This is a genomic window from Kineococcus gurbantunggutensis, from assembly GCF_050871925.1.
Lineage (GTDB): Bacteria > Actinomycetota > Actinomycetes > Actinomycetales > Kineococcaceae > Kineococcus.
In genome coordinates, this window is the sequence record NZ_JBJLSG010000014.1 from 1 (window position 1) to 56173 (window position 56173).

Sequence of the window (56173 nt, forward strand, 5' to 3'; positions counted from 1 at the left end):
CGGCCGATCCCCGGAGTGTCCCCCGGCACCGGGTCGGGGCCGTTCCGGTGCGAGGTGCCCCGATGCTCAACCGAAGGACGACACGCGCCGCGGCCGCCGCGGCGGCCGCGGCGACCGTGCTGACCCTCTGGACTCCGCCCTTCCTGGTCGAGGCGGGACTGGCCGGCAGCGGCCGCGCAGCGGCCGCCGTGGTCACGAGCGTCCCCACCGGGGTCCGGGTCGACGAGGGCAGCGCCAGGCTCTACGTCACCTGGAACGCCAACACCGACGCGGCGACGGGCTACCAGGTCGTGTACGTGCCCTTCTCGGGCTTCTCGACCAACGACCGCACCGTCGCCGTCCAGGGTCGCGGCACCACCGCGGCCTCCCTCACCGACGTGGTCAACGGCGTGCAGTACAAGGTGCAGGTGCGTGCCGTCTACGCCGACGGCACCACCTCGGCGCTGACCGCGGCCGTGTACGGCACCCCCGCCTCCAGCAGCGCCAACACCCCCGCCCAGCCGCGCGGCGTGCGCGCCACGGCCGGGCAGACGCGGGTGGACCTGTCTTGGGACGCCGGCCCCGGCGGGGATGGGCGCACGCGCGTCGACGTCTACCGCGGCGGCACGTTCCTGGCCTCCGTGGCCACCCCGGCGACCACCTACGCCGACACGGCCGTCGTCCCGGGCACCAGCTACAGCTACCACCTCGTCGCCGTCAACGGCTCGGCGAGCACCCGCAACACCTCGGACCCCTCCGCCACGGTCACCGCCACGCCGTTCGACACCCTCGCCCCCGCGGCGCCGCAGGGCGTGAGCGCCACGGCTGGCGACACGCGCTCGACGCTGACGTGGACGGCGAACACCGAGGCCGACCTGGACCACTACCTCGTCACCGGGGCCGGCGCGACCGTGAAGGTGCCCAGAGGCACCACGTCGCGCGAGTACGCGGACCTGGTCAACGGCACGACGTACACGTTCACCGTCGTCGCCGTGGACAGGGTCGGCAACGAGTCGGCCGCCGCGAGAACCAGCGTCGTCCCGCTCGACCGCACGCCGCCGGACACCCCGACCGGCCTGGCGGTCACCGCCGAGGACCGCGCCCTCGCGGTGCGCTGGAACGCCTCTACCGCCCCCGACGTCGCCTCCTACCAGGTCCACCGCGACGGCGTGCTCGCCGCCACGGTGCCCGTCGGCACGACCACCGCCCGCCTGACCCCGCTGGCCAACGGCACCGCCCGCAACGTCCGCGTCTCCGCCGTGGACCGCGCCGGCAACGAGTCCCCGCTGAGCGCCGCGGTCACCGCGACGCCCCGCGACACCACCGCGCCCGCCGCCCCGGCGGGCGTCGCCGCCGCCGGCGGCGACCGGCAGGCCACCGTGTCGTGGACCGCCGGCGGCGAGTACGACGTGGCGGGCTACGACGTGCTCGACGCGGCCGGAGCCGTGGTGGCCAGCGTGGCCGCCCCCGCCACCACCGCCACCCTCACCGGGCTGGTCAACGGCCGGGCGACCACGTTCACCGTGGTGGCCCGCGACACCTCCGGCAACACCTCCGCGCGCAGCCTGCCGGTGAGCGTGACCCCGCAGGACGGCGACGCTCCCGACGCCCCGCAGGGCGTCACCGCCACCGCGGGCGACCGCAGCGCCGCGCTGTCCTGGACCGCGAACGGCGAGAGCGACCTGGCCCGCTACGAGGTGCTGGACGCCTCCGGCGCCGTCGTGGCCACCGTGCCGGCACCGGGCACCTCGGCGACCGTGACCGGCCTGGTCAACGGCACCGCGACCTCCTTCACCGTGGTGGCCCGCGACACCTCCGGCAACGTCTCGCTGCGCAGCGCCCCCGTCCCCGTCACCCCGCGCGACGCGGTCGCCCCCGCGGCCCCCACCGGCGTCGCCGCCGCCGGCGCGGACCGCAGCGCCACCGTGTCGTGGACCGCGAACACCGAGCAGGACGTCGCCCGCTACCTGGTGCTGGACGCCTCCGGCGACGTCGTCGCCGTCGCCGTCGCCCCGGCCACCTCGGTCACGGTGCCGAACCTCGTCAACGGCCAGGTCTCCACCTTCACCGTCGTGGTGCGCGACACCTCCGGCAACCTCTCTCCGCGCAGCGCGGCCGTCACCGTCGTCCCTCGCGACGGCAACGCCCCGGCCGCGCCGCAGGGCGTCAGCGGCACCGCCGGTGAGGAGCGCGCCACGGTCTCCTGGGCACCGAACGCCGAGAGCGACCTGGCCCGCTACGAGGTCCGCGACGCCTCCGGCACCGTGGTCGCCAGCGTCGCGCCCTCCACCACGTCCGCGGTGCTCACCGGCCTGGCCAACGGCACCACCTACCAGTACAGCGTCTTCGCGGTCGACACCTCCGGCAACGCCTCGCCCGCGAGCGTGCCCACGATCGTCCGCCCCGCGGACAGCACCGCCCCCGCCGCCCCGGCGGGCGCCGCGACCACCGCCGGCGACGCCTCGGCGGTGGTCACCTGGACCGCCTCGGCCAGCGGCGACGTCGAGCGCTACGAGGTCCTCGACCAGACCGGTGCCGTGCGGGCCACCGCCCCCGCGGGCAGCACCAGCACCACCGTCACCGGGCTGAGCAACGGCACCACCTACACCTTCACGGTCGTGGCCGTCGACGCCGCCGGCAACCGCTCGGCCGCGGCCCCCGCCGGCACCGCCACCCCGCAGGACCCGGCCCCCGCCGTCCCCGCCGGCGTCACCCCCACCGCCCGCGACGCCTCGGTGGCGCTGGCGTGGACGGCCGTGCCGGGCGCCGCGAGCTACGAGGTGCGCGTCGACGGCGTGGTCACCGCCACCGCGACGTCCCCGGGTGCGCTCCTGACCGCCCTCGTCAACGGCACCGAGTACCGCTTCAGCGTCCGCGCGCTCTCCGCCGCGGGCGTGCACGGCGGCTGGTCCGCCGAGGTCGTGGCGACCCCGCGGGCGGCCACCGTCGGGGTTCCGGCCGCCGGTGCCGGTGGCGGCGCCGGCACCGCCGCCACCCGCGACGGGCGCTTCTTCCTCTTCGGCACCGCCGCGCCCCTGGAGGCCGGCGACACCAACACCGCCCACGAGCTGTACGTGCGCGATGCCAGCACCGGGGCCAGCACCCGCCTGGACCCCACCGGCGCCGGCACCGACCTCAACGCCAGCGAGGTCGCCCTCAGCGCCGACGGGCGCTACGCGGTGGTCACCACCTCGGTGTCCAAGGCGCCCGGGGACACCAACGCCAAGCTGGACGTGTACCGCGTGGAGCTGGCCACGAGGACCTGGGAGCTGATCAGCGCCCCGGGCACCGGCACCACCGGCAGCACCGGCACGGCGGCCGGCACGCTGCTGGAGCGCGACTACCGGGTGTCCACCACCGCCCCCAGCGTGGCCCTGTCCGCCGACGGGCAGCAGGTGTTCTTCTTCTCCGCGCGCACCGACCTGGTGCCCGGGGACACCAACAGGGCCATCGACCTGTTCCGCCGCGACATGGCCACCGGTGCCATCACACGGGTGTCCACCGACTCCACCGGCGCGCAGCTGGGCGCCGGCGCGGTCGGCTCGGCGCTGGCGATCACCCCGGACGCGCGGTTCGCGGTGTTCGTGGCCAAGTACCAGGACATCCGGGTGCTGTGGCGCAAGGACCTGGCCACCGGTGAGCTCGCGGTGGTCTCGGGCACGGGCACCTGGCGCTCGCTGAGCGAGGCGCACCCGGTGAGCGTGGACGCGCACGACGTGGCCATCAGCGACGACGGGCGCTACGTGGCCTTCAGCGCGCGCAGCACCGCCTTGACGCCCAGGAGCATCGAGTACCTGGCCTACCGCCGCGACATGAGCAGCGCGCAGATCCTGCGGGTGGGGGTCCCCACCCAGGTGAACACCTGGGAGCACCAGGTGGCCCTGGATCCCAGCGGGCGCTACGTGTTCTTCCAGACCGCGGCCAACGTCGGTGCCGATGTCGATGGGCGCACCGACTGGTACCGGCGCGACACCGCCGCCGGGCCGGGCGCTGCGCTGGTGCTGGTGACCTCCCAGGCCTCCGGCGCGCCGGGGGCGCGGGTGGAGGGGGCCGATGCGTGGGGCTCGTTGCAGGTGCTCTCCGGTGAGCGGGTGGTGGTGGCCACGCTGCAGGCGCTGGTGCCGGCGGACACCAACGCCCGGGTGGACCTGTACGGCAAGGACCTGACCACCGGGGCGGTGAGCCCGGCGATCGGCTGAGGTGCTCGGGGTGCGGGTGGTGGACCGACCGGCCCACCACCCGTCCGTCCTTTCACCTGCGCTCCTTGACCCTGCGCTTCACGGCGCCCCGCCGTCCCTGAGCAGGACCAACGCCTGCTTCCCCGGCCCGTTCAGCGCGGCCGCCACGTGCGTTCACCGCCGGAGGTCGCCGCGCGGTGGGTTCGTGCGGTTCCTCCCGGCGCACGCCCTGCTCGGGGGCTTGGGGGCTTGGGGGCTCGGGGGCTCGAGTCGCGGTGCACGCGCTCGTCCGAGACACCTTCGTGCTCTCCGGCATCAGCGCGCGAGATCACGGCGAGACGGCTGCAGGGGTGCTGCCCGGCCGCGCGTGCACCCGGTCGGTGATGCGGACCCTCCCGCGCTGCAGGCCCCCACCGCGTGGACAGCGCTGATGCGGGCCGCTAGAAAGGTGCCGGTGCTGATCCATCAGCGGTGCCCCCCTCCTGCCGGCGGCGACTGGCGGGGACCGACTCGTGGGTGAGGGCGACGAAGCGCTGGCGATGACGCTGTGGCCGCACCTGCTGGAGGCCATCGCCGCCGGTGATCACCGCATGGTGCTGCACTCGCGCAGCGGCAGGCGGGTCGTCGTGCTCGCCGAGGACGAGCTGCTGCGCCTGGAGACGCAGTTGAAGGAGCTGATGAGCGCCCCGCGCGCGCAGGTCGGCACCAACCACCTCACCGCTCGCGAAGCGCAGATCCTGCAGTTGGTGGCTTCCGGTCTCAGCGGCGCCGACATCGCCGACCAGCTCGGTCTGTCCACCCACACGATCGCCCAGCACCTGGCCACCGCGCGCCGCAAGTACGGGGTGCGCAGCAGCGCCGCTGCCGTGGACGCCGCCCGCCGCAGCGGTCACCTCCCCGCCGAGGCCCCGCAGCAGGGGCAGTGAGCACTTGAACGGCGCGGTGCAGGTGGTGGGTGCGCAGGGCGCGGCGGGGCGTGCTGCGCCGGCGCGCCTGGCGCGCCGGTCACCGGTCGGTCAGCAACCGTGTCCCTCGAAAAGGGGGTGCCGCGTCGGCGACGCTGGACGCTGCGGACGCCCCACCCGGTGCTATGCACGTGAGCAGCGGCAGGACACCTGGCGCAGCGGTACGAGGTGCACGAGGTGCACCGGAGCAAAGAGGTGGGAGAGGCAGGGCAGGGTGAGCAGCTCGCACGGGGAGAGGGAGCGCCAGGCGCGGGCGCGGCAGGTGCGCGATGCCGTGCGGCAGATGTGGGGCGAGGAGATGCCACCCACCGAGGAGCCGGACCTGTCGGTCTTCGACGACGCGGTCTCGATCGACGACGAGCGCGGCAGGGGCCGTGGACTGGTCGTCCAGGGCGACGGGCTGAGCCACCAGGTGCTGGCCGACCTGCTCAGCGCCCACCCCGACGCCCGCAGGTTCCTGCCCCAGGAGCTGATCGCCCAGCTGAGCCCGCTGCTGCAGCGCCCACGCACCCAGTCCCCAGGTGCCCGGTCCTCAGGTGCCCAGTCCCCCTCGAACTCACCGGGTGAGCCGGTCGATCGCAGCGCCGACGACGCGCTCTCGGGGGTCGGTGTGCTGCTGGATCCGCAGGTGGGTGCCTGGGAGCTGAACTACCGCAGCGGCACCTTGTCCTGGGACGAGCAGTGCGCGGCGCTGCTGGACCTGCACACCCGCGCCGGTGACCGGTTGGAGGCCCAGCTGAGCAGCTGGGTGCACCCCGAGGACCGCGAACGCGTGGCGCAGGCGCTGGCTCGTGCCGTCGACAGCGGCCAGCGGTACGAGGCGCGCTTCCGGGTGCGCATGGGCGACGGCTCCTACGCCTGGCGCCTGAGCAGCGGGCGCGTGATCGACCTGACCAGCGACTCCGGTCCGCGCATCATCGGGGTCATCGCCGCGTTGCCGGACTGAGCGTCGTTGCGTGGGCGGCGCGAACGCTGCTGCCACCGCTGCACCGGCTCGCCCGTGCCCGCCGAGCACCCCGGCCAGTGCCTGCGCTCGGGACCGGGGTGGGGGCCGTCACGCTGCGGGGACCTTGAGTGTGGTCGTGGTCGTGGTCGTGGTCGTGGTCGTGGTGCCGTTGCCGGCGGGCGCGGCGCGGGTGGTGCCGTGCCGCCTCTGGCCGAGCGCACTAACCCTGGCGACCGCTCACCGCTCGCAGGTCGTGGGCCTTGGATGAGGAGCGCAGCAGGCCGGGCGAAGGTCAGGCGGAGAAGGGCCCAGCCGGGGGAGCTCGCCAGGTGGCAGGTCGGCTCGTCGTGGTCTGCGCGGCATCGTCAGGTGCAGGGGGGCCGGTGATGACGCCCCGGGTCCTGGCCGAGCACCGGCGTCCGGCGTCCGCCGTGCTCCGTCTGCTGCTGCTCACACCGCCAGGCATCATCCGGACGCCCTGACACAGCGCAGCAGTCGGCTGCTGCTTGGCCCCTCGCTTGGTGCGCTGATCGGTGCGATCGAGGAGCGCTGCACTGCAACGACCCGGTACGCCTGCATCAGGCTCGTCCGGGCCGATCCAGTGGCGCCCACTGCCCACGCGCTCGGCGCCAGTGCCACCTGAACACCGGCGTCTCAGACGCGACGTCGTTCTCCTCCAGAGTTCCTGCACGGTGCGGGCGTGGGCGGCGCGAGGCTTGCCATCGGCCAGCCCGCGGCCAGGGGTGCCCGGTGGGCACCCCTGGCCCGGCTCGGGGACAGGTGGTGAACACGGCCCGGTGCTGCGGGCCGGTGGCGGTACGCACCGACCCACCGGTACCCACCGACACCCACCGGTGGGTACCGGTACGCACCTGCGGCGTGCTGCGGGGCAGTTGCCTCCAGCGGCCGGTGCTCAACCTGGCGTCCCAGTTGCCGCAGTGGGCTGCTGCGGTGGGTCGAGGACCAGGTGGCGGGCGGGATGGGGCCGGGGCGGGTGCGTAGGTTGCGGCGTGCGGCCCTCAGGCGTCGACCATGGCGGCGTCGACCTGCGCCACGAGCTCGGCCGGCACCTGGCTCAGACCGTGCTCGGCGCGGGCGTGAGCGGCCACCGCCAGCAGGATCTCGTCGGCGGAACCGGTGAAGGCGCGCGTGCAGCCGGGCACCACGTCACCGCAGCGGAACTTCTTCATCGTGGTCTGCTTCTCCTGATCTCATCGTCACTGCTGATCGTTGGTGCTGGGTGAGAGTGCTGAGCACTGGCGCTCGGCAGCGGCCCGGTGGTCCGGTCGCGCGCCCAGGCCCACGTCCCGGAGGCCGGCCACGGCCTCGCAGCCGACCACCGTGCCGCTGGTCGACTCCGCCGCCGGTGCGGTGCGCCCGGTGCGGTGTGCCCGGTCCGGTGCTGCTCAACGGCATCGCCGGGTGGTGCGCACCTGCTGGCTGTTCAGCAGCACCTCGACGGCCCGCACCGGTGGGCCCTTCAGGTGCGGGCCACGCTCGTGCAGCCACTGCTGCAGGAGCGTCGGCCCGCAGGTGCGGCGGTGTGCGGCCAGGCGCCCACCCCGGCCCCGGTGGTGCGCATCACCGGGGCCGGTGACGAAGGAGTCGTCAGGAGGCGCACGCGCACGTCAGGGTCCACGGCGACGTGCCGGCAGATGGCCGCACCTCGGCAGGAGGACCCGCCGGGAGGATCCCGGTCGGCGGACCCGAGGGGTCTTCCCGGCCGGGCTCACGCCGTGGGCCGTTCGCCGTCCGCGGTACCTGACGGGCCCCTGCCCGGTGCGGCACCGCCCGTGCGCCGCGCCGCCCGCGCTTTGCTCGTGCCGCCGGCCGGGGCCGCGGAGCGCTGCGCCTGCTCGGAGGTGCCTCGTGCCGGGGCCTCGCGGGGTGCCCGCGCCGAGCGGGGGGCCGCGTCGGCCCCGCGCGCGGCGGGAACGGTGGGCGCACCCGCCCGCACCGGCGCCGGCGGCCGCCGGGTCAGCAGGACCAGTGCCGCGCCGAGGACCAGCAGAGCCGCCCCGAGGTGCAGGGCGCGCAGGTCGGCGCCGGTGTGCGCCAGGCGCTGTGCGGCCGGCCCGCGCACCGGCGACGCGGTGCGGGAGCCGGTCGCGCCCGGAACCCGGGCGGTGCTGCCGCCGGCGACCGCCGTGCCCGTGCGGGCGCCGGTGGCCGTGCCGAGCGCACCGGCTGCAGCGGTGCCGGGCGCGCGCCCGCCGCCCGTGCCCGGGGTGCCCGGGGTGCCCGGGGTGCCCGGGGTGCCCGGGGTGCCGGGGGTACCGGTGCCGGGGGTGGGCGTGCCGGGGGTACCGGTGCCGGGGGTGCCGGGGGTGCCGGGGGTGCCGGTGCCGGGGGTTCCCGTACCGGTGCCAGGGGTGCCGCTGCCCGGGGTGGGCGTGCCGGTGGGGGGCGTCTCCGGGTCGCCGACCGGGTTGATGACCCGCACCAACTGCGACATCGAGCGGTACGGGGGCACCTGCACGGCCTCGGCCAGCAGGCGGGCGCCGCTGCCTGCCGACAGCAGGCGCAGCCCGCTGCCGGTGCCCGTGCCGGACGCCGACCGCTGCTGCTGCACCAGCTCGTACGCCACCGTCTGCTCGGCGATCAGCGACTGCACGCCCTCGAGGTGAGCGACCATGCCGAGCGTCCAGGTGCCGTCGGCGCCGACCGTGGCCGAGCCGATGGCGTCGCCGCGACCGCGCCGCACGACGATCGAGCCGCCCGGGTGGCCGGTGCCGGAGATGAGGATCTCCTCGTCGTCGCTCACGTGCAGGTCCTGCGGGGTGGTGATCAGCGGCCCGGTGGGTGCCTGCGGGTCGACGGTCACGACCATCGGGGGCGCTTCGGCCCGCAGGGTGCCCATCGTCTGCACCGCGGTGAGCAGGTTGTCGCCGACCTGCAGGTCCGCTGCGGGCGTCAGCTGCCAGCGGCCGTCGGGGCGCACCGGGGTGGTGCCCAGGACGACGCCGCCGGAGGTGCGCACCGTCAGGGTCGCGCCGGGCTCGCCGGCACCGCCCAGCACCGGCCGGTACAGCGGGGAGACCGCACCGTCGGTGGGGGTGTCGAACGTCGGGGCGGTCCACGCCGCCGGGTCGACGACGACGGTGGTGGTGCCCGAGGTCTCCGCGCCGCCGCTCAGGCCCGGCTGGCTGGCGACGAGGGCGTGCGTCCCGGGCGTCAGCGCCGGGTCGGGCGCGGTCAGCCAGCGCCCGCCGTCCATGACGGTGGCGGTGGCCACGACCCCGGAGGCGTCGCGCAGCGTGACGGTCGTGCCGGGGCGGCCGGTGCCGCCGACGACCAGGCGGCCGTCGCGGGTGCGGGTGCCGTCCAGCGGCGTGGTGATCGTCACCGCGGACTGCGCCAGGGGAGCGCGCACCGTGACGGGCACGGCCTCGGAGGTGGTCGTGGTCCCCCCGCCGGCCGGCTGCTGCACGGCCGTCAGCGTCGGGCTCGTGCCGGCGCTCAGGCCGGTCAGCGTCGCCGCCCAGCGCCCGCCGGTCACCGTGGCCGTGGCGGCGGGGCGGCCGTCGACGAGCACGGTCACCGTGGCGCCCTCCAGGCCGGTGCCCGCCACCACGAGCGGTGCGGTGACGGTGGACCCGCGCACCGGCCGGCGGATGACGGGGGCCGCGTCGAGCGGGACGACGTCGAAGGAGACCCCGGTGGCCGGGGAGGTGAGCCCGGCCGGGCCGGTCTGGAGCACGGACACGGCGTGCCGGCCCGGGGTGAGCGCCGGGGAGGGCGTCACGGTCCAGGTGCCGTCGGCGGCCACGGTGGTGCGGCCGAGCTCGACGCCGGCCTCGCGGACGACGACCACGGCGCCGGGCGAGCCGGTGCCCCGCACGAGCGCGGGCTGCTGGACGGTGCCGCCGTCGGCCGGCGAGGTCACCCGCGGGGCGCTCAGCGCGGTCAAGGGCGTGCTGGGGACGGTGGTGGACGGGTTCGGGGACGGGGTGGTGGACGGGTCGGGGGAGGGCGTGGTCGGCGGGGTCGGCGTGGTCGTGGTGCTCGTGACCACCAGGACGACCTCCCGGGAGGGCTGCGAGGTGGTGCCCTCGACGCTCTGCGTCGCGGTGATGACGTGCGCGCCCGGGGCCAGGGCCTCGGGGAGCTGCACCGCCCACTCGCCGTCGCGGACGACGGCGGTGCCGGCGGGGGTGCCGTCGACGAACACCTGCACGGTGGCGCCGTCGGTGCCGGTGCCGCTGACCTCCCGCACCGGGGTGCCCGTCGCGCCGCTGCGCGGGGAGGTGACGGCGGGGGAGGCGGTGCCGGCGCCGTCGAGCGGGGCCAGGACGGCGAGCACGACCGCGGGGGAGGTCGCGCCGTCCGCGCTCTGGGTGGCGGACACGAGGACCAGGCCGCGCGCGCCGGTGACGCGCACGCCCCAGGTGCCGTCCGCCGCGACGGTCACCGCGGGCTGCGGCTCGCCCCCGACGGACAGGACGACCCGGGCGCCGGGGGTGCCGGTGCCGGTGACGGTGAAGTCCTCCTCGACGTCCGCGCCCTGCGCGGGCGCGGTGATGGTCGGCGCGGCCGGCGCCCGGGGGGTGCCGGTGGCCGCCTCGACGGTCACGGTGACGGCGTTGGACGGCCCGGACACCGCGCCCTGCGCGTCGCTGTGGCGGGCGGTGAGGACGTGCCGGCCCGGGCTCAGCGCCGCGGTGAGGGCCCAGGCGCCCCCCTCGACGGTGGTAGTGCCGGCGGGGGCGCCGTCGACGAACAGGGTCAGCACGGTGCCGTCGACGCCGGTGCCGGCGATCCGCGAGGAGGTCGCGACGGTGCTGCCGTCGGCGGGCTCGGTGATCTCCGGCGCGGCCAGCGCGGCGGGCGGCGCCGGGTCGGCGACGGTGAGCACGACGGCGCCGGACAGCGGCGACGTGCGGCCCTCGGCGTCGATCGCGCGGGCGGTCAGGACGTGCTGGCCGGTGGCCAGGTCGGGGCGCACGGTCCAGCCGCCGTCGCCGTCCGCGGTGGTGGTGCCGACGGCGCTGGCGCCGTCGTGGAGCACCACGGTGGTGCCGGCCGGGGCCGAGCCGCTGACGACGACGGGGCGCTGCACCCGCCCGCCCGTGGGCGAGGTGATGGTGGGCGCGTCCGGGGCGTCGGGCGCGGGGGGCGCGGCGGTGGCGGTGACGGTGAACGGCACGGAGGCGGTCGGCAGCGAGGTGTTGCCGGCGGCGTCCTGCTGGGTGGCGCTGAGGACGTGCGGGCCCGCGGGCAGCGGCGTCGTCGGCGTCAGCGACCAGGTGCCGTCGTCCCGCACGCGGGCGCGGCCGAGGGCGGTGCCGCCCTCGCTGACCGTGACGGTGGCGCCGGGCTCGCCGGTGCCGGTCACGGTGGTGTCCCCGGGCGCGCTGTCCAGCGCGCGCGGGCTGCTGATCGCGGGCGGCAGCGCGACGGTGTCCACGGTCAGCACGACCGGGGCGGAGGCGGGCGAGCGGTTGCCGAGCTCGTCCACCTGCTGGGCGCTGACGCGGTGCTCACCGTCGGCCAGGGGGTCGAGGTCGGCGCTCCAGGTGCCGTCGCCGCCCGCGGTCGCGGTGGCGGCGGGGGTGCCGTCGAGCAGGACGGTCACGGTGGCGCCGGGCTCGGCGGTGCCGCCCACCTGCGGGGTGGTGTCGCGGGTCGGGCCGGTGGGCACGCCGGTGAGCGTCGGCGCGTCGGCGGTGCGGTCCGCCTCCACCTGCACGGCGGTGGGCGGCGAGGTGTTGCCGGCGGGGTCGATCTGGGTGACCTGCAGCTCGGTGACCCGCCCGTCGGGCAGGTCGGTGCCGGTGGCCCCGATCGTCCAGCGGCCGGTGCCGTCGGCGGTGGTCCTCTCCTCGAAGCCGCCGGGGCCGGTGACGGTCACGGTGGCGCCGGGCTCGGCCAGGCCGGTGATCGCCGGGGTGCCGGTGGCGACGGTGGCGCTGCCCTGCGGGGAGGTGACGAGCGGCGCCGCGGGGGCCCGGGTGTCGACGGTGAAGGTCCGCACGGTGGTGCGCGAGGTGCGGCCGGCGGCGTCGACGGTGACGGCCTCGATCACGTGCGGGCCGTCGCTGAACTCCACCAGGTCCGTGATGTTCCACGGCCCGGCGGGCACGGTGCCCCGGTAGATCTCGCGGCCGTCCTCGTCGACGACGAGCAGGTCGCCGGCCTCGGCGGTGCCGCTCACGGCGACGGGGCCGGGCACGGGGTGGTCGGCGGGCGGGGAGTCGATGGTCGGTGCCTCGGGGGCGGTGGTGTCGACGGTGACCCGGGTCTCGACCCGGCCGGAGCCGTGGCCGGCGGTGTCGGTCGCCGTGGCGGAGATGGTCACCGCGCCCTCGGGCAGGTCGTGGACGAGCAGCGACCAGGAGCCGTTGCCCCCGGTGGTGGTGGTGCCCGCCGGCGCGCCGTTCACCAGGAGGGTGACGGTGGCGCCGGGCTCGGCGCTGCCGCTGACGACGGCGGTGCCGGTGAAGAGCGCGGAGCCGTCGACGGGCGTCTCGACCAGCGGGGCGGCCGGAGCCGTCACGTCCACGGTCACCACGACCGGCGCGGACGTCAGGACGAGCGCGTCGGGCCCGGTGCCGGTGCTCTGGCGCGCGGTGACGACGTGCGCGCCGTCGCCGAGCTCGACCCGCGCGGCCGTCCAGGACCCGTCGGTCCCGACCCTGGCGCCGCTGACGATCAGCTCCTCGCCCGAGTACAGGTCGACGCTCGCGCCCGGCTCGCCCGTGCCCGCGAGGTCGACGCGGCCGTCGGTGTCCGGCGGGTCGACCTGGGCGGCGACCACCGGCTGCGCGACGGGGCCGGTGGCGACGCCCGTGTCGAGGGTGGCGGTGACCGTCGTCTCGCCGGAGGTGTTCCCGGTGTCGTCGCGCTGGGTGACCCCCAGCGTGTTGACCCCCTCGACGAGGGTGCCGGTGACGCTCCAGGAGCCGTCCGGCCCGACGACGACCGGCCTCGCGGCGCCGCCCAGGCCGGTGACGCTCAGGGTGGCGCCGGGCTCGCCCAGGCCGGTGACGGTCACGGCGGCGTCGCGCACGGTGCTGCCGTCGGTGGGCGTGAGCACGACCGGCGCGTTCGGGGCCACGGAGTCCACGGTGAAGCGGACGGGCTCGGAGGTGGCGCTGACGTTGCCGGCCGCGTCGTGCGCGACGGCGGTGACGGAGTGCGCGCCGTCCCCGAGGCGGCCGCCCAGGTCCAGGGTCCACCGGCCGCCCTCGACGACGGCTGCCCGCGGGGCGCCGCCGTCGACGCTGACGAGCACGGTGGCGCCGGCCTCGGTGGTGCCGGCGAGGGCGTCGGGGCCGGTGCGCAGGAACTCCCCGTCGGTCACGGAGGTGACGGCGGGGGCGCCGGGGGCGGTGGTGTCGACGGTGGCCGGGACGGGCGTGGAGGCGGGCGAGGTGTTGCCCGCGGCGTCGGTCGCGGTGGCGGTGAACGTGGTGGTGCCCTCGGGCAGGTTGGCGACCGGCACGTGCCACGTGCCGTCGGCGTGCACCTGCACCGGGCCCCAGGTGGTGGCGGGGGTGCGCCCGTCGGTGACGAGCACGGTGGAGCCGGGCTCGGCGGTGCCGGAGAGGGTCAGGCCGGTGCCGACGTGCGGGCCGGCGGGTGCGTGGATCACCGGCGCCGCCGGGGCGGTGGTGTCGACGGTGACGGTGGTCGCCGCCGAGGCGGGGGAGGTGTTGCCGTCGAAGCCCTGGGTGGCGGTGAAGGTGGTGGTGCCCTCGGGACGCGTCGAGCTGTCGATGCTCCACGTGCCGTCGGGGCCCACGGTGGCCGTGCCCGCGGCGGTGGTCTCGCCCTGGGCGTGCAGCGTCACGGTGGCGCCGGGGACGCCGGAGCCGGTGACGGCGGGGGTGCTGTCGGCGGTGACGGAACCGGTCGCCGGGGAGGCGGTGGCGGGTGCGGGCAGGCTGCAGTCCACGCCGCCGGCCGGGGCGCTGGCGGCCACGCTGAGCGGGAACAGGCCCACGTCGACGGAGGCGGCGGGCCCGACCAGGGGCAGGGGCAGCACGTCGACGCTGACGTCCAGGACGGTGCCGGAGGTCCTGCCGCGCAGGTCGTTCAGGGCCAGCGCGACCCGGCCCAGGCCGGCGGTGAAGGTGCGGGCCTGCGCTCCGGGGACGAGGTCGACGGCTGCGCCGCCGCCGACCCGGACCGTCGCCCGGGGGGCGCTGTACTGCGTCGTCGTCCCGCTGCCGGGGTTCACGCCGGTCAGCCTCGCCTCGGAGAGCGTCACGCTGACCTGCCCGTCCAGCAGGGCCACCGTGGTCCGTCCGCTGGAGCTGGTGGAGGTGACGGCGCGGCGGGCGCCCGTACCGGTCAAGCCGGTGCTCGTGCTGGTGCTCAGCGCGCCGGTGTCGACCACGGAGGCGACGCCGGCGACGGAGACGTCGAGCCCGGTGGTGGTGGTCTCGGTGCGAGCCAGGGGCGTGCCGGCGGGCGCGCACAGGCCGTCGCCGAGCCAGCGCGCGTGCGTGCTCGTGCCCAGGGCGCCCAGCTTCGCGATGCCCAGCAGGTCCAGGCCGGCCAGCTCCTGCGCCCGGGGCGCGGGGTTGTCGGCCGGGGCGGTCTGCTCGTTGGTGCCGACCGGGAGGTTCAGCCCCAGCGCGCCGACGCCCGCGCTGGTCACCGAGGCGCTCGAGCGCGGTGTGCCGGTGCGGTGCGCGGAGCTGGCGCTGCTGCCCAGCGAGACCGCAGCCAGGCTGACACCGCCCAGGACGTCGGCGCGCACGGTCGCCAGGGAGGACGTCGCAGTGCCGGTGTAGGGAGGCGTGGTGGCGCCGGCCACGGGCGTGGTCGCCGCCGCGAGGGCTCGGGCAGCGCCGACGGGGTCGATGAACGTCCCCATCGCCACGGCAGCGCAGGTGAGCGCCGCGATCAGGTGCCGCGGCGCTGCTGCGCGGGTCGGCACGACGCGTCCCCGGGCGGTACGGGGGAGCTTGCCACTCATGGACGCCTCCTCTTGGACGTGCTGGGTCTTCTAGCTGATCGGCGCGCAGTACCTAGTCCTGAATAAAATTGCTAGTCATCTCCAGGCGCGTTGTTAGCCGCCCTGCGCGCATTCGCGCCCGAACCGGACGAGGAGGACCCCTCGTCGTGACCGCGCGCAGCACGCGTGCGGACACAGGTGCACCCGCGCTCGCCGACCCCTGCGGTCGCTGCCCCTGCGCCACCGCAGGACCTGCGCGGTGGCGCTTGACCGCGCAGGAGGGTCCCGGCCTCCGCGCCCCGCTGCTGCACCTGCTGTGCTCGCCCGTGAGCACGCAGCCGACGTCAGCGGGAGCAGCGCCACCTCGTGCCAGCGGCTCAGGTGGCCGGTACCGCTGCGGCCGCCGGTCCTGCTTCACCGGTGGGTGCCCTCTGATCGACAGGGGTGGTCTGGGCGGTCAACGTGAGGCGGACGCGCCGGGCGCTGAGCAGGACCTCGACGTCCTCGACGATGCTGGTGACGATCAGCTGCTGGTGCTGCTCCACGTCGGCTCTCCGGTGGACGGGGGTGCTGGTGGGTGTTCACGGCTCGCGCGCTGGGCGGGACCCGCACGGAGCGGGCGCCGGTGCCGGGGCGGTGGGAACCAGGTGGTGCTGGTGGTGAGGGTTCCCACGGTGCTGCGAGCTGACACCGGGCATCACCCGGACAGCCGCTGAAGGCCCCGGTCGCGGGCACGGTGCGCGGGTGCAAGCACGGTCGCGGTCGTCGGTGCGCTCGGAGCAAGCCCCGGGAAGTGTCCCGAGGAGGGGCGTGGTCCGCCGGTCCGCCGCGACGGGCGGGAGTGCGACGGGCGGGAGTGCGACGGGCGGGAGCGGACGGGCCGGAGCAGGTGGGCGGGAGCGGCTGTGGTGCACGGACCAGGTGCGCAGGTCGAACGCGTGCGCCGAGTGCGTGGAGGGGGCGTGGGTGGGCCGGTGCCGTGCGCGCAGGAGTGCCCGCTTCTGCTCCCTGGTCCGGATTCCGGCTGGCAGGGTCCTCCTCGAAGCGATCGCTGGCACCGCGGGTGCCTCACCCGTGCGGCGCCTTGGCCAGCAGCAGCGGCTCGCCCACCTGGCTGCTGGCGCGCATCCAGGACGGGCAGTGCACGGTGCTGGCGACGCGCTCGCTGCCCTGCGCGGTCATCGCAGATCAGCGAGCCGGTAGCCAGCCCGTTGAGCAGCTCGGTGCTCAGCCCGAAGCGCGGCTCGGTGACCAGCCCAGTGCCTGGGGTGGTGTGCGCCCCAGGGAGCAGACGCCCTGCGCCGACACGATCCGCCACGCCGTGATCGCCGGACTGGGGCCGCAGGTCGCCTCGGATGTGGTCGCGGTGCCCGCCTACGCCGCCCGGCCGGTGGTGCACCGACTGGGCATCGGCACCTGCCTCGGTGTCCCCCTGCGCGGTGCCGGCGGGGAGGTGGTCGGAGTCCTGTGCGGCACCGGCCCGGCACCTGCGGGGGTGCAGGCCTACCGGCACCTGGCGCTGGTGCGCCGGTACGCTGCCGACGTTGCTGCCGCGCTGGAGGGCGACCTGCAGATGCTGCACGAGCAGCGGCGCGCCGATGCCGCCGCACTGGAGCGGCACGGTGAACTGCCCCGTCGTTGACCCTCGTCGGTAGGGGCGATCAAGCCGCGTGAGCGGCGTGGAGGCGTGTCTCGTACTCGATGGGGGTGAGTCGACCCAGCGCCTGCTGGCGACGCCGGCGGTTCAGGACGTTCTTCTGCAGCAGTGTGAAGAAGGACTCTCCCCCACGCCAGGGCCTGGGAGGTGCCCCCAGCGGCGTCGTCCGCGCCGGTACCCACCCGGCCCATCGACCCTCGCGCCCGTGCCGCCGAGATCGCACGCAGGTAGCGGTGTGAGCGGAACTGCCTCCCTGTCGGAGTCAACCGTCAGTTCCAAGGCGTCGGCGTGCCCGTGCAGCGCGAGGGCGTTGGACAGTGCCCGCACCGCCAGATCGGCGGTCATCCGCGCATCCGTGGAGTACCCGACGATGCGGTTGGAGCAGGCGTCCTTGACCGCGCAGAGGTAGAGCTTGCCCTCAGCGGTGGGGTGCTCGGAGGGGGCACCTCCCACGCAGTGGGGGAAGATCGTCCTGGCAGCGTGTCGCGGCCGAAGCAGGCCGTCGCCCGGCGCAGGATCTCGTTCTCCTGCTCCAGCAGCTTGTTGCGTTTGCGCAGCTCGCGCAGCTCGGCATCGGCCTGCGCGGTTGTCGCTGGAGCACCGGGTGAGTCGGTCGGGCCGTCCTCGCGGTCGGCGATCTTCATCCAGCGTCCCGGGCAGGACTCGTCAGATGCCGAAGCTGCGGGCGACCTCGGCGCGCGAGCACCCGCTCTGGCGCGCGACGGCGATTCCCCCACTGCGTGGGAGGTGCCTCTCGTCCCGGCGGAACTCGGCGGGAAAGGGCTTGGACACGGAGCTCATCCTTCCAGCGAGGACCGTGATCCTCACAGGTCAGAGTCAACCGGACCTGGGGCAGTCCCGGGCTCGACCCGGGGCCACTGCGCCGTGCCAGGTGCTGGCGCACTGCTGCCACCCGGGTGTCACCCGCGTGTCACGCCGCGTCGCGGGGCATTGCGCTGGGTGCACCGTGCTGGTCATGCTGGGCGCACGCGGCTCCAGGGGGATGGCCATGGCGATGACCGACCGCACGTCCACGTCCACGGTGCCCGGCCTGCCCGAACTGCCTCGGCGCGAGCCGTACCGCACCTGGCCCGGGACCCTGGCCGTCTTGGCGGTGATCGTCGCCTACCTCGCCACCACGATCACCATCGACGCTCAGATCGACGAACCGCTGCGGCCGGTGCCGGCCGGTGAGCGCCTGCAGGTGGCACCGGGCCTGAGCGTGGTGCCCGACGCCGGCTGGTACCTGGACAGCGCCGGCAGCAGCCAGGACGAGGACAGCGCGCAGGTGCTGCTGGTGGCCGCCGGCGCCCAGCTGAACATCGCCGCCACGCTCTGGAGCGGAACCACCGGCGAGTTCGTCCAGCGCACCCAGGGCATCGAGAGCGAGATCGCCGGTGCGCGGCTGCTGGGTGATGACGCCGCCTTCAGCACCACGGAGCTGTCCGGGGTGACGTACTCCCTGATCACCGCCACCAGCCAGGCGCGGGTGTGGATCGCGGTGGACGAGCAGGCCGATCGCGCCGTGCAGCTCACCGGCTCGGCCACCAGCGAGGTCTTCACCCAGGCCCTGCAGGACATGCAGGAGATGCTCGCCAGCATCCGCGTGCAGGACGCCCAGGGCGATCCAGGCGGTCCAGGCGATCCAGGTGCCTGGGGTTCCTCGGAGGCGCGGGGCGCTCGGGGCGTGGGGGCGGTGGCGTGAGCACCATCGACCTGGAGCAGCCGGCGCGGGTGCGCGGGCCGGTGGGGGTGGACGGCTTCGTCCAGCCGCGCCGGGCCGCGTTCTGGCTGCTGGTGGTCTTCCTGGTCAACGGCGCCTTCATCGTCGGCCCGCTCTTCTACGACGGCTGGCGGGTGGTGCCCACCACCATCGTGCTGGGCCTGCTCGTCTGGGGCGCCTACACCGCGATCCCGCTGCTGTTCTTCCGCTGGCTGGACCTGTTCGCCCAGCACCCCCCGCTGGGCTTCGCCCTGGCCTTCGCCTGGGGCGGGCTGGGCGCGCTGTACCTGGCCGTCCCGGCCAACACCGCCATCATCTCGGCGCTGTCCAAGACGCGGGGGCCCACCTGGCCGTGGATCGCGGCCATCGCCGGGCCCAGCACCGAGGAGTTGCTGAAGGTCCTCGGCGTGGTCCTGCTGGTCCTCATCGCGCGCACCCAGTTCCGCACGATCCTGTCCGTGGTCGTCATCGGCGCCGTGGTCGGCCTGGGCTTCCAGGTGATCGAGGACTTGGACTACACCCTGAACACCGCCTTGAGCGCCGACAGCGCCAACCAGGTGGTACCCGTGCTGAGCATGCTCTTCGGGCGCGGGGTGCTCTCGGGGCTGTGGAGCCACACCCTGTTCACCTCCGTCGCCGCCTTCGGCGTCGGCTACGTCGTGGCCCGCCCGCGCGTTGCGCTGGCCCGGCGCCTGGCGGTGGCGATCGGCTGCTTCGCGCTGGCGTGGAGTTTCCACTTCCTGTGGAACTCCCCGCTGCTGCTGGGCGCGTGGTGGACGATCCCGCTGCGCGGGGTGCCGCTGCTGGCCGTCGGGGCGCTGCTGTGGCGACTGGCCGGGCGTGAGGAGGCCAGCACCTTGAGCGTGCTGGCCGAGCACTACGTGCACGACTCGCAGGTCCTCACCGACGACGAGCGTGCCGCGCTGGCCTCGCTGCGCCGCCGGCGGGCGTTGCGCCGGGCGGTGCGCAGGCAGCACGGGCGACGTGCCGCGCGGCTGTACCACCGCCTGCAGCGCGCGCAGCTGCACGCGGTGATGGTGCACGGGCAGTACGGCGCTGGTGAGCGCGCGCAGCAGGCCGAGCTGGAGGTGAAGCTGCTGCGCTCGCGCTACCGCACCACTACGACCCGGGGCCGCGTGGTCAGCGCGTGAGCACCGGCTGCACCAGGCGGGGTGCCCAGCTCATCGGTGGCGGACTCGCGCCGGGCACCTCGGCCGTGTCCGTGACGTCGTGGCTGTTTCCTGCGGCGGGGTCGTGCCTACGGTGCTGCAGTGAGCGGATCGTGGAACCGGGATGTGCCGGGTGTGCTGATCCTGCCCAGCGGGCGGCTGGTGCGAGGGCGCGGGCTGCGCGCTGGAACGCCGCCCGGCCCTGTCCCCGAGGTCGGCGTGTACCTGCTGGGCAGGACGCCGGCGCCCGTGCCGTGGCCGTCGCGGTGGGTGCGCTGGCCGGACTTCTGGGTGCCCACGGATCGTGCCGGTGCTCTTCAGGCGCTGCGCTGGGCGTGGTGCTCCGCTGAGGGCAGTCGGGTGGAGGTGGCCTGCGCAGGTGGTGCGGGGCGCACCGGCACCGCCCTGGCGTGCCTGGTGGTGCTGGACGGATTGCCGGCGCGGGCGGCCATCGCTCACGTGCGCGAGGCCTACCACCGGGGTGCGGTGGAGATGCCGTGGCAGCGGCGCTACGTGCAGCGCTTCGCCGAGGCTGGGTGACGACCGCCGGTGCTGACTCGATCGCGCGCCCAGCGGGATGACCGTGCGCCCGCCAGTGGCACCAGGGCGCTCAACGCTGCGAGGTGGCCCCCTCCAGCAGTTCGAGCAAGAGCGGTGGCAGCCGGGTGAGGCACTCGTGCGCGCTGGAACCCATCAGGGCACCGGCGCGCTCGGCGGTGGCGCTCAGACCGAGGCCGGCGAACAGCCGGTCCAGGGGGTGGCCCTCCACGTTCACGCCGCTCAAGCGCCAGTCGCCGCCGGCGCTGGCCACGTCATCGTCGTCGACGGCCACGTCGACGAGGTCGACGACGACGTCGGTGCACATGCTGGCCCAGCCCTGCGGCGGCTCCTGGCTGACCGGCAGCGCGGGGAAGCGAGCGGCGAAGTCGTCAGCGGCCGCGCACCAGATGATCTGGCGGTGCCTGTCGGAGGCGCCGGCCGACCCGGGGGCGAACCCGCGCGGGAGCAGGACGGCGTCGATGCTCTCCTGCAGTCGGGCCACGGTGCTCGACTCCTCGCGCTGCGGCACGGGGTCAGTGTCCTGCACGGCGCCGGTGTGCCCGGCGCCCGAGCAGTGCTCCAAGGGGTGGTGCTCTTCGACACGGGCGAACGTCTCGGCTGGTCGTGATCGCGCGTTGAGCACGCCATGACCGCGCGTGTACGGCCCTGGTGGGAGCGGCGCGCATGAAGGATGATCTTGAGATGGCTGATGCTCCACTGCACGTGCGGGCCCGAGTCCGCCACGAGCCGGACCGCTCCTACGCGGTGCTCGTCGAGGGTCCCGAGGGTGAGGTGCTGGTGGGCGCCACCCGATGGACAGGCGAGGTGCGCGCGGTGGCGCGCGAGGACGCGGCCCGGGTCTTCGGCGTGCCGGTGGAGCGCATCGCCGGGGAGCACCTGCAGGTGCTGGTACCCAGGCCGCCGTACGGCGAGGAGGGGCAGTGGGTGCGGGTGGTCCCGGCGGGGGAGTCCACCGACCCGCAGGACCGGCTGGAGGTGGGCACAGCCGGGCAGGCGTCCTGGTTCGGGCCGGAGGCTGCGTGGCTGGTGGTGCTGCCCGGCTCAGGGGCGGGGATGCACCCCAGCGAGCACCTGGACTTCGAGCCGGTGGTGGGCCCTGACTAGGTCGCCGCGCTGGAGCGTCACCTGCGGTCTGGGGAGTCGTCGGAGTAGGTCCTGCGGCCCGCGCAAGGCTCCTGACGATCTTGCGCGGTTCGACAAGACCGTGAGGTCGTCCACGTCCTGGCCAGTGCCATGACCGTGCACAGCACGGCCCGCGGCATGACCGTGACAGGGGCACCACCACCCAGGGTGGCAACGAGCGAACGCCGGACATCCCGGCGCTCGCCTGCCATCGTTCGACCATGAGGAGCGGACGTGGCGTCACGGCTGGGCTGGTTCTGCTGGCTGGGCTGACCGGCTGTAGCGCCGGGCACGTTTACGGCGGTGAACCGCGGACCTCGCCGGCGAGCACAGCACGGGCGAGTGATCACCGCGCCGAGCTCGCCCACGACGCTCAGACCCTCAAGCAGGTCTTCCCCGCCCCCTCCAGCGCGGTCGGTCTCAGCCAGCTCCAGGTGGCGACCGGAGCCGACACCGCCGAGGGGTGGCAGGTGCGGAGCTTCACCGCGGTCAACGGGTTCAACGTCCTACGGGCCGGCGTGCACCACGTGCGCGTGGCTTGCGTCGGCAACGGCTCGCTCACCGTCACCACCCGCCTCGCAGCCGGTACCGCCACGGCGCCGCTGCCGGCATCGAGCACGTCAGGGCAGGCGACGCGGCTGGTCCTGGACTGCACGCCCGAGGGGGCCGTCAGCACGACCGACTTCTCCCTGGTCGATGGGGATCCCGGTGTCGAGTTGGGGGTCCTGCCCGCTGCCGGCACGGTGGCGATGGCTGGCTACGCCATCAGCTGACGACAGGTGCGGTACGGGGACGTCGCGCATTTCGACAAGAGCGTGACGTCGTGGACCACTTGCGACAGCGCGCACAACGCGGGATGGCTGCGCGCTTCAGGGCAGGGTGTCGAGGAAGTCCTCGATCTCGGTCACGACCGTCTGCAGGGCTCGCAAGGAGGCGCCGACTTCTCCGGGGACCTCGATCGAGTGGTCGGCGCCGGCCACCTCGAGCACGCGCTGCCCCCACGCGGCGGCAGCGGCCGCGTCCCAGTACGGGTCGGCGGAGCCGCCGACGAGCAGGGTCGGCGCCGTGGCTCGCTCGGCGGCGCGGCGCACCTGCGGCTCGCGCAGCAGCGGGGTGAGCCAGACGCCTGGCAGGGCGCGCTGGACGGCCAGGGGCAGCAGCCGGGTGCTCAGCGACTTGGCCACCACCAGGTGCGTGCGGGCCCGCACGGCGTCGAGCAGGCCGGGAGCGAGGTCGAGCAGCTGCGCGGGGGTGGGCGGGGTGGGCCAGCGCACGGTGCGCACGCTGAAGCCGCGGCTGTGCAGCAAGCAGGCGGGTGTGGTGCAGCAACGGGGCGTCGCACGTGTAGCCGCGCCCGGGCAGGACGGTGGCGACGTGCTCGCTGCTGCCGTCGTGGGTGTCGACCTCAACCGGTGCTGGTTGTGCCTGCTGCATCCTGGCTCCTGTCCCTCGGCGGGGGGCACCTTGTGAGGTCAGCACCTCGCGCCGGTCGACGGATCCGGGTGGCCGGAGACGTCCTGGCCAGCAGGATGACCGCGCGTTCTCACCCGAGGTGCTGATCGATCACCTTCGCCAGTTCCGCAGCATCGAGATCGCCAGCGGCTACGGCCAGGACCATCTGCTCGGCGTCATCGACGTCCATGACCAGGTCGGTGCCGTTGAGCAGGCAGAAGACGCGCGCCGCGGACCAGGCCAGGCGCTTGTTGCCGTCGACCAGCGGGTGGTTGCGGGCCAGGGAGTGCATCAGGGCGGCGGCCTGGTCAGCCAGGGTGGGGTAGGCCTCGCGGCCGAAGACGGTGGTGCGGGGGCGGGCTGCTGCCGAGGCGAGCAGGCCCAGGTCGCGGACCTGCACGTCCTCGACGACACCGGCGGCGATCTCGAGCAGGTCCTCGGTGGACAGGTGGTCGATCGGGTGCTCTGGCTGGGTCACCGCGCCAGGCGGGCGAGGAGTTCGGCGTCCTCGGTGCGCACCCGGTCGATGGCCGCACGCAGGCGGGCGGGGCGGTCGGAGACGTACTCGCCGATGGCGGTGCGGGCGACTTCTTGCATGGAGCGGCCTTCCTGCTCAGCGCGGCGGCGCAGGGCGTCGGTCTCTTCGTCGGTCAGTCGAAGGGTCATCGCCATGAGCTCATGGTACCGCCGTGGTACCAGTCGGGCCAGGCCGGTGGCCGGGGCGCCGGCGGGCGTCGCTACCGACTGCGATCGCCCCCGGGCCGCGGGATGATCGCGAAGCCGCCAGGGGGCTTCGTGCGCAGACCACAGCACTGATGGTCAGCGGGACGACCAGCCGCCGTCGGAGGCGATGGTCTGTCCGGTGACCCAGTCCGCGTCGTTGCTGAGCAGCCAGCCGACGAGGCGAGCAGTGTCGGTGGGGGTGCTCCAGCGCCCGCCGGGGTTCGCCTCGGCCACCGCGGCGTGTCAAGGCCCGGGTTCGGTAGAGGGCGTCAAGCAACGCTCAGCCGGTGATCATCATGGGGTGGTCGGCGAAGCGGGCTTCGTACTCAGCAGGCGGGACCATGCCGAGCTCGCCGTGCAGGTGGCGGTGGTTGTACCAGTCGACGTTCCCCCACTTCGTGGGAGGTGCCCCCATCCGCCACCGCGATCTCCACGTCGTCGATGCCTCACCAGGGACCCTCGCGACCGGGCAGGTGGGGGTTGCGGATGCACTCGGCCTTGAAGAGGGAGTTGAACGCCTCCGCCATCGCGTTATCGTAGGAATCACCGGTGGATCCCACCGAGGCGACCGCGCCTTCGGCTGCCAGACGCTCGCCGTAGCGAACCGCGACGCACTGAACTCCTTTGTCGCTGTGGTGCGTCAACCCCCTCAGGTCCACACCCTCACGCCGGCGGGCCCAGAACGCCATCTGCAGCGCATCCAGAGCCAGCTCGGTGCGCAGGTGGGTGGCGACCTGCCAACCCACCACGCGTCGGGTGCAGACATCGGTGACGAACGCGGCGTACACCCACCCCGAACACGTGCGGATGTGCGTGGGGGCACCTCCCAGCGCCCGCGCTGGGGGAATGTCGGCGACCCAGAGGCGGTCCGGGCGTTCGGCGCGGAACCGGCGCTGCACCAGGTCCGGCCGGTGATCGGGCGGAGCCGGAACCGTTGTCCGCGGAGGCTTGCCGCTGCGGCGCAGCCCGTGCAGCCCAGCTGAGCGCATCAACCTCTCCACGGTGCACCGCGCGATGCGGGTCGGCTCCTCGCCTGGATCAGCGCGCTGTGCGCGGCGGTGGTTGATCGCGGCGTGCAGCTTCCTGGACCCGTACACGCGCAGGTTCTCGGCTGGGGGTACCACCCGCGTGCGGGGGAGCACCTCGTCGATCTCGACCAGGGCGGCTCGGTCGCTGATCGCACGGGCCGAGGGAGGACGACAGCGGGCGGCGTAGTAGGTGCTGGGGGCGATCTGCAGCTCACGGCAGATCGGCTCGACTCCCAGCTCCTGCTTGTTGCTGTCGATGAACTCGACGCTCAGCGCGATGGGCGGTCGAGCTCCGCCGCGAAGAAAGCCGACGCGCGACGCAAGATTTCGTTGGCTCGACGAAGCTCACGCACCTCCTTCTCCAGCTCTGCCAGCCGCTGCGCGTCGGACGTCGTGGTGCCGGGCCGGTCGCCGGATGGGGGTACCTCCCGCGTGCGGGGTACGACCTCGGCCTGGGCGACGCAGTTGCGCAGGGTCTCGGCGTTGATGCCGAGCTGGCCGGCGACCCGCTTGACCGCGCCGGTCCTGGTCGCCGGGTCGCGGCGGGCCTCGAGTGCCAGGCGGATCGCGCGCTCACGCAGCTCGTCGGGATACTTCCTGGGCGCAGCCATGGAGACCATCATCCTCTCGGAGGCGCCGGTTGCAGGTCTCCATCAAACCCGGGCCTTGACAAGGTCATCGGGCAGGACCCGGGCGCGCTGCGCAGCTACTACGGGCAGCTGTTCGGGTGGGTCTTCGAGACCTGCCAGCCGGTGGCGGTGGAGGTCTGCGCCGGTGACGAGTACGGCTTCACCGATCCCGGGCGCACCCCGCAGGGCACGGGTGTGCCCGGGGGCGTGGGCGGTGGGACCGGGTACGAGCCGCGGGCGTTGTTCTACGTGGGTGTGCCCGATGTGGCCGAGGCGCTGGAGCGGGCAGAGACCACGGGGTGGCAGCGGGTGATGGGCCCGGTCACGGCGCCCTCGGGTCTGGTGGTAGCGCACTTCCGCGACCCGGCGGGCAACCTGGTCGGCCTGGCGCAGTCGAGCTGATGCCGTCACCGGTGCCGGTGCTGTGACCGGCACCGCCTGGCAGCCGGGCTGGTCAGAACCGGCTGCCAGGTGGTGCGCTGGTGGCACCGCACCTGCAGCGTGAGGCCCGGGGCGGGAGGGGACTCGTCCCGGGCCTCAGCTCAGGTCACTGTCCCGTCAGCGAGCCCGGCGCGCAGCCGGATCGATCAAGACGGCAGGACCTGTGCAGAGCGCGCCCTCTCCACGGGTCGGCGCGGGGCCTTCGCTGGTGCCGGGGCACCGGGGTGCTGCACCGTCCGTGGCCCTGCGTCTGCGGGCGCTCCTCGCTGACGCGCGGCGCTGCGCGGGTGGAGCTGGAGGCCGAGCCGGCTGCTGCGCGGGTGAGGCTGTCGTCGAGCTCGGCGGGCACCGAGCTGGTCGAGCTGGGGCTTGCCTCGGTGCGCTCGCTGGTCGTGGAGAGGAAGGCCGGGCGGGAGCTGCTGGGCGTGCTCTTCGACGAACGGCTGCTGCTGGACGGCGTGTGGCTGCGGACCACGTCTGCTCTGTCGCTCACCCGGCGAGCCGGTGTTTCCGGGTCGACGCGCCCCGGGGCGCCGTGACCACGACGTCGGTCAGCGGTCGAGGCGGTTTCGTGGTGCCGGTGCCGACGGGTGCTGCCGGCTACTGCTCGCCGTAGCGGGCCAGGGTGGTCAGCACGGCTTCCTCCACCGCTTGGGCCACCGCAGCGGGCTCGGGGTCCCAGTCGAGCAGGAACATCCTGGGCCACAGCACGAAGGTCGAGATCATGCCCAGCAGTTGGGTGGCCGCCACCGTCGCATCCGGGACATCGAGCGAGCCGGCGTCCGCGGCGGCTGCGAAGTAGCCGCGCACCTCCTCGAAGAACGGCAGCTTGCCCAGGTCGAACTGTCGGCGCCCCAGCTCCGGGGACGAGGGCGCCTCGGCGATGACCAGGCGGAAGAGCCCGACCGTGGCCGGCCGGCCGATCACCTCGGCGTACGCGGTGCCCAGGGCGCGCAGTCCGGCCTCCGGATCGGTGGGGTCGAGCTGCGCGGTCGACAGCGCCTGTGGTGTCCACGCCTGCTCGACGATCGCGTCGAACAGGGCGTCCTTGGTCGCGAACTGCTTGAACAAGGTGGCCCTGGAGACCTGGGCCGCGGTGGCGATCTGCGCCAGGGAGGTGCGGGCGAAGCCCCGGGTGCCGAAGAGCGCGGCGGCGGCGGCCAGGATCGCGGCCCGCTTGTCCGCGGCGACCCGCTGGTGGAAGGAGGACGCGCCGGGCACGGAGCGACGATATCCGATGGTGAGCCGCTTGACTCACCGCACGGGGCGAGCCATCCTCCATGAGGTGAGTTGGTCCACTCACCTCATGGAGGGGAATGCCATGGACAAGCGGTTCAGCGAGGACGTCGTCCTCATCACCGGAGCCACCGGCGGCATGGGCTCCTCCCACGCCCGCGGCTACCACGCCGAGGGAGCCCGCGTCGTGATCGCCGGCCGGCGCGACGACGCCGGGCGGGCCCTGGCCGACGAACTGGGCGAGCGCGCCACGTTCGTCCACCTCGACGTCGCCGACCCCGACGACTGGACGCGGGCGGTCGCGACCGCCGAGGAGGCGTTCGGCCCGGTGAGCGTCCTGGTCAACAACGCCGGGCTGCAGACCCCGCCGGCACCGATCGAGCACACCGACCCGCAGGTCTGGGCGCGGGCGTTCGCGGTCAACACCACCGGCCCCTTCCTGGGGATCCGGGCGGTGAGCCCGTCCCTGCGCCGCGCGGGCGGGGGGTCCATCGTCAACGTCGTCTCCACGATGGCCAACGTCGGCACCGCGCTCTTCGCGCCGTACACCGCCGCCAAGTGGGCCGTGCGGGGCCTGACCCGCACCGCCGCGCTGGAGCTGGGCCGTGACGGCATCCGGGTGAACTCGGTGCACCCCGGCGTGGTCTCCACCCCGTTCGTCCACGACCCCGTGCCCGGGTCCGACGTCGTGATCGCGCAGGTCTACTCGCCCGACGCCTTCGCCGTGCCGCGCCTGGCCCAGCCGCGTGAGGTCACCGACATGCTGCTGTGGCTGACCTCGTCGCAGGCGGGTTTCGTCACCGGTGCGGAGTTCGTCGTCGACGGGGGCCTGCTGCTGGGCCCGGCGTTGCCCGCGGAGACGACCGCACAGGCGGTCGATGCCTGAGCCCTGGCCCGGCCCACGGTTCGGTCCCCGATCCGATCCTCGACCGGACCGCGAGGCCATCAGGGCGGCCCTGTCCATCGACCTGAGCACGAGCGGCGCCCGCTCCGGGCGCGCGCACCGGATCGAGATCCGGTTCTACCGCGCCGGCGACGAGCCGTGCCTGACCACGGCCCCGGCCCGGCGCGACTGGTACGCCAACGTCCTGGGGCGCCCCAGGATCGTCGTGCACCTCGAGCACGGTCTGCGTGCCGACCTGCCGGCCACCGGCGTTCCCATCGCCGATCCGGCCCCGCGTGAGCGGGTGCTGCGTCAGATCGTCGAGGAGCTGCGGCACCCGGACGACCGCGGCGGCGTGCAGGGCGTCGTCGGGGAGGTCGACGACTGGATCGCCGGGAGTCCGCTGGTGCACATCGACCTGGACGACCGATCGCTGCTGCCCGGCGACCGGCAGGAAGCATTGTTACCGCCAGTACGGTTCACCACCCGGTGGTGCGACTGGCGAGTCCCGTCGCGAGGTCGACAACGACACGACGTCGGGAGGTCGACAACGACATGACGCGTCACGTCAGGACGTCGGCGGCCGGTCGGGATCACCACCGCAGCGTGGGCTGCGCGACAGCTCGGTGGGGCCGTCCGTGGTGACGGGCAGCACCACGCTCCCTCGAGGCCGGGAGCCCCCCCCCGCCGCCGTCTTGGTTGCCTCGTCTGCAGCGTGTAGCGGCGTTTGGTGGTGAGCGGTGCTGTGGCGCTCAGCGACCGGCCAGGGTGGTCAGCGACTGCGAGCGCTGCTGCAGGAGGTCTGCGTAGGTGCCGTCGCGTTCGGCCCACCGCAGTCGCTGCGCGGCCTGGACCACGACCTCGTCCGGGGTGGGGTCGGCGGTGAGGAGGTCGATCACCTCGTCGAGGAACCCCTCCAGCGGCAAGGCCGCAGGGTTGACCTTCTCCTGCCCAGCGGTGGCGACTGCGGGAGGGATCAGCTCGGTCACCTCGATGCCGGTGCCAGCCAGGTGCGCCCGCAGGGCTTCGGTGTACGCGTGGACCCCGGCCTTGCTCGCGCCGTAGGTCGCCATCGGCGGGAACGGCATGAACGCGATGCCGGAGGTCACCGTGACGACGTTCCCGCTCCCGCGGGCGATCAGGTGCGGGGTGAACGCGTCGATCACCCGGATGGTCCCGAGCAGGTTGACCGCGATGGTGGTCTCGGCTTGGGCGAAGTGAGCCGGATCGCGCAGATCCTCCATCAGCATGACGCCTGACATGGTCACCACCACGTCGAGGTCGTGGTGCACGGCGAGGACCTCGTCGCGGGCGCGCAGGACGCTGTCGGCGTCGGTGACGTCGATCTGGACAGCCCCGATGCCCTGAGGAGTGACGAGATCGGGAACCTTGCCGGGGTCGCGGCCGGCGACGACGACGGTGCTGCCGGCCTGGGCGAAGCGCTGCGCCAGGCCCAGACCGATGCCGGAGGTGCCGCCGACGATGAGGACGGTGCGTCCGCTGATGTCCATGACTGGTCCTTCTCCGCTGTGTTGGTGCGTCGGGTCTTGATGAGCATCGGTCGTGCGGGGACCGGCGGGGAGGGCTCCGCGGATCCGGGGAGTGGCAGGACCCCCTCTACGGGCCGGTACCGGCGGTAGCGTCGCTCTCATGACGGCGGGGGGCAGACGAGGTGAGTGAGGCCGCGGGCGAGACGAACCGGCTGGGGGAGTACCTGCGCGCCCGGCGCGCCTTGGTCACTCCGCAGCAGGCGGGTCTGCCCGCCGGCGCCCGGCGCCGGGTGCCGGGGCTGCGTCGTGAGGAGGTGGCCCTGCTGGCGGGGGTGAGCGCGGACTACTACCTGCGCCTGGAACGCGGTCGGGACCGCAACCCCTCACCGCAGGTGCTGGGCGCGTTGGCGCGGGTCCTGCACCTGGACGAGGTGGAGACGCAGTACCTGCGCGACCTCGCCCAGCCCCACCTGCGCAGCGGCCCTCGCGCCCGTTCCTCTCGCCGACGGGCGGAACGGGTCCCCGCCCGTCTACACTATCTGCTGGCCGCCGTCGAGGTCCCGGCCTTCGTGGAGGGTCGTGCCTTCGACGTGCTCGCCTCCAACCCGCTGGCCCTGGCGTTCTCCCCGCGGCTGCGAGTGGGGGAGAACCGACTGCGCTCGCTGTTCCTGGACCCCGCTGAACGCGACTTCCACCGCGACTGGGAGGCGGCGACCGCGGAATTCGTCGGCGCCTTCCGCCACTCGATCGGCGTTGCTGGTGCCACCGCGACCATCGACGCGGCGATCGGGCCCGTAGCCGACGGCGCCCAGGACGCGAGCGGCGCTGCCCACGATGCCCGCATCGTGGAGCTGGTTGGTGAGCTGTCGCTGGCCAGTGGGCGCTTTCGGGCGTTGTGGGACCGCCACGACGTGCGCCGCCTGCAGGGCGGCACGACCGTCGTCGACCACCCTGTCGTGGGGGAGCTGCGGCTGCACCGCGACAAGCTGCCGGTGGAAGGGGTCCTGCTCGTCGTGTATTACCCCGATACCGGCAGTGACAGCGCCGAGAAGCTGCAGCTGCTGGCCTCCCTGGCAGGGACGAACCCTGACGAGGCGCCACTCCAGCCGTAGCAGGTCGGGCTCGCGCGCATCGATGGCCCTCGAGGAGCCAGTGGTGCAGACGGGGACGGTCCAGGTGCTGGAGCAGATGACGTGGGCGTCCGTTGCTCAAGCAGACCGTGGGCTGGACGCGGCCGAGGATCCGCACTCCCGAGTCCGCCGACCGCTGGACGTGGCTCGTTCTGGCCGCCACCGGTCAACGCCCCGCTGCGACGTCGGCAAGACCACTCGCCGACCGCTGACATCGCCCATCCAGCTGTGACCGAGGTTGAACGACGAGCTGAATCCACGGTCCTGCTGACGTCGTCGAAGGTCGCGGGTCCGCACGCCTAGCTCGGGCCTGACCGGCTCACCTTCAGGATCGCAGGCGCGCCGGCGGCGCTGACGACCTCGGCCAGTCGGGCCTCGTCGTGCGAGCCGGGTGCGGCGGTCAGCATGACGGCCGCCAGGTCGTCGCCGGGGATGGCGATCATGTTCCCGGCGAGTGTGACGGAGTCGCCGTCGGAGCGTACGAAGGTGGCGCTGCTCTCGTAAGCCTGCACCGGACGCGGGGCGCGCCACAACGCGTCGAACAGCCGGCTGCGGCTGCGCATCTCCTCCACCAGCTCGGCCAGCGACGCGTCGTCGGGGTAGCGCAGGAGGGAGCTCCTCAGCTGGGTCACGAGGACGGCCTCGTGGTCGGTCGCGTCGGCCGCACTCTGCTGGAAGGCTTCGAAGGGGCTGCAGAAGGTGCGCCAGGCGACGTTCCACTCCCAGCGCTCCCCGGTGAGGCTCCAGTGGTCCAGGGCCAGGAAGGCGTTGTTGGTCGCGAGGAGGTTCATCGCCGCGTCGGTGACGATCATCGGGGTGTCCGCGAAGCGCTCCAGCAGGCGCATCGCCCCCGGGCCCAGCTGCTGGGGCACCTGCCCGTCGGCGGCGGCGTACCCGGCCAGTGCGCACAGCCGCTCGTAGTCGCCCCGCCCGACCCGCAGCGCCCGGGCGATGGCCTTGACCACCCCGGCCGAGGGGTGGCTGCGCCCCTGCTCGAGCCGGCGGACGTAGTCCGCCGACATCCCCGACAGCTCTGCGAGCTCCTCGCGGCGCAACCCGCGCACCCGGCGCCCGCCGGCCGGCAGCCCGACGGCCTCCGGTCGCGTGCTCTCGCGCAGCTGACGCACTGCTGCGCCGAATTCCAGACCCTCCACAGCGCAAGCGTGCCCCAGCGAGGAGGTGCTCGGTGGCGGCCTGCCCGTTCAGTGGGCAGGCCGCCCTGGGAACTGTGATCGCAGGTGGTCGCCTCGTCCTGGGCGTGCGGTGGTCCGTGCAGCGCACTTGGACGTCATCGGGTGCTTCGGCGACACTGCGCTGAGCAGAGCCGAGGGCGCTCAGCACAGCCAGGGGGCCCGGAGCCCACTGGCAGGTGGCGGCGGAGGACGGGGTGCGGTGGTCGGTGTTGAGGGGGCGCGGCCTGGCGGTGACCAGCAGGCTCTGGCGCTGTCTGCGGTCCTCGCCGGATCCGGTGATCACGTCGGGGGGCAGGGCGGGGCGGGAGGCCAGCGTTCGGTGCTCCAGGGAGCCTTCGCCGTGTTGCGGGCCCTGCCGGATGCGCGAGGTGAGCACCAGGTGCGTGACCTGGCGGCAGCCACCGGCGTACCGCGTGCGACGGTGCATCGACTGCTGGGGCAGCTGCGGGCGGTGGGGGCGGTGGAGCGCGTGGGCGATCAGTGGGGCTTGGCCCCGGACCTGCTCAGCCTCACCCGGCGCATCGAGCCGGCCGCGGGACTGCGCCGCACGGCCCAGGAGCCGATGCGGGCACTGCGCGAGCAGACCGGCGCCACCGTGGCTCTGGTGGTGGCCAGCGAAGGGAGCCACGTGGCCCTCGACGTCGTCAACGGACGCGAGCGGCTGCCGGTGGACATCTTCGCCGGGCGCCACCTGCCCGCCGAGGCCGCCGCCGCACTGGTGCTGCGACCCGGCGCCGCCTGCGCGCGGGTGGACCAGGTGCGACACGCAGCGATGGACCGGCAGGACATCATCGAGGGCCTGCACTGCTACGCCACCGCGGTGTTCCTCGCCGACGGTCACCGCGTGGCGTTGCAGATCTCCACGACCGCGCGCCACGACCCGTTGGAGTTCGCCGCCGTCACCCACGTCGCGGCTGAGCGGATCACCGCTGCGCTGCGGAGGGAACCGCGCCTTCAGTGATCGATGACCACGGTGGAGAGCGCTCGCGCACCTTCCAGCCGACGCCGTGGTTCTGATCTCGCCTGCCTCGGGTCTCAGCGTCTGGCGCGAACCTGTGCCTGAGGAGCTGATCGCGGCCCAGTCGTGATCAGAGGTCACCGCCGACCCTCCCGCGCCACCTGCTGGTCGGGGAGAGCCCCTTGCGGTGTGCAGCGCTGCCGTCTGGGCCTGGCCGCTCCTCGTGAGCGGTCCTGCCCGTCGTCTGCTCAACCCGATCACGCGCGGGGTGCACCGAGGTGCTTCGGGACGGGAGGCGACGGGATGGGGGACGGGAAGGGGTCGGCCCGGGGTCGACTCACTTGCTCTCGATGCTGAAGGCGCCGGAGCTGGCTGCGGCCTTCTCCTGCAACTCCTGCCAGGCGGTGGCCTCACCGCTGAGGGCGTCGAGCAGGTAGGCGGCCACGGCGTCGGCGACGAGAGCCACGCGCTCGGGGTCCTCATCGCTGGTCTCGGCCACGGCTTCGCCGGCGATGCCGCCCAGGGTGTGCTCGCCGTCGGCGATGGTGAGCAACCGCTTGGGGGCGGGGCTGAGGTGGTAGGCGTCGGTGAACCAGTCCGGTCCGCGGGTGGACATCGCCGAGTCGTCCTTGCCGCCGGTGACGATCAGGGCGGGGGTTCTCATGGTGGAGTAGCCCGGACGCATGAAGGGCAGGTGCTCCAGCGCGAACGGCGTCAGGCTCTCGCCGGTGCCGGTGGTGGCGATGAGCGCGCCGGCCCTCACCGACGAGTGGGTGAAGTCCTCACCCGGGGTGCCCCCGGCGTCCAGGACGCGGGCTCCGAGCAGAGCGCCGGTCGTTTGTCCTCCCCAGGAGTGCCCGACGACGGCGACGCGGCCGGCGTCCACGCGGGCGGGCAGGCCGGGGACCTGCTCGAGGATGTCGCCGAGGTGGTCCAGGACGGCGTGCAGGTCGGCGATGCGCACCCGCCAGATGCCGGGGAAGCGGGGGTCGTCGAAGCCGATGCCGTTGCGGCGGGAGTCCAGGTGGGTGGGCTGGACGACGACGAAACCGGCGGTGGCCCAGCGGTCCACGAGGGGCTCGTAGCCGTCCATGGACCAGGCGTTGCCGTGGGAGAAGACGATGACGGGCAGGTCGATGCCGTCGGCGGGCGCGGTGACCTTCACCTGCAGGTCGATCCCGCGCTCGATGCCGCGGTCGACGCCGCGGCCGGTGGTGGGCACGGTGATGGGCTTGACCGCGACGAGCCGGCGGTCGGGGGCGCTGGTGAGCACGAGGGGTCCTCCGGGTGGACGGCTCTGCCAGAATCGGCGGAGCATCGTTCCACCAACTTTAGCGGAACACTGTTCCGCGAACAAGGGAGGCCGTGGTGACCCCCACGACCGGAGTGCGCCGGGCCGGTGCGCAGCGCAGCCGCGAGGCGCTGCTGACCGCGGCGGCGGCGGCGTTCGTCGACCTCGGGGTGCAGGCGCCGGTGCGGGACATCGCCGAGCGAGCCGGGGTCGGGGTGGGCACGCTCTACCGCCACTTCCCCACCCGCGCGGACCTGGTCGGCGCCGTCTACCGCCACCAGGTCCGCGAGTGCACCGATCTCGCGGCGGCGCTGCGCGAGCAGCCCATCCCGGCGTTCGAGGCGCTGCAGCGGTGGACGGCGGCCTTCGTGGACTTCCTGGTCACCAAGCACGGCCTCGGCGAAGCCCTGCTCTCGGAGGACCCTTCCCTGGCGAACCTGCACGCGCTCGTCCTCGACGAACTGGTCCCGGCCTGCGCGTCCCTGCTCGTGGCCGGCCAGCAGGCCGGTGAGGTGGACCCGGACGTCAGCGCGTCCACGCTGCTGCGCGCGGTGGGGAACCTGTCCATCCCCGGGCCCGGCTACGGCCGCGACGAGGCCCGGCAGATGGTCACCCGCCTGCTGGCCGGGTGCCGCACCACGACCCCCTCGGTGCCGAAGGGGTGATAGAGGAACCCCACAGGGATGAGCGGCATCGATCCGCCGAGAGGATGACCGATCACCGGCGACGGTCCATGGTCGAGACGCGAGTGGATCCCCTCGGACACCCCCTCACCACGAGCAGCAGGCCCGGTCCGCACCACCCTCGCCCCGGACGGCTCCGGCACCCGAGCCGCGTTGCGGGCCGCCCGGCCCACGAGCCGCCTGGTCGCTGTGCTGGCCCGGGTCTTCTCCCCGGTGCTGGCCCAGGTCGATTTGCACGGCTTCCTGGACCTGGCCCAGCGCCGGGCCCAGCTGGCCGGCCGCTGCATCTCCGTCCTGCACAGCGGGGAGCGGATGCGGAGCGGTCGTCCTGGGCGGCTGCTGGCCACGTTGGAACCCGAACCGGCATCGGCTCGGACCTCCCCCCTGGAGGTGTTCGACTGGCTGGCGGCCAGCAGTGACGTCATCTTCGGTGACACCCGGGCGGATGCTGACGACGAAACGGGCAACGCCCCCGAGGGCGACCTCGCTGGGGGAGCCGACCTCGCTCCTGGACCAGGCGCCGTGGGATCGGCTGCCCGCTCCGGCCTGACCGGGTAGGGGTTGCCTCACGCCGCCGCCCTCTCCTGGAGGAGGACCCGCAGAGTTCCTCACGGTCCGCGGCTGGTGCACCCGTGCGGACCAGGCCGCCTCCCGGCTCCCTGGGCCTTCTGCGGTGTCGGGCGTCAGGCCAACTCGGGCAGGACGATGACCTTGCCCGGGATGCGTCCAGCGGCTGCTTCGGCGTGCAGGGCGGGCAGCTCGCTCAGCGCGATGCGGCGGGTCACCTCGACCTGGAGCGCTCCCGCGTCGACGAGGGAGACCAGCTCGGCCAGGCGCTCGCGGTGGGGCAGGACGAAGACGGTCGCGGCACTGACGCCGCGGGCCTCGTCGCCGGGGGTGGCCATGAAGGCGGTGGTGCTGACGACCTTGCCGCCGTCGCGGACCGCTGCGACCAGCTGGGTGAACTGCTCGGGGTCGATGGGGGCGAGGTTGAGCAGCACGTCGACCTGATCCTCGACGGCGCCCAGCACGTCGGTGCTGGTGTGGTCGATGATCTCATCGGCGCCGGCAGCGCGCACGGCTTCGGCGCTGCGGGGGCTGGCGGTGGCCACGACGTGCACGCCGGCGCGCTTGGCCAGGGCGGTGGCGTACTTGCCGACCACGCCCCCGGCCCCGTTGATGAGGATCCGCTGCCCGGCGGTGAGCTTGCCGTCGTCGAAGAGGGCCTGCCAGGCGGTCAGGGCCACCGAGGGCAGGGCGGCGGCGTCGGGCAGCGGGATGGCGGTGGGGGCGGGGACCAGGGCGTCGGCGGGGGCGAGGACGTACTGGGCGGCGCCACCGTCGCGCTCCATGGGCAGGAAGCCGATGACGGCGTCGCCGACCTGCAGGCTGGGCCCGCCCTCGCCGGTGCTCTCGTTCACGCCGTCGCCGAGGGCGTCGACGGTGCCGGAGACGTCGTAGCCGGGCACGTGCGGCAGCTGGATGGGGATGGGGAGGAAGCCGGCGCGCATGCCGTTGTCGGCGGCGTTGAACGCGGAGGCGGCCACCCGCACGCGGACCTGACCGGGTCCGGGGGTGGGGATGTCGATGTCTTCGTACCGCAGGACTTCGGGGCCGCCGGTCTCGTGGAAGCGCACTGCCTTCATCGCTGAGCCTGCTCTCGTGAGGTGTTGAGGCGTGAGTGGGGATGGCGCGGACCCGGGGGTGACCGTGGATCCGGTGCCGTCAACGACAGTGGCAGCTTCCGGAGCGCTCAGCCTGGGCCGGATTGGCCCACCCTCGGTCGGTGTGGTCAAGGCCAACGCACGGGTCTCGCAGCGGGGGCGGGGCGGCGGGGACGGGGCGGCGACGAACGGCTCAGCGCGCTCGCTGTCCGAGCGCCCGCCACCGGACGGGTCCCCCCGACCCGAACCCGGGCTGCGGCACGGCTGCCGGCCACCCGTGCGAGGCCTGCGGGAGCAGCGCGACGACCACTCGATCCGACGGGGGTTCCGTCACCCCCCGTCGGTGCCCTCATCACGGTGCCCGGTGACGAGCTGACGGCGGTCGTCAAGGTGGGCCAACCCGGCCCAGGCTGGATGCTCCAGCACCTGCGACGTTGGGTGACGTCTCCCGGACCGCGAACCGCGTCCGCGCAGCAGGTCACTCACGAGGGCAGGTCCAACGATGAAGGCAGTGCGCTTCCACGACTTCGGTGGACCCGCCGTCCTGCGCTACGAGGACGTGGAACGACCCACCCCCGGCGCCGGTCAGGTCCGGATCCGGGTGGCTGCCACTTCCTTCAACGGCATCGACGCCGCCCTTCGCAGCGGCCGCCTGCAGGGTTCGATCCCCCTCCGGCTGCCGCACACCCCCGGCCCCGACGTCACCGGCACTGTCGACGCGCTCGGTGCGGGAGTCGATGGCGACGAGAACGAGCTGGCCGTCGGCGACGCCGTCATCGCCCTCCTGCCCATGGACCACGACGGCGGCGCCGCGGAGTACGCGATCGCTCCGGCGCAGGCCTTGACCGGCATCCCGAGGAACGTTCCGCTGGCCGACGCCGCAGCCCTACCGCTGGTCGGTCTCACCGCCTGGCAGGCGCTGTTCGACCACGGTCGGCTGACCGCCGGACAGCGTGTACTGATCAACGGTGCCGGGGGGACGCTCGGCGGGTACGCCGTTCAGCTGGCCGAGGAGGCCCGCGCTCACGTCATCGCCACGGCCGGCCCCCGCGACGCGGGGTGGGTCGGCGCCGTGGGCGCCGACGAAGTGATCGGTCACGCCACCGAGGCGACGGCGGCGATGAGCGAGCCCGTGGACCTCGTCGTCAACCTCGCCTCGGCCACCTCGCAGCAGTTGGCTGCGTTGCTTCCCCTGGTCCGCGACGGGGGTCGCCTCGTCAATGCCGCGGTCCACACCGCGGTCGACACCGCTGCCGACCGGGAGGGGTGGATGCCGGCGCCCTGCGACGAGCCGCGCGGTGTGCACGGCATCGACGTGTTCGTGCGCAGCGACGCCGACCAGCTCGCGGACCTGGTGGCCCGGGTGTGCACCGGCGAGCTCCTGCTGGACGTCACGCACCGGGTCGCCCTGGCCGACCTGCCCGCGCTGCACTCCAGGGCCGACGCCGGGACGCTGCCGGGCAAGGTCGTCGTCGTGGCCCACCCGACCTGACCTGCTCTCGAGAACAGCTGGTCGCATCCGTCCTCTTCGCAGCCCTCGACGTTCATCCCCACGACGTCCACCCCAGCCCTCTCGATCACCCTGCACTCACCTCGACTGGAGCAACAGCATGTCTTCTCAGCAGCTCATCACCGTCCTCGGCGCCACCGGGACCCAGGGTGGAGCGGTCGCGCGCGCTCTGCTGTCCGACGGGACGTTCGCCGTGCGCGCGCTCACCCGCAACGCCGGCTCGCCGAAGGCCAAGGCCCTGGCCGAACTCGGCGCCGACGTGGTCGAAGCCGGCCTGGAGGACCAGGACAGCCTGCGCGCAGCCTTCGACGGGGCGCACGGCGCGTACCTGGTCACCCCCTTCTGGGAGCACCGCTCACCCGAGCGTGAACTGAGCGAGGTGCGCAACCTCATCGGCGCCGCCCAGGGCGCGCAGGTGCAGCACGTGATCTGGTCGACGCTGGAGGACACCCGGGACGTCATCCGCCCCGATGACGAGCGGATGCCGTTCATCGGCGAGGGCTACCGGGTGCCGCACTTCGACGTGAAGGGCGGAGCAGCCGACGCCCTGTTCGCCGCCTCCGGCCTGCCGACCACCTACCTGCTCATGTCGTTCTACTGGGACCAGCTGCTCGCTGACCTGGCCCCCCAGCGCGACGACGACGGCACCCTGGCCCTGCACCTGCCCGTCGGTGACGCTCCCGTCGCCGGCATCGCCTCCGACGACATCGGCCGCATCGTCCTGAACGTCCTGCGCCGGCCCACCGACACCATCGACGCCACCGTCCCGGCCGTCAGCGACACCCTGACCGGTGAGCAGATGGCCGACGCCTTCAGCACGGCGCTCGGTGAGCCCGTCGCCTACCGCCCCCTCACCCCCGCGCAGTTCCGCGGCTTCGGCTTCCCCGGTGCTGAAGAGCTGGGGAACATGTTCCAGTACTACGCCGAGTTCCCGCAGAGCTACAGCGGTCGCCGCGACCTGCAGTCCGCGCGCGTGTACAACCCCGACTGGTCCAGCCTGGGCGACTTCCTCACCGCCCACCGCGACCGGCTGACCCGCTGAACGTCATCCTTCGCACCACCCGGGACCGCGGAGCACGACGCGACGACGTCCGCCTACCAGTTGGCGGTGCCGCTCGAGCCCTCGGCCGCGTTCACGGCGCACGCGGTCCACGACGTGGCCCGCGCCGTCGACACCGCGCGCCGGCTCGGGCTGCCGTTGCAGGTGCACACCACCGGACACGCCGCCGGTCGCGCCGCCGCCTCGCCCGGATCCCTGCTGCTGCGCCCGCTCATCGACGCGCCGGTGTCCACCGACCCCGGCACCCGCACCGCCCGGGTACCGGCGGGCAAGACCTGGGGGACGTCCTGCCGGCCGCACTCGCGCACGGGTTGACCGCCCTGCACGGTTCCTCACCCACCGTCGGGGTGATCGGCTACCTGCTGGGTGGTGGCACCAGCTTCTACGGCCGCCGCTTCGGTCTGGCCGCCAACCACGTGCGGTCGCTGACGACGGTGCTGGCCGACGGCCAGGTCGTGGCGACCAGTGCCACCCAGCGTCCGGAACTCCTCCGGGCCGTGCGTGGCGGTGGCCGCGCGCCGGTGCAGCTCGGCGAGGTGGTGAACGGCCTCGATGCACCGCACCACCTGACCGCGGACAGCGACCTGGTTCCAGTCGGTCACGTGGTCTTGGTCAGTCACGCGGTCCTGGCCGGTCCTGCACCCCCTCGCACGAAGTGCTCGAGGAACGATCGGGTGCCTGAGAAGTCGACCCTGAGGAGGGATCGTGGCTGTTTCCAGCGGTCGTGCTGTCGTCGCTCGCCGACGAGGAGGGCCTGAGCGCCTCGTCCTCGCCGATCGTGAGTTCGCCGACCCGGCGCCGGGTGGTGTTCGCGTAGCCGTTCAGGTGGCGGGTGTGGCCTACGGCGACGTCCTGCTGAGGGAAGGGCTGGTGCCCCGGACCCGTTTCCCGGTCACACCCGGGTACGACGCCGTGGGCGTTGTCGAGGCGGTCGGGGAGGGCGTCACCGAGCTGGCCCGGGGCCAGCGGGTGCTGCTGCGCACTCCCGGGTCCGGTGGGTACGCCACCCACGTCGAGGTCTCCCAGGACTTCGCCATCGCCGTGCCGGTCGACCTGGACGCCGCGGGGTTGGTCGCCCTGTCGCTGAACTACGTCTCCGCCTGGCAGATGCTCACCCGCGTGGCGCCGGCTGCGCCGGGCGGCACCGTGCTCGTGCACGGCGCAGCCGGCGGTGTCGGGGGCGCGTTGGTGGAGCTGGCGCGGCTGCGTGGCCTGACCGTGATCGGTACCGCGTCGGCAGCGCGGCTCGAGGCCTTGGCTGCTCGGGGAGCGAGGGCGGTGGACCGTCGAGGGGACTGGGTGCGCGCAGTGCGTGCTGCTGCTCCCGATGGGGTCGACATCGTCTTCGACGGGGTGGGCGGAGCCACTGGCCGTCGATCCTTCTCCCTGCTGGGCGCCGGTGGTCACCTGGTGGTCTACGGCATCACCGGCGGTGTGCAGCGCGGGCGCCGCAGTCCGATCGCCCTGGCCAGCACCGCTGCGGGAACGTTGCGGCAGTCAGCCCTCAGCCTGCTCAGCAAGGGACTGGGCATCGACGGTTACCTGTCCGCCTCCTACGTGCCCGCGTACCCCGACCGCTTCCGCCAAGACCTCACCGAGCTCGTAGCCCTGCTGGCCCGCCAGGCCATCTCGCCGAGCATCGCGGCACGACTGCCCCTGGCCCAGGCGGCAGAAGCCCACCGTCTCCTCGCGGGCGGGGTGAGCGGGAAGATCGTCCTTGACGTCGAAGAACATCGTTGACCGGATCGACAGCACCCGCAGTGTGGCGGCCGCCGCCTGCCGGTGCGGGCGGGCGGGCCGGAACGGAGCCCGCCCGCAGTTGCGCGATCTTCAAGATCTTCCCGGGGCGTCGGCTGAGGGTGCTCGACCCGGAACGGAACCCCCGTCACGGTGACTGAGGCTTCCTCGTGCTGGTGGGGAGACGGGCGCCGGACGCCTGCGAGCAGGCCATGAGCGCGCGTCTACGCTGGTTGGTGATCGGGCGCGGGGGTCGTCAGGCCGGTGGTCGTCTCCGAGGCCTGCGCCGCTTCCCGCGCCTGTGTGCGGTACCGGCCCGGGGTCTGGCCGTGGGCGCGGGTGAAGGCCCGCGTGAAGGCGGGCGCGGAGGTGTAACCCACGTGCGCGGCGATCGCCTCCACCGGTTCCCGACCTCGCCGCAGTCGCACCGCGGCCAGGTCCATGCGCCACGTCGTCAGGTAGGCCGCGGGGGTCTGGCCGATGACCGCCGGGAACCGTCGCGCCAGCGTCGCCCGCGACACCGAGGCCGCCGTGGCCAGGGACGCCGTGGTCCAGGCTCGGGAGGGGTCCGCGTGCAGCTGTTCGAGGGCTGCGCCCACCACCGGGTCCTGAGTCATCGCCAGCCAGGTCCCCCGGCACGCGGCTGGGCTCGAGGCCAGCCAGGCGCGCAGCAGCTGCACCAGGACCACGTCGATGAGGCTGTTGAGCACCGCGGTGGACGCGATCTGCGGGTCCCGCAGCTCGTTGCCGAGCATGCGCACGGTGTCGTCCAGGCCGGTCGCCGCGGTACCGGTGCCCGTGCCGGCTGCGACGTGGACGAGGTCGGGAAGACCCTGCACGACCTGGGTCAGGGCCGTGCGGTCGCAGGTGTAGGCCAGGGTGATGACGTGCGTGGTGGGCGGCGCGGAACCCAACGTCAGCACCTCGCCCGTACGACCGCGGCGGGCCGCTGCCGCGCGGTCGCAGCGTGCGCCGGAGGTGCCGGGGGTGTCACCGAGCGTGTGCGGCACGCCGCTGCCGACCAGGACGACGTCTCCAGCGCCCAGTTCCAGCGCCTGGCGGCCGGGCACCGTCAGCCACGCGCTGCCCGCGGTGACTGCGTGCAGCACGGCCCCACCCGGGTGATCGTCCAGTGCCGTCGCCCACGTGCCGCCGGCGGCGATGCGGTTGCCCAGCGCGCCGCGGACACCGGAGACGCTCAAGACCTCGCTCAAGGGATCCACGGCGCCACCCCACCACGGCGTGAGGCGAACGAGCAAGAAGACGAGCCGATCGAGCATCGATCCGTGCACCGCAGCTCCCTACGGTTGGAGCATGAACCTCCACGGCAGCACCGCACTGGTCACCGGCTCCAACCGCGGCATCGGCCACGCCTTCGCCACCGAGCTCCTGCGCCGCGGCGCCAAGGTCTACGCCACCGCCCGACGTCCCGAACTCGTCGACGTCCCCGGGGCCGAGGTGCTCCGCCTGGACATCACCGACCAGGCCTCGGTGCAGGCGGCCGCCGAGGCCGCCGGCGACGTCGACGTCCTGGTCAACAACGCGGCGTTCACCGCCGGTGGCAACCTGGTGGACGGGGACCTGCGCGCGATCCGCGAGGTGGTCGACTCCAACTTCTACGGGACTCTGGCGATGGTCCGCGCCTTCGCGCCGGTCCTGGCCCGCAACGGTGGCGGCGCGATCCTGAACGTCCTCTCGGTCGCGGCCTGGGCCACCGTGCAGGGCAACACCGCCTACGCCGCGGCCAAGTCCGCGCAGTGGGGCCTGACCAACGGGATCCGGCTGGAGCTGGCCGCCCAGGGCACTCAGGTCACCGCCCTGGTGCCGGGGATGACGGCCACCGAGCCGATGAGGGCCTTCGCGCAGGAGGTCGGACTGGACCTGCCCGAGGGGGCGATGAACGAGCCGGCCGATCTCGTGGACCTGGCGCTGGACGGGCTGGAGGCCGGGGAGGTCGAGGTCCTCGACCGGTACGGCCTGCGGGCCAAGGAGCTCCTCGCCGGCCCGCCGCAGGCCTTCGACCTCGATGGAGCCGTCGGCTGACCACGCCGGTGCGGAGCCCGCCGATCGCCGTGAGCGGCCCCGCCCGTCGTCCCGCGGGGTCCTCAGCGCCCGGCGGGTGCGGCAGTGATCCGGAACACCGGGTGCTTGGGTGCGGCGGCCAGCAGCTCCGCCTCGCTCGCACCGGCGTGGACCCCGTCGAAGAACACGCCGACCTCCCACGCCCAGCGGCGCAGGTACTCCCGCAGCAGCGGCGGCTTGTCGGCGTCGGGCACCTCCACCGCGGTGAAGGCCTGCGAGCGCCGACCCGAGCGCAGCTCCCCGGCGCCCGCGGCCCGCAGGTTGCGCACCCACTGCGTGTCGCCACGGGGGGCCACGAGGTAGCGCACCCCCTCGATCGTGAGGGGGTTGACCGGAGTCGTGCGCCACTGCCCGCTGCTGCGCCCGCGCACGGCGAGCACGCGCGAGCCGGCCAGCGGCAGCCCCAGGCGCGTCGCGGCGGCCACCAGGGGGTTGAGCACGCGCCGGGTGAGCAGGTCCGGGGCGACGTAGCGCGGGACGGCAGTGCGAGCGGTGGTCTTGGAGGAGAGCACTGATCTCGTCATGTGGTCCAGTGTGCGCCGGCCCGCGCACCGTGACAAGAGCAGCGCTCTCGGAAGTGAGCAGCGCTCCAGGCTGTGGGACGATCGGGGCGTGCCTGCCGTCCCGAGCGCCCGTGAGCGCGCCCGTCGCGAGCTCACCGCCGACATCCTGACCGCCGCCCGGCGCCAGCTCGCCACCTCCGGCGCGGCTGCGCTGTCGGTGCGCGCCGTGGCCCGCGAACTGGGCCTGGCCTCCTCCGCCCTCTACCGCTACTTCGCCACGCGCGATGAGCTGCTGACGGCCCTGATCGTCCAGGCCTACGACGACGTCGCCGACGCGGTCGAGGCCGCGGTCGCCCCCCGGCGCGGGCGCTCGCGCCGGGCCCGCTTCACCGGCGGCTGCCGCGCGTTGCGGGCGTGGGCCCTTGAGCACCCGCACGAGTACGCCCTCATCCACGGCTCGCCCGTGCCCGGCTACCGCGGCGACGAGCGCACGACGGCGGCCGGCGCGCGGGCCCCGCTGGCGCTGCTGTCGGTGCTGGAAGGGGTGCAGGCTCCTGCGACCGCCCGGCGCCTGGCACCCCAGCTGGCCGAGGGCGCGGCCCGCGTCGCCGCGGCCGGGGGCCAGGGGGTGCCACCCGTCCTCGTCGTCACCGCCGCCCAGTGCTGGACGGCCCTGCTGGGTCTGGTGAGCAGCGAGCTGTTCGGCCAGCTGGCGAACACCTTCGACCCGGCCGACGCCTTCGCCGACGCCACGATCGAGGCGCTCGCCGACCGCCTGGGGCTCTGAGGCCCACCCCCGCGGGCGCGGGCTCGGGCGCCGTCTCGACGCACGCGCTGCGCGGACGGCTCGGGCTTCACGAGCACGCCCGTCGACACCCGAACCTCGAGCATGCCCGCGAGGTCGAGCACTGCGCTTCCACCCGCTTCAGCCCGTGCATGCCGTGCTTGCCGGGGTGGTGCGTTGACCGCCTGAGCCTGCGGTCCGCACCCCACGGCCGGCGGGGTCAGACCGGTGGCAGGTGGTCGGCCTCCTGTCGTCCAGGGGCGTCGACCACGACGACGGCGGTGGGGTGCTCGCGCCACTGCTCGGCGACGTCGGCGACGTCGGTGACCAGGACGTCGATCGCTGCCGGTGCCAGCACCAGGTGCGTGGAGGTGGTGTTCAGCTTGGTCCGGTCGGCGAGCACGGCGACCTGCCGCGCGCTGCCCGCCATGGCCACCTTCACGGCGGCGTCGCGCGAGTCGACCGAGGTGGCCCCGGCCACGGGGTCCAGCGCGCAGGCGCCCAGGAAGGCCCAGTCGGCCCGGTAGCGCCCCACCGCGGCGACGGCCGCGGGGCCGGCGAGCAAGCGCGAGTGGCGGTCCCACTCCCCGCCGCTGACGTGCACCGCGAGGTCCGGGTCGGCGTCCAGGGTCGTGACCACGTCCAGGGAGTTCGTCACCACCGTCAGCGGGCGGACCTGACGGGCGCTCAGCAGCGCGCGGGCCAGGCTCAGGACGGTGGAGCCGGCGTCCAGCACGATCGTCTGCCCGGGACGCACCAGCTCGGCGGCCGCTGCCCCGATCGCCTGCTTGGCCCCGGCGGCGACGTGCTCGCGCGCGCTCAAGGACATGCGGGCCGGGTCCAGGGCGACGGCTCCGCCGTGGGTCTTCTGCAGGTGCCCGTCGGCGGCCAGGGCGCGCAGGTCGCGGCGGATCGTGTCCTCGGAGACGTCCAGCTCCTGCGCCAGGGCGCTGACCTCCACGCGCCCGTCCCGACGCAGCCGGACCAGCACCTGCTCCCGGCGCTCCTTGGTGAACATGCACGAAGCATCCCACATCGACGTCTCACGTCGCCGAAATGGCCTTGATTGTGCCGAAGTGAGCCGATCTACTGGCGTCCGTGCCTGACCCCTTGGTCCGCGAGGACCCGTACGGCGCCGATCCCGGCTCCGACCCCGCTCCCGACCCCGCTCCCGACCCCACCCCGCCCGCGCCAGTACCGGCACCGGCCGTGCCCCTGCTCGGGACGGCGGTGGTGGGGGTGCTCGGGTTCTTCGTGCTGGGCGCGGTCAGCAGCGCCCTGGGGCCCGCGCTGCCGGCGCTGCGGGCGCGCCACGACCTGGACGCCTCCGGTGCGGCCCTGCTGCTGGTGGCGTTCTCCCTCGGCGCCACCCTCGGGGTGCTGCTGGCCGGGGCGGCGCGGCACCGGGTGCCCGACCGCGCCTCGCTGGCGGCCGGCGCAGCGCTGGTGCTCACGGGCTGCGTGCTGCTGCCCCAGGTGCCCAGCGCCGCCGGTGCGCTCGGGGCCCTGCTGCTGACCGGTGCCGGGTTCGGCGTCGTGGACCTGCTGCTGAACCTGGTGCTGGCCGCAGCGGGGCCCCGCGGCTCGCTGCTCATGGCCGTCAGCGCCGCCTTCGGCCTCGGTGCGGTGGGTGCGCCGCTGCTCATCGGGTGGCGGCCGGAGCACGTGGACCTGCCGTTCTGGGCGTGCGCCGGCGGTGCCCTGCTGCTCAGCGCCCTGCTCCTGCGGCTGCACCTGCCCGCCCTGCGGCATCGTCCGCTCCCCGTTGCGAGGCGGACGGGTCCGGTCGCTGGCCGTGCCGCGGTAGCGCTGCTGGGCGCGGTCCTGCTCGGCTACGTCACCCTCGAGGGCGGGGTGGCCGGCTGGGAGAGCACCCACCTGCGCGCCAGCACCGGTGCCTCACCGTCCCGGGCCGCGGCCGCGGTGGCGTTGTTCTGGGGCGGGCTGACCCTCGGTCGCCTCCTGGCCGCGCCCCTGGTGGCGCGGCTGCACCCGCGCCGCCTGCTGCTGCTGGCCCTGGGGGCGGCAACCCTCAGCCTGCTGGCGGCGGCGCTGCCCGGCGCCGCCGTGCTCGCGTACGCGCTGGCGGGCTTGGCCATCGCGCCGGTCTTCCCCGCGGTCATCGCCTGGCACGCCGCGCACCGCCCGGACGGGGGCGGGGTGCTCGTGCTGTTCGCCGCGGCCCTGGCCGGGCCGGTGCTCACCGCGCCGGTGACCGGTGCCCTGGTCGACGCCCACGGCGCGCAGGCGGTGCCGTGGGTGCTGGCCGCCCTGGCCGCGGGCACCACCGCGCTCGTCCTGGTGACCTGCTTCGTCAAGGCGCTGCGGTGAACGACCCGGCGGTGAGCGCTGCAGGAGAGGGTGCGGGGGTACAGGTCATCCTCCTGGACTCCCGGGAGCGCGTCCTGCTGCAGTTGCGCGACGACGTCGCGGGCATCGCCTACCCGGGCACCTGGTGCCTGCCCGGCGGCCACCTCGAGCACGGCGAGGACCCCGCCGCTGCCGCGGTGCGGGAGCTGTACGAGGAGATGTCCTTGGACATCGCGCCCTGGGCCCTGCACCACGTGGTCTCCGCCCGGCGCGGTTACGGCCTGGAGCACACCTTCTGGACGCACCTGGACGTCGACGCGGCGCGCTTGCCGCTGACCGAGGGGCAGGCCGTGCGCTTCCACACCCTCCAGGAGGTCCGGCGCACGCGACTGGGGTACGAGGACAACACGGTCCTGGAGGAGTTCTTCGCCCGCAGGGGACGGGCGTGAGCGGTGATGCGCCGACACGAACCCACCTCACCACCCACTTCACCAGCCGCCTCAGCTCTCTCGGCGTCCCGGCAGGCCCGCGCTGCCGGGGTGCCGGGGTGCCGGGGTGCCGGGGTGCCGGGGTGCCGCAGTGGCCGTCCGAGCACTCGATCATCGGCGCTCGAGCGGGCCCGGCGCTGGGCTAGGTTCGGTGCGTGATCGGCAGCATCGACGAGGTCGTGATCGACTGCGCGCAGCCGGGTGTGCTGGCGCGGTTCTGGGCGCAGGTCCTCGGTGGTGAACCGGTGCGGCGTGATGAGGGGTGGTGGTACGTGCTGCCGCCGGGGTGGACGCAGCTGTCCTTCCAGCAGGTGCCCGAGGCCAAGACGGTGAAGAACCGCGTGCACCTGGACGTGCGGGTGCAGGACATCGAGGCGGCCACGGTGCAGGCGGAGGCGCTGGGCGCACGGCGGGTCGGCGCGGTGCACGAGGACCGGGCCGGCTCGTTCCAGGTGCTGCTGGACCCGGAGGGCAACGAGTGGTGCCTGGTCAAGCCCGCGTGAGCTCCTGGTGGCCGCTCAGCCGTCGGCGGTGCACGTGACCGAGGACCACCGGGTGCCCGGCTTGCTGCGCCGCTGGTTTCCGGTCTGCGTGCCGGCCGCTGCGCTGACCGTCGCGGTAGCGGCCGGAGCACTGCCGGTGGCGCTCGTGCTGGTGGCTGAGCTGGTGCAGTGGCGCGCCTCGCGCCACGGGTGGAGCCGGCGCGCTGCCGGGCCCGTGGCGGGACCTCAGGTGGTGCTTGTGCTGGGCTGCCCCAGCCGCCCGGGCGGTCGGGTGCACCCGGTGCAGCGCTGGCGCACGCAGATCGCGGTGCGCTCGATGCACCCGGTGCACGGGCGGTTGCTGTTCACCGGCGGGCGCACCGGAGGCCCCGGCCAGCCCAGCGAGGCGTTCGTGATGGCCGCCTACGCCCGCGAGGTCCTGGGCGTGCCGGACGAGCGGATCGCGCTGGAGGAGGCCGCGCGCAGCACCTGGCAGAACGTGCAGCACTGCCTGGAGCAGCTCGAGCAGGCCGGCAGCATCACGATCGCCTCCGCACCCACGCACGCGGGCAGAGCGCGGCGCTACCTGGCCCACCAGCGCCCGGACCTTGCGGCGCGGCTGGTGCCGGCGGCGGACTACCGCTTCGGGGAGCGCAGCGGGTGGAAGGTCGCCACCCTCGCCTACGCGCTGGCGCGCACCATCGGGCGCGTCCTGATACCCAGGATCGCTGCTGCGTGACAGCGGGATGACCGTGAGGTCGGCGTCATGACCGCTGCTGGGCACTCAGGCGCGTGAGCCGGAGCGGGCGGTGCAGTGCCAGACGCGTTTGAAGACCTGCTCGTCCTCGACACCGGCGCGGGCGGCGTCGCCGATGAACCGCGGGGTCAGGATCCCGTCGACGGCGATGCGGGCGGCGGCCTCGACGACGTCCGGGCCGCGGTAGTCGCGGTGCTGGGCGATGACGTCGGTGGTGGTGGCGAAGCCGGGGTGCCACCCCACAGACACCCCGAACCGTTCACCGAGCAGGCGGGCGCCGGCCTCGACGTCGCTGCCGCGGTAGCAGGGGTCCAGCACGAGGGCTTCGACGTCGCGCTCGAAGCGGACGCCGCCGTGCACGTGGGCTTCGACGTAGTCGTCGAGGAGGTCTACCTCGCCGGCGGCCGAGTCGGCGTCGGCCAGGTCGGTCAGGCTCATGTGCTCGGCGGTACCCAGGTGGACGGGCTCGAAGGCGCTGTCGAGGTAGCAGAAGGTGCAGCGCGCCAGCACCGACGGGGCCAGCCTCAGGTGAGCGGAGCCGAAGCGGGGTGAGCCTCCGGTACGGCGATGGCGGTGGTTCAGGGAACCGTAGACGGGGCGGGCCCGAGGCGGCGCGGTGTCGTAGGCGCCGGCGAACAGGCGCGACTCCCAGCGCCAGCGGTCCCCGCCGGGGTGGGCGGTCAGGCCGCCGTTGCCGGTGCCGGTCTCGAACTGGCAGCGGTAGCGACCGTCGGTGGTCATGGCCTGCAGGAGCGGGACGTCGGCGATCAGGCGGTCGGGGTGGAAGTGCACGGTGGTGCGCCAGCCGGGGTCGATGGGGCCGCCGTGGGCGTGGCGTGCGACGTGGTCGAGGGCTCGATCAGCCGGTGTCGCGGTGGGGAGCGAGCCGGTCACCTGCTCGGCGTGCCCGACCGTGCCGACCCTCGGTGGAGGGGCCGCGATCAGGCGGACATCGTCACGACCGCGACGTCGCCGGCTGTGCGTGATCGCGCACTGGGCGCGGGATGACCGGAAGTCGGCTGGTGACGATCCACGCCTCACCTCGACGTGGCGGCGACGCGATGCGCCTGCTCGCGTCGGCGTGCTCGTTTGAGACTCACCGAGCACGCCCCGGCGACGAGGGTCGGCAGACCCCAGACGGCAGGCGGGATCTCGTAGAAGTGAGCCGCTACCCAGATGACGAACAGCGGGAGGAGAGGGAGCAGGAAGGGACGTTGGTGCCAGCGGCGACGGCGGGGGGCTGGTACCGCGCGCATCCCGTCTGAGCCGTTCACCAGCCCATCCTGACTCCTGCGGCCGTTCATCGCGTGGTCATCGACAAGAGCGTGGCGTCGCGGGCCGCGCGCGACAGCGCATGACGCGGGATGACCGTGAGGTCGTGACAGCTGCCGAACACCACTTCACCGCCCTGGACTTAGTCCGACTTAGTCCTTACCGTGGGGGCATGTCGCAGACGGTGAACGTGCACGAGGCGAAGACGCACCTGTCCCGCCTGCTCGAAGCGGTCGAGCGGGGCGAGGACGTGGTGATCGCCCGCGCCGGCAAGCCCGTGGCCCGCCTGGTGCCCGCTCGCTCGCACGGAACGCGTCGTCCCGGGGCGTGGAAGGGACGAGTGGTCATCGCCGCCGACTTCGACCACACCTCCGAGGACCTGGTGGCCGCCTTCCACGACGACGTCGAGCCGCACCCGTGACGACCCTCCTCCTCGACACCCACGTCCTGCTGTGGTGGCTCAGTGACGACGAACGCCTGCCCGAGCGCATGCGAGCCGCCGTGGCCGACGGCGAGAACGAGGTCTTCGTCTCCGCCGCCTCCGCGTGGGAGATGTCGATCAAGGCTGCGCTGGGCAAGCTGACCGCCCCGGACGGTCTGCGCGAGGAGATGGAACGGCAAGGTTTCACCGAGCTGCCGGTCACCGTGGACGACGGCCTGACCGCCGGTGCCCTGCCGCGCCACCACGACGACCCCTTCGACCGCATGCTCATCGCGCAGGCCACCCGGCGGGGACTGCAACTGCTCACCGTCGATCGACGTTTCAGCGACTACGACGTCCGGCTCCTGTGACTGATCGTGAACTTCCACGACAGGGGGATGACCGCCAAGTCCGACCCCGGAGCAGATGACGGTCGAAGCCGTGCGGAATGCGCTGGCGCGGTCACTCGTACGTGAGTCAGTCCAGGAAGCGGGTGGGTCTCAGCCCTTCGAGCTCCACGGCCACCGCGCCGTCGAGGATCTCCGCCGCTACCAGCCGACCAACCGGCGCGGCCAGCGTGACCCCGGAGTGCACCACCGCCAGGTAGGCGCCATCAGCACCGGGGACAGGGCCGATCACCGGGCTCCCGTCGACGGGCATCGGCCTGGTCCCCACCTCGGCGCTGAGCAGCTCGATGCTCTCGGCGCCCACGAAGGAAGACCGCAGGTGCGCAGCCACCGCTTCCCCCGTCGCCCGCAGCTGCGCCTCGGTGCCTTCACCGCGGTGTTCCCTCGCGGCCAGCAGGGTTCCCTCGCCCGCCTGCCGGACCTCGACCTGGTCGTTGCTGACCAACGTGCGCACGACGTCTGGAGCTGCGGCGAAGCGCAACAGGATCGCCGGTGAGCCAGCCACCGGCAGGTGGAAGCCCAATGGTGCGCACAGCAGCGGGGCGTCGGTGCCGGTGGCGATCACCACGCTGTCGGCAGTCAGAGAGCCGTCGGCAGTCTCCACCCCGACGACCCGCTCATCACGCACCCGGAGGCGGCGGGCGCTCACACCGGCCCGGATGTCGGCGCCGTACCCGCGCGCTGCCGCCAGCAGTGCCTCGACGGCCGCGGTGGGGTCGATGGCGCCGTCGCTGGTGATTCGCAGCGCCACCGGCGGCGGGGACAGCAGGGCTGGCTCGAGGTGGGCGACGTCGACAGCGGTGATCAGCAGGCGGTCCTGCGACCGGGGCTCCTGGCGCACCGCTTCGTCGTCGTCCCAGCACAGCGAGCCGGTCCAGCGGACCTGCACGCCGGGGACCTGTTCTTCCAGGCGCCGGTAGTCGTCTACGACGTGGGCGCGCAGGGCGGATTGGTCGAAGCGTTGCGCTTCGGGTCCCTTGCCGATCCAGGCGAAGGACGCACCGGTGGCGCCGGTGCCGGGGAGGTCCTTGTCCAGCAGGGTGACCTCGGCGCCGGCTCGGGCGAGGTGGTAGGCGATGGAGGCACCAACGATGCCAGCGCCGAGCACGACCGTAGACGTCACGTGTCGAAGCGTCGCCTGTTCGGGTGGTTTCGTCGACAGGTTTCGACGGCGGGTGGAGACCCGGTCGTCAGCGGGGTCGTCAGCGGGGTCGTCAGCGGGGTCGTCCGCGATCGCGCCATCTCCGTTCGCTCCACAACGTGCTCCGCGCACATCGCGGGATGACCGTGCAGTCGTGGAACCGCCGTGATCGCCCTCGGATGGCGTCGTGTGCGGGCGAGGCTGTGGTGGGCCAGGCTGCGGTGCATGAGACGACGCGCCACCCGCTGCTGGCCTGGGCCTCAGCGGTGCTCGCGGTGAGCGGCTCGCCGGTCAGCGGTGTCGAGGAGGCCGTCTTCGGCCCCCTGTCCATCAGCGACACCGACGGCGTGGACGGGTGGCTGGACCAAGGCCTGCACCGCCACCTCGGGGTGGGCCTGGCCCAGGTGCTGTTCCGCTCCGGGCGCGTCTGCGCGGTCTACGGCTGCCGCCTGCACGATGGGCAGCAGGTGGCGGTGAAGGTGCACCGGCAGGGGGCCGACACCGAGCACCTGGCGGCCGCGGTGCAAGCGCAGCAGCACCTCGCTAACGCGGGCTACCCCTGCCCGCGCCCCCTGGCCGGACCAGTCGTCGTTGAGGGTCGCACGCTGGTCGCGGAGACGATGCTCACCGGCGGGCGGTGGCGCGATGCCCGCGAGCCGGAGGTGCGGCGGGCTCTGGCGGCCAGCCTCGCCGAGCAGGTGGAGGTCCTGCGTAGCGTGCCCGCCAGCCCGCTACGACCCGGGGCCCCTGCGTGGGTGCGCTACGAGCACGGTCCCTGGCCCGCACCGCACGACCCCATCTTCGACTTCTCCTCCACTCCCGATGGCTACGCGTGGCTGGACGACCTCGCCGCCCGCGCCGCCGCGGTCCTCAACGACTGCCCCGGCCCCGACGTGATCGGGCACAGCGACTGGTACCGCGGCAACGCCCTCTTCGTCGACGGCACCAACGGTTCAACCCAGGGCCCGGTGGTGTGCGCGGGCTTCGACTGGGACAGCCTCGCCGCCCGCCCGGAGGCGGTGATCGCCGGGATGAGCGCGGGTTCTCACACCCTGGGCGGCGCCGGTGAGGGCGCTGCCCCCACCCCGGGGCAGGTCGCCGCCTTCGTCGACGACTACGACAGCGCCCGCTTCCAAGCCTTCACCGCCGCTGAGCGCGCGGGCGCAGCGGCTGCGGCGTGCTGGGCGCTGGCCTACAACGCCCGCTGCGAGCTGTCCGTCATGTCGCTTGAGGATGCGTCCGCGCCGGGTACTCCATTGCATGTCCTCACCGAGCACCGCGACGCCTACCTGGGCCTGACTTAAGCCAACTCTTGGGCCGCTCGGTCATCGGCAATATGTGGGTGATCGGTGTCAAGACGGCCGAGGACGGCCGAGGACGGCCGTGATCGGGCTCTGAGCGCGCGATGACCGTGACGTCGGCCAGTCAGCCGGCAATGCTGCTACCGGCGCAAAGCCGTCGCCGTCAGGTAGCGGCGTCGGCCACGATGACGGACGTGGAAGAGGTGCAGGTCCCCGTCGCCCACCAGGAGCGGGCGACCCTGCGCGTCGGTGACATCTTCCTCAAGATCGACGCAGATCAAGCCCGCACGGACGTCGAGGTTGCCGCGATGGAGCTGGCGCCGGTTCCCACACCAAGAGTCCTCTGGCGCAACCCGCCCGTGCTCGCGCTGGCCGCCCTGCCCGGAGCAGCGCTGGGACGCCTGGGACGACCCTCGAGCGCACCGCCCGGCGCCTGGACCGCGGCAGGTGCCGCCCCCCGGCGACTGCACGATGCGCCGCTCCCTCCCTGGCCAGGTCGAAAGCCGAGGGAGGTCGAGGCGGACCTGGACCGTCAGTGCCGGTGGCTCCTCGCCAACGACGTGCTGCCCACCGACCTCATCACCCGCAACCGGGCTGTCGCCGGCGCCGCTCTGCGGGAGTGGACCCCGGTCTTCACCCACGGGGACCTGCAGCTCACCCACGTGTTCGTCGACGGGGACGAGGTCAGCGGGGTGATCGACTGGTCCGAAGCCGCACCAGGGGATGCGCTGTCCGACCTGGCCACCCTCACCCTCGGGCACGAGGAGCACCTGCACGACGTCATCGCCGGCTACGGCTCGCCGGTGGAGGTGGAGGTGGTGCGCGGCTGGTGGTCGTGGCGCAGCTTGACGGCGATCCCGTGGCTGCTGCAGCACGGCTTCGACCCGTTCGCGCCGGGCTGCGAGGTCGACGTGCTCAGGGCGCGCACGTGATCGCGGATCACTTCGCGGTGCGGGGGCCGGTTCACCGCGGTGTGCGGCGATGCCGGTGGGTGGGCCCGGTACCCCGTGATTCCGCTGGTGCGGGCTCGGGCGTGAGGTCGGCCGATCGTGAGGTAGGCCGAGCGTGATGGCGCCCGGGGGGCTGCGACCGGGCGGGCGGCAGGGTCTTGGCCACTCAGGTGCCGTCAGCGCGGGCGGTCCTCCCGCACAGGCGGTCCTCACACGTCCAGGAAGCCGTCGCGTGCCTGGCTGATCGGGGGCAGCATGTGCGCTTGGTACTCGTCCACCAGGTGCGCGTCGGGGTACTGCGGGCCCAGGGTGCGGCCCAGCTCGTCGAAGAGGGGCACCCGCCGGCGCAGCCGCACCCCGGATCGTTCGGGCACCGTCATCGTCAGCTCCAGCACCGTGTGCGGCCAAGAGCCGTCCAGGCGGTGCTGCACGTCCCGGGCGCCGGCCTGCTGCAGCCGGCCGGTGCGCTCTCGCACCTGCTGCAGCACCTGCCGGGTGTAGGAGTCCGCCTCCACCGGGCGCGGCAGCAGCGCTCGGCAGTGCTCGCTGATGTCCAAGCTCCCCGCGGGCAGCAGGTCGGTGCGTGAGCCGTCGGAGGCGTCCAGGGCGATGACGTCCACGGGGTGCTGCGCGGTGCGTGGGCTCCAGGTGCGCGCCCGGCGCGCCACGGCGAGGAGCAGGCGGGTGCCGCAGGTGGTCACGGTCTCGATCCAGCCGTCACCGAGGTCCCAGGCGGCCAGCACCTGCCCGGTGTTCTCGCGTGCGCCGGTGCTCTCGCGTGCGCTGACCAGCGGGCGCGTCCAGGCGCGCCCGCCGGTGGGCGCCTGCTCGCTGGGCTCGGCGAACCACTGCAGCGCCCCCTGGCGCGCGATGGGCCCGTAGCCGCGCAGGTCCTGGGAGAGCAAGGAGGACGGGTCGTCGGCCGCAGGTGGCTCGAAGCCCTGCGGCAGCGCGTGCTCCTGGCCCAGGGACGGCGGTGCTTCCTGCTGCCAGGGCAGCAGGTACCAGCGGGTGTCGCGGTGGACCCGGTCCTCGCTCTCGTCCCAGCGGCGCAGCCCGTAGCCGTCGCCGACGGCGCCCACCAGCAGCCCTTCGGGACTGGCGCGCAGTTCCTGCACGCCGCGGTCCATCACCACGCTGAGCACCCGGCCGTCGGCGTGGACCTGCTGCAGCCGCCCGAAGCCGAAGAAGGGGCGCGGGCGCTCGCCGTGGCGCACGTACTCCGCCTGCGGGGCCGGGGTGGCGCACCAGGCCACGCCCGGTGCGCAGGCGGCCAGGCGCTGCAGGGAGGCCGGGTCGACGTCCTGGCCGCCGACCCAGCCGGCGGCGGCGATGCCGTCGGTGCCGGTGCCGTTGGGGTCGATGGCGTCGGGGTCGATGCACACCACGGGTGCGCCGGGATCCTGCTGCACCCACAGGCAGGTGCCATCGCCGAGGACCACCGGGCGGGCGTGCACCGCCGGTGCGGGCAGGGCCGGCCAGGACAGCACGCGCCGCACGCGCCCGTCGCGCGGGTCCAGGACGGCGGCCACCGGTTGGGTGGCATCCACCGCGCACAGGCCGCAGTCGAGCTCGATCAGCCAGCCCGGGCGCAGGAACCGCACGTGCCGATCATCCGCGGTGCGCCCGCAGGCGTCCACGGCATTCGGGGTGGTCGGGGTGGTCGGGGTGGTCGGGTCGACTCACCCATGACCACTGGCGTCTGGGCGAGAGCGCGACGTGCGCGGCATCAGCAGGTGCTACGTGGAGCTGGTCCCTGCACGAGCGCGGCGCACCCAGGACAGCAGGGTCAGCACCGTGGCTAGGTCCAGATCACGGGCCAGCGTCTCCGCCACGGCCCGGTCGTGCTCTCCCAGGGCCAGGCCCCGCTGCTGGAGGAAGTCGACGATGTCTCTCCCTTGCAGGCCGGGGTACTTCGCGTACCGGCGGGGCATGTCGCCGTGCAACGCGGGGGCCTCCTCCAGGGCCTGGTCGGGCACCCTGTGGTTCAGGTCGATCCGCATGATGCTGTGGTCCTCCTCGCCCGCCTCGTCGCGTTGGGGGACGAACCCGTGCGTCATGTGAGCACCCTTCCCGTCGTTGAGGGCCGGCGCCCTGCCGGGGGCAGGCTACGGCTGGCGGTCCGTGCTGACCCCGGTGTGAGCGTGAGGTGCTCGCCTCGCCCGAGCGGTGTTGCTCGAGGGTCGGGGGCGGCCCTGTTCGGTCGGCGCTGTTCGGTCGGCGCTGTTCAGCGAGAGGACCAGCCGCCGTCGGAGGCGATGGTCTGTCCCGTGACCCAGTCCGCCTCGTCGGAGAGCAGCCAGGCCACCAGGCGGGCGGTGTCGGCCGGAGTGCTCCACCGGCCGCCGGGGTTCGCCGCGGTGACCGCGGCGCGCAGTTGCTCGTCGGCGTAGCCGGTGTCGTTGGGGCCGGGGTCGATGCAGTTCACCGTGATCGCGCGGGGCATCAGGTGTACGGCCAGGGAGCGGGTCAGCTCGTGCAGCGCCGCTTTGGAGGCGATGTAGGGCAGCTCGGCGGGCATGGCGCCGTGGTACTGCCCGGAGGTGAACAGCAGTACGCGCCCGCCGGGGCGGGTGTCCTGGTGCTGGGCGGCGAAGGCCTGCACCAGCAGCAGGCTGGCGCGGGTGTTGACCTCGAAGCTGAGGTCGAGTTCGGCGGCGGTGAGGTGCTCCAGGTCCTGGGCGCTGCTGCGGGCGTGGTTGGCGATGAGGGCATCGACGTGGCCGAAGGCCTCGCGGGCGGCGGCCACGACGGCGGCGGGGGCGTGCGGGTCGGCCAGGTCGGCGCTGAGGCGCTCCACGCGCCCGCCGGCCCGGCGCAGCTCCTGCAGCAGGGCCTCGGGGCTGTCGGGGTCGGCGCCCCAGGGTTGCTCGGCGTCGTGGGGGGGCGAAGGTGTGCAGCAGGACCGAGGCGCCGTCGGCGACGGCGCGGCGGGCCAGGGCGGCGCCGATGGCGGTGCGCC

53 protein-coding genes, 2 pseudogenes and 1 other annotated feature are annotated in these 56173 nt (G+C 74.0%); of the genes and pseudogenes, 31 read left to right on the forward strand and 24 right to left on the reverse strand.

Going from position 1 to position 56173, the window contains the following annotated elements; translation table 11 throughout:
• Positions 1 to 62 precede the first annotated feature (62 nt).
• The 3 genes from ACRYR7_RS04160 (at position 63) to ACRYR7_RS04170 (ending at position 6068) form a co-directional block, all read left to right on the forward strand.
• On the forward strand, positions 63 to 4178 hold the full coding sequence (locus ACRYR7_RS04160; RefSeq protein WP_432570804.1) for a fibronectin type III domain-containing protein: 4116 nt from the start codon (positions 63 to 65) through the stop codon (positions 4176 to 4178).
• 491 nt (positions 4179 to 4669) lie between these two features.
• Positions 4670 to 5083, forward strand: a complete 414-nt coding sequence (locus tag ACRYR7_RS04165; protein ID WP_432570805.1) for a response regulator transcription factor — start codon at positions 4670 to 4672, stop codon at positions 5081 to 5083.
• A 253-nt stretch (positions 5084 to 5336) separates the two neighbouring features.
• Positions 5337 to 6068: a PAS domain-containing protein gene (locus tag ACRYR7_RS04170; protein ID WP_432570806.1), complete on the forward strand. Its 732-nt coding sequence runs from the start codon at positions 5337 to 5339 to the stop codon at positions 6066 to 6068.
• Positions 6069 to 7087: 1019 nt separating this feature from the next.
• Here ACRYR7_RS04170 and ACRYR7_RS04175 read toward each other — a convergent pair.
• The 3 genes from ACRYR7_RS04175 to ACRYR7_RS04185 all read right to left on the reverse strand — a co-directional run bounded on the left by ACRYR7_RS04175 (position 7088) and on the right by ACRYR7_RS04185 (position 15518).
• A complete protein-coding gene (locus ACRYR7_RS04175; RefSeq protein WP_432570807.1) occupies positions 7088 to 7258 on the reverse strand; it encodes a DUF1059 domain-containing protein in 171 nt (56 codons plus the stop codon).
• Between the two features lie 539 nt (positions 7259 to 7797).
• On the reverse strand, positions 7798 to 14994 hold the full coding sequence (locus ACRYR7_RS04180) for an Ig-like domain-containing protein (protein ID WP_432570808.1): 7197 nt from the start codon (positions 14992 to 14994) through the stop codon (positions 7798 to 7800).
• Between the two features lie 356 nt (positions 14995 to 15350).
• Complete coding sequence (locus ACRYR7_RS04185) at positions 15351 to 15518, reverse strand: hypothetical protein (protein ID WP_432570809.1); 168 nt, start codon at positions 15516 to 15518, stop codon at positions 15351 to 15353.
• Positions 15519 to 16057: 539 nt separating this feature from the next.
• Here ACRYR7_RS04185 and ACRYR7_RS04190 point away from each other — a divergent pair.
• Entirely contained in the window at positions 16058 to 16615 is a 558-nt protein-coding gene (locus ACRYR7_RS04190; RefSeq protein WP_432570810.1) for a GAF domain-containing protein, read from the forward strand.
• 19 nt (positions 16616 to 16634) lie between these two features.
• Here ACRYR7_RS04190 and ACRYR7_RS04195 read toward each other — a convergent pair.
• Positions 16635 to 17422 (reverse strand): annotated as a pseudogene (locus ACRYR7_RS04195) (DDE-type integrase/transposase/recombinase).
• A gap of 184 nt (positions 17423 to 17606) precedes the next feature.
• On the opposite strand from ACRYR7_RS04195, the gene ACRYR7_RS04200 reads away from it, so the two are divergent.
• The 3 genes from ACRYR7_RS04200 (at position 17607) to ACRYR7_RS04210 (ending at position 20062) form a co-directional block, all read left to right on the forward strand.
• Positions 17607 to 18335 carry a hypothetical protein gene (locus ACRYR7_RS04200; RefSeq protein ID WP_432570811.1) on the forward strand — a complete coding sequence of 243 codons (729 nt, stop codon included), beginning with the start codon at positions 17607 to 17609 and terminating at the stop codon, positions 18333 to 18335.
• Positions 18332 to 19504, forward strand: a complete 1173-nt coding sequence (locus ACRYR7_RS04205) for a PrsW family intramembrane metalloprotease (protein WP_432570812.1) — start codon at positions 18332 to 18334, stop codon at positions 19502 to 19504. Before ACRYR7_RS04200 ends, ACRYR7_RS04205 begins: the two co-directional genes overlap by 4 nt.
• 120 nt (positions 19505 to 19624) lie before the next feature.
• Complete coding sequence (locus tag ACRYR7_RS04210) at positions 19625 to 20062, forward strand: protein-tyrosine phosphatase family protein (RefSeq protein ID WP_432570813.1); 438 nt, start codon at positions 19625 to 19627, stop codon at positions 20060 to 20062.
• A gap of 70 nt (positions 20063 to 20132) precedes the next feature.
• Here the strand turns inward: ACRYR7_RS04210 and ACRYR7_RS04215 are convergent, their stop codons facing one another.
• Positions 20133 to 20609: a hypothetical protein gene (locus tag ACRYR7_RS04215; RefSeq protein ID WP_432570814.1), complete on the reverse strand. Its 477-nt coding sequence runs from the start codon at positions 20607 to 20609 to the stop codon at positions 20133 to 20135.
• 155 nt (positions 20610 to 20764) lie between these two features.
• On the opposite strand from ACRYR7_RS04215, the gene ACRYR7_RS04220 reads away from it, so the two are divergent.
• Both ACRYR7_RS04220 and ACRYR7_RS04225 read left to right on the forward strand, forming a co-directional pair.
• Positions 20765 to 21187: a hypothetical protein gene (locus ACRYR7_RS04220; RefSeq protein WP_432570815.1), complete on the forward strand. Its 423-nt coding sequence runs from the start codon at positions 20765 to 20767 to the stop codon at positions 21185 to 21187.
• A gap of 452 nt (positions 21188 to 21639) precedes the next feature.
• Positions 21640 to 21978 carry a hypothetical protein gene (locus ACRYR7_RS04225; RefSeq protein WP_432570816.1) on the forward strand — a complete coding sequence of 113 codons (339 nt, stop codon included), beginning with the start codon at positions 21640 to 21642 and terminating at the stop codon, positions 21976 to 21978.
• 96 nt (positions 21979 to 22074) lie between these two features.
• Here the strand turns inward: ACRYR7_RS04225 and ACRYR7_RS04230 are convergent, their stop codons facing one another.
• From ACRYR7_RS04230 to ACRYR7_RS04250, 5 genes and pseudogenes are all read right to left on the reverse strand, one after another.
• Entirely contained in the window at positions 22075 to 22512 is a 438-nt protein-coding gene (locus tag ACRYR7_RS04230) for an alpha/beta hydrolase (protein WP_432570817.1), read from the reverse strand.
• 236 nt (positions 22513 to 22748) lie between these two features.
• Positions 22749 to 23135, reverse strand: coding sequence for a type II toxin-antitoxin system death-on-curing family toxin (locus ACRYR7_RS04235; RefSeq protein WP_432570818.1), 387 nt, complete (start codon positions 23133 to 23135; stop codon positions 22749 to 22751).
• The gene (locus tag ACRYR7_RS04240) at positions 23132 to 23329 is read right to left on the reverse strand and encodes a DNA-binding protein (protein WP_432570819.1); all 198 of its coding nucleotides are present in this window, start codon (positions 23327 to 23329) and stop codon (positions 23132 to 23134) included. Before ACRYR7_RS04240 ends, ACRYR7_RS04235 begins: the two co-directional genes overlap by 4 nt.
• Before the next feature lie 147 nt (positions 23330 to 23476).
• Positions 23477 to 23614: an SDR family oxidoreductase gene (locus ACRYR7_RS04245; protein ID WP_432570820.1), complete on the reverse strand. Its 138-nt coding sequence runs from the start codon at positions 23612 to 23614 to the stop codon at positions 23477 to 23479.
• Positions 23615 to 23660: 46 nt separating this feature from the next.
• A pseudogene (locus tag ACRYR7_RS04250) lies at positions 23661 to 25019 on the reverse strand (IS3 family transposase).
• Positions 24604 to 24717: a sequence feature (AL1L pseudoknot), on the reverse strand. (Overlaps the previous pseudogene by 114 nt.)
• 87 nt (positions 25020 to 25106) lie before the next feature.
• Here ACRYR7_RS04250 and ACRYR7_RS04255 point away from each other — a divergent pair.
• Together ACRYR7_RS04255 and ACRYR7_RS04260 are read left to right on the forward strand one after the other, a co-directional pair.
• The gene (locus tag ACRYR7_RS04255; protein ID WP_432570857.1) at positions 25107 to 25439 is read left to right on the forward strand and encodes a VOC family protein; all 333 of its coding nucleotides are present in this window, start codon (positions 25107 to 25109) and stop codon (positions 25437 to 25439) included.
• Positions 25440 to 25702: 263 nt separating this feature from the next.
• On the forward strand, positions 25703 to 26017 hold the full coding sequence (locus ACRYR7_RS04260) for a hypothetical protein (RefSeq protein ID WP_432570821.1): 315 nt from the start codon (positions 25703 to 25705) through the stop codon (positions 26015 to 26017).
• Between the two features lie 61 nt (positions 26018 to 26078).
• On the opposite strand, the gene ACRYR7_RS04265 is transcribed toward ACRYR7_RS04260, so the two are convergent.
• On the reverse strand, positions 26079 to 26699 hold the full coding sequence (locus tag ACRYR7_RS04265) for a TetR/AcrR family transcriptional regulator (RefSeq protein ID WP_432570822.1): 621 nt from the start codon (positions 26697 to 26699) through the stop codon (positions 26079 to 26081).
• Between the two features lie 85 nt (positions 26700 to 26784).
• Between ACRYR7_RS04265 and ACRYR7_RS04270 the strand changes: the two genes are divergently transcribed.
• The gene (locus ACRYR7_RS04270) at positions 26785 to 27600 is read left to right on the forward strand and encodes an SDR family oxidoreductase (RefSeq protein WP_432570823.1); all 816 of its coding nucleotides are present in this window, start codon (positions 26785 to 26787) and stop codon (positions 27598 to 27600) included.
• Positions 27593 to 28156 (forward strand): hypothetical protein, encoded by a 564-nt coding sequence (locus ACRYR7_RS04275; protein ID WP_432570824.1) that lies wholly within the window; start codon positions 27593 to 27595, stop codon positions 28154 to 28156. Before ACRYR7_RS04270 ends, ACRYR7_RS04275 begins: the two co-directional genes overlap by 8 nt.
• Positions 28157 to 28349: 193 nt before the next feature.
• Here ACRYR7_RS04275 and ACRYR7_RS04280 read toward each other — a convergent pair whose 3' ends face one another.
• Complete coding sequence (locus tag ACRYR7_RS04280; protein ID WP_432570825.1) at positions 28350 to 29108, reverse strand: SDR family oxidoreductase; 759 nt, start codon at positions 29106 to 29108, stop codon at positions 28350 to 28352.
• Positions 29109 to 29269: 161 nt separating this feature from the next.
• Between ACRYR7_RS04280 and ACRYR7_RS04285 the strand changes: the two genes are divergently transcribed.
• On the forward strand, positions 29270 to 30199 hold the full coding sequence (locus tag ACRYR7_RS04285; protein ID WP_432570826.1) for a helix-turn-helix domain-containing protein: 930 nt from the start codon (positions 29270 to 29272) through the stop codon (positions 30197 to 30199).
• 317 nt (positions 30200 to 30516) lie between these two features.
• Here ACRYR7_RS04285 and ACRYR7_RS04290 read toward each other — a convergent pair whose 3' ends face one another.
• Positions 30517 to 31371: a helix-turn-helix domain-containing protein gene (locus ACRYR7_RS04290; protein ID WP_432570827.1), complete on the reverse strand. Its 855-nt coding sequence runs from the start codon at positions 31369 to 31371 to the stop codon at positions 30517 to 30519.
• A gap of 238 nt (positions 31372 to 31609) precedes the next feature.
• On the opposite strand from ACRYR7_RS04290, the gene ACRYR7_RS04295 reads away from it, so the two are divergent.
• Positions 31610 to 32371, forward strand: a complete 762-nt coding sequence (locus ACRYR7_RS04295) for a helix-turn-helix domain-containing protein (RefSeq protein ID WP_432570828.1) — start codon at positions 31610 to 31612, stop codon at positions 32369 to 32371.
• Positions 32372 to 32705: 334 nt separating this feature from the next.
• Here ACRYR7_RS04295 and ACRYR7_RS04300 read toward each other — a convergent pair whose 3' ends face one another.
• Complete coding sequence (locus ACRYR7_RS04300; protein WP_432570829.1) at positions 32706 to 33641, reverse strand: alpha/beta hydrolase family protein; 936 nt, start codon at positions 33639 to 33641, stop codon at positions 32706 to 32708.
• A gap of 95 nt (positions 33642 to 33736) precedes the next feature.
• On the opposite strand from ACRYR7_RS04300, the gene ACRYR7_RS04305 reads away from it, so the two are divergent.
• Complete coding sequence (locus ACRYR7_RS04305) at positions 33737 to 34324, forward strand: TetR/AcrR family transcriptional regulator (RefSeq protein ID WP_432570830.1); 588 nt, start codon at positions 33737 to 33739, stop codon at positions 34322 to 34324.
• A 207-nt stretch (positions 34325 to 34531) separates the two neighbouring features.
• Positions 34532 to 34900, forward strand: coding sequence for a hypothetical protein (locus ACRYR7_RS04310; RefSeq protein WP_432570831.1), 369 nt, complete (start codon positions 34532 to 34534; stop codon positions 34898 to 34900).
• 125 nt (positions 34901 to 35025) lie between these two features.
• On the opposite strand, the gene ACRYR7_RS04315 is transcribed toward ACRYR7_RS04310, so the two are convergent.
• Entirely contained in the window at positions 35026 to 35988 is a 963-nt protein-coding gene (locus tag ACRYR7_RS04315) for an NADP-dependent oxidoreductase (protein ID WP_432570832.1), read from the reverse strand.
• A 520-nt stretch (positions 35989 to 36508) separates the two neighbouring features.
• Here ACRYR7_RS04315 and ACRYR7_RS04320 point away from each other — a divergent pair.
• The 3 genes from ACRYR7_RS04320 to ACRYR7_RS04330 all read left to right on the forward strand — a co-directional run bounded on the left by ACRYR7_RS04320 (position 36509) and on the right by ACRYR7_RS04330 (position 38891).
• A complete protein-coding gene (locus ACRYR7_RS04320) occupies positions 36509 to 37498 on the forward strand; it encodes an NADP-dependent oxidoreductase (protein ID WP_432570833.1) in 990 nt (329 codons plus the stop codon).
• Between the two features lie 118 nt (positions 37499 to 37616).
• A complete protein-coding gene (locus ACRYR7_RS04325; protein ID WP_432570834.1) occupies positions 37617 to 38558 on the forward strand; it encodes an NmrA/HSCARG family protein in 942 nt (313 codons plus the stop codon).
• A 66-nt stretch (positions 38559 to 38624) separates the two neighbouring features.
• Complete coding sequence (locus ACRYR7_RS04330; protein ID WP_432570835.1) at positions 38625 to 38891, forward strand: hypothetical protein; 267 nt, start codon at positions 38625 to 38627, stop codon at positions 38889 to 38891.
• Between the two features lie 17 nt (positions 38892 to 38908).
• On the opposite strand, the gene ACRYR7_RS04335 is transcribed toward ACRYR7_RS04330, so the two are convergent.
• Positions 38909 to 39178 (reverse strand): hypothetical protein, encoded by a 270-nt coding sequence (locus ACRYR7_RS04335; RefSeq protein ID WP_432570836.1) that lies wholly within the window; start codon positions 39176 to 39178, stop codon positions 38909 to 38911.
• Positions 39179 to 39281: 103 nt separating this feature from the next.
• Here ACRYR7_RS04335 and ACRYR7_RS04340 point away from each other — a divergent pair, with 103 nt between their 5' ends.
• Positions 39282 to 40316 (forward strand): zinc-binding dehydrogenase, encoded by a 1035-nt coding sequence (locus tag ACRYR7_RS04340; protein WP_432570837.1) that lies wholly within the window; start codon positions 39282 to 39284, stop codon positions 40314 to 40316.
• Between the two features lie 221 nt (positions 40317 to 40537).
• On the opposite strand, the gene ACRYR7_RS04345 is transcribed toward ACRYR7_RS04340, so the two are convergent.
• Complete coding sequence (locus ACRYR7_RS04345; protein ID WP_432570838.1) at positions 40538 to 41536, reverse strand: AraC family transcriptional regulator; 999 nt, start codon at positions 41534 to 41536, stop codon at positions 40538 to 40540.
• A gap of 91 nt (positions 41537 to 41627) precedes the next feature.
• Between ACRYR7_RS04345 and ACRYR7_RS04350 the strand changes: the two genes are divergently transcribed.
• Positions 41628 to 42356: an SDR family NAD(P)-dependent oxidoreductase gene (locus ACRYR7_RS04350; protein WP_432570839.1), complete on the forward strand. Its 729-nt coding sequence runs from the start codon at positions 41628 to 41630 to the stop codon at positions 42354 to 42356.
• A 62-nt stretch (positions 42357 to 42418) separates the two neighbouring features.
• Here ACRYR7_RS04350 and ACRYR7_RS04355 read toward each other — a convergent pair whose 3' ends face one another.
• Positions 42419 to 42919 carry a nitroreductase family deazaflavin-dependent oxidoreductase gene (locus tag ACRYR7_RS04355; RefSeq protein ID WP_432570840.1) on the reverse strand — a complete coding sequence of 167 codons (501 nt, stop codon included), beginning with the start codon at positions 42917 to 42919 and terminating at the stop codon, positions 42419 to 42421.
• 88 nt (positions 42920 to 43007) lie between these two features.
• Between ACRYR7_RS04355 and ACRYR7_RS04360 the strand changes: the two genes are divergently transcribed.
• On the forward strand, positions 43008 to 43685 hold the full coding sequence (locus ACRYR7_RS04360) for a TetR/AcrR family transcriptional regulator (RefSeq protein ID WP_432570841.1): 678 nt from the start codon (positions 43008 to 43010) through the stop codon (positions 43683 to 43685).
• 217 nt (positions 43686 to 43902) lie between these two features.
• Here the strand turns inward: ACRYR7_RS04360 and ACRYR7_RS04365 are convergent, their stop codons facing one another.
• Positions 43903 to 44700 carry a DeoR/GlpR family DNA-binding transcription regulator gene (locus ACRYR7_RS04365; RefSeq protein ID WP_432570842.1) on the reverse strand — a complete coding sequence of 266 codons (798 nt, stop codon included), beginning with the start codon at positions 44698 to 44700 and terminating at the stop codon, positions 43903 to 43905.
• An 80-nt stretch (positions 44701 to 44780) separates the two neighbouring features.
• Between ACRYR7_RS04365 and ACRYR7_RS04370 the strand changes: the two genes are divergently transcribed.
• The 4 genes from ACRYR7_RS04370 (at position 44781) to ACRYR7_RS04385 (ending at position 47701) form a co-directional block, all read left to right on the forward strand.
• Entirely contained in the window at positions 44781 to 46013 is a 1233-nt protein-coding gene (locus tag ACRYR7_RS04370) for an MFS transporter (protein WP_432570843.1), read from the forward strand.
• An 11-nt stretch (positions 46014 to 46024) separates the two neighbouring features.
• Positions 46025 to 46441 carry an NUDIX hydrolase gene (locus ACRYR7_RS04375; protein WP_432570844.1) on the forward strand — a complete coding sequence of 139 codons (417 nt, stop codon included), beginning with the start codon at positions 46025 to 46027 and terminating at the stop codon, positions 46439 to 46441.
• A 194-nt stretch (positions 46442 to 46635) separates the two neighbouring features.
• Positions 46636 to 46983: a VOC family protein gene (locus ACRYR7_RS04380; RefSeq protein WP_432570845.1), complete on the forward strand. Its 348-nt coding sequence runs from the start codon at positions 46636 to 46638 to the stop codon at positions 46981 to 46983.
• Between the two features lie 7 nt (positions 46984 to 46990).
• Positions 46991 to 47701, forward strand: coding sequence for a YdcF family protein (locus ACRYR7_RS04385; protein ID WP_432570846.1), 711 nt, complete (start codon positions 46991 to 46993; stop codon positions 47699 to 47701).
• Positions 47702 to 47746: 45 nt separating this feature from the next.
• Here the strand turns inward: ACRYR7_RS04385 and ACRYR7_RS04390 are convergent, their stop codons facing one another.
• Positions 47747 to 48613: a DUF3626 domain-containing protein gene (locus ACRYR7_RS04390; RefSeq protein WP_432570847.1), complete on the reverse strand. Its 867-nt coding sequence runs from the start codon at positions 48611 to 48613 to the stop codon at positions 47747 to 47749.
• A 550-nt stretch (positions 48614 to 49163) separates the two neighbouring features.
• On the opposite strand from ACRYR7_RS04390, the gene ACRYR7_RS04395 reads away from it, so the two are divergent.
• Positions 49164 to 49412 (forward strand): type II toxin-antitoxin system Phd/YefM family antitoxin, encoded by a 249-nt coding sequence (locus ACRYR7_RS04395; RefSeq protein WP_432570848.1) that lies wholly within the window; start codon positions 49164 to 49166, stop codon positions 49410 to 49412.
• Positions 49409 to 49783: a type II toxin-antitoxin system VapC family toxin gene (locus ACRYR7_RS04400; RefSeq protein ID WP_432570849.1), complete on the forward strand. Its 375-nt coding sequence runs from the start codon at positions 49409 to 49411 to the stop codon at positions 49781 to 49783. Before ACRYR7_RS04395 ends, ACRYR7_RS04400 begins: the two co-directional genes overlap by 4 nt.
• A 106-nt stretch (positions 49784 to 49889) precedes the next feature.
• On the opposite strand, the gene ACRYR7_RS04405 is transcribed toward ACRYR7_RS04400, so the two are convergent.
• A complete protein-coding gene (locus tag ACRYR7_RS04405; protein ID WP_432570850.1) occupies positions 49890 to 51092 on the reverse strand; it encodes an NAD(P)/FAD-dependent oxidoreductase in 1203 nt (400 codons plus the stop codon).
• A gap of 89 nt (positions 51093 to 51181) precedes the next feature.
• Between ACRYR7_RS04405 and ACRYR7_RS04410 the strand changes: the two genes are divergently transcribed.
• Positions 51182 to 52264, forward strand: a complete 1083-nt coding sequence (locus ACRYR7_RS04410; RefSeq protein ID WP_432570851.1) for an aminoglycoside phosphotransferase/kinase family protein — start codon at positions 51182 to 51184, stop codon at positions 52262 to 52264.
• Between the two features lie 191 nt (positions 52265 to 52455).
• A complete protein-coding gene (locus ACRYR7_RS04415) occupies positions 52456 to 53193 on the forward strand; it encodes a phosphotransferase family protein (protein WP_432570852.1) in 738 nt (245 codons plus the stop codon).
• A 227-nt stretch (positions 53194 to 53420) separates the two neighbouring features.
• Here ACRYR7_RS04415 and ACRYR7_RS04420 read toward each other — a convergent pair whose 3' ends face one another.
• From ACRYR7_RS04420 to ACRYR7_RS04430, 3 genes are all read right to left on the reverse strand, one after another.
• Positions 53421 to 54815, reverse strand: a complete 1395-nt coding sequence (locus tag ACRYR7_RS04420) for a hypothetical protein (RefSeq protein WP_432570853.1) — start codon at positions 54813 to 54815, stop codon at positions 53421 to 53423.
• A 135-nt stretch (positions 54816 to 54950) separates the two neighbouring features.
• Positions 54951 to 55271, reverse strand: a complete 321-nt coding sequence (locus ACRYR7_RS04425; protein ID WP_432570854.1) for a hypothetical protein — start codon at positions 55269 to 55271, stop codon at positions 54951 to 54953.
• Between the two features lie 167 nt (positions 55272 to 55438).
• Positions 55439 to 56011 carry an SDR family oxidoreductase gene (locus tag ACRYR7_RS04430; RefSeq protein WP_432570855.1) on the reverse strand — a complete coding sequence of 191 codons (573 nt, stop codon included), beginning with the start codon at positions 56009 to 56011 and terminating at the stop codon, positions 55439 to 55441.
• Between the last annotated feature and the right edge of the window lie 162 nt (positions 56012 to 56173).

Bases quoted from the DNA above. Each gene is read 5' to 3' on its own strand.
- ACRYR7_RS04160 (WP_432570804.1), top strand. From the start codon at position 63: ATGCTCAACCGAAGGACGACACGCGCCGCGGCCGCCGCGGCGGCCGCG.
- ACRYR7_RS04175 (WP_432570807.1), bottom strand. From the start codon at position 7,258: ATGAAGAAGTTCCGCTGCGGTGACGTGGTGCCCGGCTGCACGCGCGCC.
- ACRYR7_RS04180 (WP_432570808.1), bottom strand. From the start codon at position 14,994: ATGAGTGGCAAGCTCCCCCGTACCGCCCGGGGACGCGTCGTGCCGACC.
- ACRYR7_RS04200 (WP_432570811.1), top strand. From the start codon at position 17,607: ATGCTGGGCGCACGCGGCTCCAGGGGGATGGCCATGGCGATGACCGAC.
- ACRYR7_RS04220 (WP_432570815.1), top strand. From the start codon at position 20,765: ATGGCTGATGCTCCACTGCACGTGCGGGCCCGAGTCCGCCACGAGCCG.
- ACRYR7_RS04240 (WP_432570819.1), bottom strand. From the start codon at position 23,329: ATGGCGATGACCCTTCGACTGACCGACGAAGAGACCGACGCCCTGCGC.
- ACRYR7_RS04270 (WP_432570823.1), top strand. From the start codon at position 26,785: ATGGAGGGGAATGCCATGGACAAGCGGTTCAGCGAGGACGTCGTCCTC.
- ACRYR7_RS04275 (WP_432570824.1), top strand. From the start codon at position 27,593: ATGCCTGAGCCCTGGCCCGGCCCACGGTTCGGTCCCCGATCCGATCCT.
- ACRYR7_RS04280 (WP_432570825.1), bottom strand. From the start codon at position 29,108: ATGGACATCAGCGGACGCACCGTCCTCATCGTCGGCGGCACCTCCGGC.
- ACRYR7_RS04315 (WP_432570832.1), bottom strand. From the start codon at position 35,988: ATGAAGGCAGTGCGCTTCCACGAGACCGGCGGCCCCGAAGTCCTGCGG.
- ACRYR7_RS04320 (WP_432570833.1), top strand. From the start codon at position 36,509: ATGAAGGCAGTGCGCTTCCACGACTTCGGTGGACCCGCCGTCCTGCGC.
- ACRYR7_RS04325 (WP_432570834.1), top strand. From the start codon at position 37,617: ATGTCTTCTCAGCAGCTCATCACCGTCCTCGGCGCCACCGGGACCCAG.
- ACRYR7_RS04350 (WP_432570839.1), top strand. From the start codon at position 41,628: ATGAACCTCCACGGCAGCACCGCACTGGTCACCGGCTCCAACCGCGGC.
- ACRYR7_RS04355 (WP_432570840.1), bottom strand. From the start codon at position 42,919: ATGACGAGATCAGTGCTCTCCTCCAAGACCACCGCTCGCACTGCCGTC.
- ACRYR7_RS04365 (WP_432570842.1), bottom strand. From the start codon at position 44,700: ATGTTCACCAAGGAGCGCCGGGAGCAGGTGCTGGTCCGGCTGCGTCGG.
- ACRYR7_RS04395 (WP_432570848.1), top strand. From the start codon at position 49,164: ATGTCGCAGACGGTGAACGTGCACGAGGCGAAGACGCACCTGTCCCGC.
- ACRYR7_RS04425 (WP_432570854.1), bottom strand. From the start codon at position 55,271: ATGACGCACGGGTTCGTCCCCCAACGCGACGAGGCGGGCGAGGAGGAC.